We start from the raw sequence: 57,671 nt of genomic DNA, 5'->3' as shown, positions 1-57,671 counted from the left end.
AGGGAAAGATCCTCATCACCGACCTCGAAGGCAAGATCCTCCGGACCATCGCGTTGTCGCCCTTGAACCACCTGATGCTCTATGACTGGCGCCCTGGGACAATCACCTCGGCCGCGACGTCACCCCGGAGAATCCTCGACGAACCGTCGGCCAAGGCAACGTCTTCACCGTCACGGGCCCGGTATCGGGCGCTGGTCGAGGAATACGAGCAGGCGTGGAAACACCTCAGTGAGTTGAGAGTGCCGGCGAAGAACAAGCCGAAGCCGGACCGGGCCTCAGCGGATGAGATCACCCTTCCTCCACAAATTGATCCGCCTCATTCATACGCCCGCAGGTTCCTCGAAATCGCCGAGTCCGCCCCCGACGACCGGGCCGCCGTCGATGCCCTGGCCTGGGTCGTCGAACATGGGTTCGACGGGCCCGAATTCACGCGAGCCGTCGAACAGCTCGCCAAACGTCACGCCGACAGCCCCAGAGCGTTCCAGGCGGCCATGGCCCTCGGCCACTCGACGTCGCCCTCGGCGGAGACCCTGTTCCGCGCCGTACTCGACTCAACCCGGCCTCGAGGGCGAAAAGGTGAGGTCTCCCTGGCCCTGGGACGCTACCTCAAGCACCAGTCGGAGCAGGTCCGGCTCCTCGCGGACGACCCCGACGCGGCGAAGTCGTGGGAGGCCCTCTACCTGGCCAATGGCGCCGACATGGACGCCTTCAAACGATTCCGCGAGAGGGACCCCGACGCCTTGATGAAAAAGGCCGAGGCGGCGTTCGAGCGTACGATCGCCGAATTCGACGACGTCGCAGCGGACGGCGGATCCACGGCCGGCAAGTCGGCTCGCCGCGAGCTCGACGAGATCCGCAACCTCCAGGTCGGCAAGCCCGCCCCCGAGATCTCGGGCCGGGATGTCGACGATCGACCCTTCTCCCTGAGCGACTACCGAGGCAAGGTCGTCGTCATCGACTTCTGGGCGACCTGGTGCGGGTCCTGCCAAGGGATGAATCCGCTCGCGAAACGGATGGAGGGCAAGCCGTTCGCCCTCCTGGGCGTGAACAGCGACGACGACAAGGCCAAGCTCCGAGACCGCCTCAAGGCCGACGGCATCACCTGGCGGTCCTGGTGCGACGGCGGCGACGTCAACCACCCCGGACCGATCGCCGAACGTTACAACACCTTCGTCCGCCCGACGATCTACGTCCTCGACCCCCGAGGCATCATCCGCGCCAAGTTCCTCGGCTCCGTCGCCCCGAAGCGGTTGGACGCCATCGTCGATGCCCTCGTCGCCGAGGTCTCGAACCGTTGAAAGCCGCGGTCGACGTCGCACCGAAAACGCATTCCCGTACGGGAAATCGACACACTCGACTTGTCAAACGAGCGAAGATTCCCTTATTCACAAGAGGAGAAGCACGAGGACGTTCGCCCCAAACCGTGGAAGCCGTCCCATGACGCGAGTGACTGCATCCCGCTGGCGACCGACGTTGAGGGTCTCATTCCGTTGGTTCCTGGTCCTCGCGGCGGTCGCGACCCTGGCGGTCTGGCGGGTCACCGACCAGCCCAAGCGCCGAGGCCGGGCGATCGCGACGACCAAGCAGGCGGGCGGGGTGGTCCAGCTCGACGGCGAGGACGATCCCATAGGAAAGCCCTCTCTTGCTCCCAAGACCGTCCTCCCACGCTGGATCTCGGATCGTCTCGGCGTGGAGCTTGGGCACAAGGTGTCGGTCGTCAACCTCGACGGACAGCCGGTCACCGACGCGGACCTTGCCAGCTTCGAAGCCATCCAGGGGCTGCGGAAACTCGACCTGAACGGGACTCCGGTCACCGACCAGGGGCTGGCCCACCTCGCGGGATTGGTCGATCTGGAAGAACTCCAACTCCGCGAGACGACCGTCGGCGACCCCGGCTTGCGTCACCTGGTCGGCCTCGACCGACTGCGGGCCCTCTACCTCTACGAAACGAAGGTCGGCGACCCCGGCATGGCCTCGCTCGCCCGACTCCACGGCCTTGAAGAATTGAGCCTCTCCCGCACAGCCGTCGGCGACGCGGGCCTCTCGAGCCTCGCCGCCCTCCCGGGCCTCAAGGTCCTGAGGCTCAAAGGGACCCGGGTCACCGACGCCGGCCTCGTCCATCTCGCCGGCATGAAGACCCTCGAATGTCTCGACCTCTCGGAAACCGACGTGACCGACGCCGGACTCACCCACCTCTCGGGGCTCGCCGAGCTCCGGATCTTGTTCGTCGACGGATCCCAAGTCTCGAAAGCCGGCCGCCTGACCCTCAAACGGGCCTTACCTTCCGCCCAGATCTATTGAAACCAACGTACGGAGAAGGCCGATTTTAGCCACGGACCGAACACACATAAAATGATTAAAATTTCAATATTATAATTTTTTAATCTACGATAATCCGCTACAGATGTTGATAACTATACATATTATTATCCGTGTTTCATCCGTGTTCAATCCGTGGCTAAAAATCCAAGTCGTCGAAAAAGTCGCGACGGATGCGAACCTCCCCCTCACTCCTCGGGTCTTCCTCGGTGCGTACACGAGGAGCATCGCAAAACAGCGATTGACGTTGGAGCCAGACGGCCAGGCGACCGGCTGCAACCCGGTTCAAGTGGGTTCGACTCCCACCGGCGTCTCTTTCAAGCAAGCGATTGGTCTCGTCGGGCCCGCGGCGCACCCGCCTCGTCCTCGGACGATTGGTGAGGTGTGTCCCGTAAAGGGGATCGAAACCGGGGCGGGGCCAGGTCGTGGTAGCTCATCGGGTAGAGCATCAGGTTTTAACCTGAGGGTTGCGGGTTCGACTCCCGTCCACAACGCGCAGCAACCGGCTGAACACCGGTTCGCACCGGGACGCTGATAACGTCTCAACCATGTTGCCCGAGGGGGATGGCCTCCGTCGTCCGGCCTTCGTCCGTGCCATCGTGTCCTCGAAAGAGGCACGACAAATCGGATGGGGGCGGCGCGAAGGGTCGCCCTGAAGCACGCAGATTCCGCCCCCCATCGCCGACGGCGACGGGGTCGTCGCGGTCGGAGAATCGCGGTCGGGGCCTCGGCCCCGGGTCGTCGGCTCCGACCCGTGCGGCCCAAGACCCGTCGGGCCGGGGGGCTCACGCGAGGCTCCGCGCCTCGACGCGTGGCCGGCGGATGTGCCATCTCTCGAGGGCATTTTTTCGATCGGTAACCTTTTTTATTTCGTCATTGTTCATGCCGAACTATTGAGAGGCGCCGGCCCGCTTTCGGCGGCCGGGAGGTGTCGCGATGTTGTTCTTCAAGCAGTACACGATCCACAGCTACGAGACGGGCCTCTACTTCCGTGAAGGGGAGTTCCAGGGCCTGCTCGGCGCGGGGAAGCACCGGTTCTTCGACCCGCTCGACAAGGTGAACGTCGAGGTCGTCTCCCGGCGCGAGCCGTTCCTGGTCCACCCGAAGCTCGACCTCATCGCCAAGTCGGGCGGGCTCAAGGCTGACGCCAGCGTGCTCGAGCTGAATGACGACCAGCGGGCGCTCGTCTGGGTCGACCGGCGATTCACGCGGATCCTGTCCCCGGGGCGGTACGTGTACTGGAACGGCCCGAGCGAGGTCCGCGTCGAGGTCTTCGACGCCCGTCGGCCTCGGTTCGAGCACGAGGACCTGAAGGTCATCGTCCGGTCGGTTCCGTCGCGAGAGCAACTCGAGGTCGGCTCCGTGGGTCGGAGCAGCGTGGGCGTGCTCTTCCTCGACGGTCGGTACACCGAGACGCTCGAGCCCGGCCCGTGGGCCTTCGTGAAGGGGGCCGCGGACGTGCGCGTCGTCGAGGTCGACCTGCGCGAGACGACGCTCGACGTCGCCGGCCAGGAGATCATGAGCGCCGACAAGGTGACGCTCCGCATGAACGCGGCGGCAACCTATCGGGTCGTCGACCCTCGCAAGGCGGTCTGCACGATCGACGACGCCAAGCAGGCCCTCTACCGCGAGGTCCAGCTCGTTCTCCGCGCCGTGGTCGGGACCCGCGAGCTCGATGCGCTCCTCGCCGACAAGGAATCGCTCGCGAGCGAGGCCGTCGCCCAGCTCGCGCCCAGGGCCCAGGCCCTCGGGCTCGAAGTCGTCGCCCTCGGGATCCGTGACCTGATCTTGCCCGGCGACATGAAGGACCTGATGAACAAGGTCACGGAGGCTCGCAAGGCGGCCGAGGCCAACCTCATCACGCGACGCGAAGAGACCGCCGCGCTTCGTAGCCAGTCGAACACGGCCAAGCTCCTCGCCGAGAACCCGACGCTCATGCGGCTCCGCGAGCTCGAGGTCCTCGAGAAGCTCGTCGCCAACGGCAAGCTCAACGTCATCCTCGGCGAGAAGGGCCTCGCCGATCGCGTCATGAACCTCATCTGATCCTTTCACCCGTCGGGCCCGGCTTCCCCTCGAAGCCGGGCCCCGACGCGTCTTCGGCCGAACGCCTCGCGCCCTTCTCCAACATCCGACCCATCGTCGATCGGGTCTCCGCTCCCGGCCCTCGACGAAATCCGTCGTGGCGTTCACCCCGCCTGGGCCGTTTCGCCGCCCCTGACCAGACTGGGAAGGGACGACGAGGCCGTCCGTGGCGATCGTCGAATCCCACCTCCCGAGCAGACAACCGCGGCCGCACCAGCGTCTTGTCGCCCCCATTCTCCGCGATCCTCAAGGGTCCATGCTGGCCGGGGCTATCGTCGATGCGTCGCTTGCCATCACGGGGGCCGGTGCGTATCCTGGGGAACGCTCGGCGTCCGTCGGAAGCCTCGACGAAGCCTCGAAAGCAAGGGCAGGGTGTCGAGCGACCAGGCTATCATATTTTTGATTTTTCGAATTCGCCGACCGGGATTCCCCTTCATTTCGACGAGACCATCGCAACTCGTCCGATGGCCACGGATCTCGCCGGCGGACCACCCGGATCGACTTCCGGGCATCCCGTGGGATCCCAATGAAGTGTCAATCTCGAACCGAACGAACACCACCCTCGGGCCATCGCCGAGCCTGCGGGTGTCGGCCATTTTCAAGGCGCGGCGACATCCTTCGGCACCTCGTCGTCAGCGTCTTGCTCCTGTCGACCACCCGCGCGATGGCGCAGAACCAGGAAACGGCCACGCCCGCCGCGACGGGGGGTGACGGGGCGAAATTGCAGGAATATCGGCGGGCCGTGCTCGCGGCGAGGGGCGACGCGGGCCGAGGGCGTCGGTTCTTCGAAGACGCCCAGAAGGCGCGTTGCACCACCTGCCACGCGCTGGGAGGGAAGGGGCCGGCGATCGGGCCCGACCTGTCGAGCCTCGGCGGCGGGCGGATCAGCCCTTCGGAGATCCTCGACGCGATCCTCGAGCCTTCGGCGAAGATCCACCCGGACTACGCCTCGACGACCGTGGCCTTGGCCTCGGGCCGCGTGCTCCAAGGACTCGTCCGGCCGGTCAGCGAGACCGAGGTCGACGTCGTGACCTCCGCCACAGAGACCGTCCGCATCGCCGGATCCGAGATTGAGGAGCAGTCACCAAGCAAGGTCTCGCTGATGCCACTGGGACTCCACGAGGCGATCGCGCCGGGGGAAATGGCCGACCTGCTGACCTACCTCGTCTCGGTCGAGCCCTCGGGCTCGGGGTCGCTCCGCGAGGCGGTCGATCCCCGCGACATCCCCCGGGCGACATCACCGGTCGCCTTCCGCCCGATCGCCCTCGAAGGCTCCCCCTTCCAACGCCCCGTCTGGTTCGGGCCGCTGCCGGGGCACCCCGGCACCTCGGTCGTGCTCGAGATGCAACGCGGACGCATCTGGCTCATCGGCGGGGACGCGCGAGGCCGGACGCTCTTCGCCGACGTCCTGAGAGAGACGATCCCGGGCGAGCTCACCGGGCTGACCAGCCTGGCGTTCCACCCCGACTTCGTCCACAACAGGCGCTACTTCCTCAAGATGCACGTCCCCCGCGAGGGGGGGCGGCTCGCGGTGCAGGTCGTCGAGCGCAAGGCCACGGCCGACGGCCTGCATGACTCGGGCGAGCCGTCCAAGCTCGTGTTGAGGATCCCCGTCTTCACCGAGATCCACAACGGCGGCCACCTCGCGTTCGGCCCCGACGGGTTCCTCTACGTCGGCATGGGCGACACCGGGCCGCAGAATGACCCCAGGGGGCACGGCCAGGACCTCGGCACGCTCCTCGGCAAAATCAACCGCATCGATGTCGACCGCGCCGAGGGGGACCGCCCGTACGCCATTCCGGCCGACAACCCGTTCCGCAACCGCCCCGAGGCCCGGCCCGAGATCTGGGCGGCCGGGTTCCGCGAACCGTGGCGGTTCAGCTTCGATCCCCCGACCGGAGACCTCTGGGTCGGCGACGTCGGCCAGGGATTCTATGAAGAGGTGACCATTGCCCGGGTCGGCGAGAACCACGGCTGGAACGTGTTCGAGGGGATTCGCCCCTTCTCCGACCGCTACGCGAAGGAAGGCGCCCGCTACGTGCCCCCCGTCTTCGCCTATCATCACCGGGTCGGCGTATCGGTGACGGGCGGGTTCGTCTATCGAGGGACGAAGAACCCGGCATTGGTCGGGAAATACATCTTCGGCGACTTCGAGATGCGACGAGTCTGGGCGCTCGAGCAACGCGACCGGGTCGCCACTTCGCTCGTCGAGATCGGCAGGGCCCCCGACCGGATCGCGTCATTCGGCCTGGACGCCGAAGGGGAGATCTTCGCGGTCGGCCTCGACCGCGGCATCATCTATCGGATCGACGCGTCCGAGGCCGACCTGACGCCGGCCCAGCCCGCGCGTGAGGTGGTGCCGACCGCGAGGAGCGGCGAGGCCCGTTGGAACCGGACCGAGGCGAAGCCCCAGGAAGGCTGGGCCCATGAGTCGTTCGACGACTCGTCCTGGTCCCAGGCCCTCGGCGGCTTCGGCACGCGAGGGACCCCGGGATCGGTCGTCCGGTCCGACTGGCGATCCCCCGACATCTGGCTCCGCCGCACGTTCACCCTCCCCGGCGCAGCGACCGGGGCCTTGCGGCTCTCGGTCCACCACGACGAGGACGCCGAGGTCTATCTCAACGGCGTGCTCGCCGACAGGCTCCGGGGGTTCACCTCCGACTACGACGAGGTCGCGATCTCCGACGAAGCCCGCGCGGCGCTACGGCCCGGCAAGAACCTGCTCGCGGTCCATTGCCACCAGACCGGGGGCGGGCAGTACATCGACGTCGGGATCGTCGAGACGCCGAGCCGCTCTCAGGCCTCCCCAACGTCTCGTTGAGGACTCGCGGAGGTCCCGTCAGTTGACGACGAAAGGGTCGGGGCTCGGAACGCCCTGTCCAAGGTCGGGAGGCGCCTCGATCTCGACATCGATCGGCGGCGAGGGCTCCCCGACCAGTTCCAGGAGGTTCGCCGCGATCGTCTCGCAGAACTGCTCCAGCGGGAGGTCGTTGTCGTCGTAGCCGAAGGGGTTCTCGATCTCGACGCCGATCTCTTCGATCCCGAAGAACGTGTAGGCGATGAAGAGGATCGGCACGATCGACCACCACCCGAACGTATCGAGCAAGGCGAAGGGGAGCGTCGCGCAGTAGAGGATCAACGCCCGGCGCAGGTGGACCACGTAGACGAAGGGCAGGGGGGTCTTCATGATCCGCTCGCAGCCGCCCAGGTAGTCGATGAGCCTCAGGACGCTGCCGTCGAGGGTCATGGCCACGTAGTCGGAGATGACCCCGCGGTCCCTCGCCTCGACGAGGAGCGAGCTGATCCGCACCGAGACGGCCAGGGGGACGTGGCCCGCGGCCAGAGCGGCCTCGACCTCGGCTTTGGGGAGCCGCTCCGCGACCGGCCCCAGGCCCGACTTCCCCCGAAGGCTGTTCATGGTCGCGAAAGGATAGGTCGCCGTCCAGTAAACGATCCGCTCGTAGATCGCCCGGTCGCGTCCCACGAAGGCAAGGGTGGCCCTGGCCAGGTTGCGGGTCTCGTTGATGAGGCTCCCCCACAGCCGTCGCCCTTCCCAGAAGCGGTCGTACGAGGCGTTCGTGCGGAAGACCAGGAGCAGCCCGAGCGCCACGCCGACCAGCGTGTGCGCGATCGGCGAGAAGTCGACCGGCCGGATGAGGTGGTGGAAGATCACCACGGCCACGCACCAGACCACACAGGCCGAGACGCGCCCGACGATCTCGTGGGTCATCGTCCCGCGGAGGTCGAAAAGGTGGGCGCTCCAGTCTCGCTTTTTATAATGGATCATCAATCATCCTCATGATTCTTGGTATCCGCCGGCCCTGACCCCGGCGTTCCTTCGTCGAGACCCTCCAGTGAAACGTCTCGAGCCGGAGAAAACTACCCAAAACCGACGCAACGTGCTCGATCCGCGTCAAATGAGGTTCGGTCTCGGCGTGACGGCTTCACCCGAATGCCGCTCGTGGCCGTCTCCACCGGAGCGCCCAGACGAGGTAGAGCCGATCGTGGAGGTTCCAGAACCAAGGGGGCACCAACTCGAGGCCCGACACGTTCGCCGATAACACGGGGTCGTCCCGGAACGTTGCCGAGAGGGCCGCGGGGTTGACGCCGTGGATGCAGCCCCCTTCGTTCGCGAGCCGGCGGAGGAGGCCGGGCAACGCCGATTCCGGGGTCGAGCGCAAGGCCGGGAACGTGTTCGACGAGGCGACGTCGGTGATGAGCACGGCCGTCCCGCCCGGCGCCGTCAGGTCGGCCAGGAGCCGTAGGTGGCCGACACGAAGGGCTTTCACGAGCGAGGCGAACTCCGGATGCCGGTCGCCGACGGCGAGGGTAATGTTACCGATCAGTTGCGTGAGCAGACAGGTCGAGGCCACGAGGTCGAATGGCCCGGGCAGCGTGAGCCCGACCCGGCGCATCGGCCAGTCGGCCAGGGCCTCGAGCTCGGCGGGCGGGATCGTGGTCCTTGACGTCCAGGCCCCGATCGCGTCGAGCATCCCGGTCACCTCGACCCCGCCGATCCTCCGGATCGCCGGATGCTCCGCGACCCCTTGGCGGGCGACGCCACGCTCAAGCGCCTCGGCGTCGAGGTCCACCAGGTGGACCTCGCGATGGGCGTCGGCGAGGGCGATCAGGTCGAGGTCATTGCCGTTGCCCGCACCCAGGACGCAGAGCCGAGTCCGTTTCGATCGGCTCCCTGATCCCGCCCCCAGGAGTGCGGAGACCCTCGCGCGGTGGCCGGCGAACAAGTCCCATTGATCGCGGCTCGAGGCGTTGTACTCGGCCTGTCGTCCCCTCAAATCGCCCATCATCCGACGCTCCGGCTCGGCCCGCCCCGGTCGCTCGTCCCGAAGTCCTGTCGTCTCGCGTCACGGCGACGCATCCTGTATCGTAAGCCTTCTGAATTCAGGACGTGCTTGCGCCCGTCTCGAGGTCGAGACGTCAACTCGTCCGATCCGTCTCCAGGCGGACCCACGATGATGCAACTCCCCACAGGGTTCCTCGCAGCGATGATCGCGGTCACCATCCCGATGGTCTGGGGTTGCGGCGAGTCGTCCGAGGGCCAGGTGTCGGCGTCCGCGCCGGCGACTCCGGAGCAGGCGCGGGCCGCCCAGGACTTCTTCAAGGCCCTGCGGCTCGAGCGCGCCCACAAGAAGGCGGCGTCCGTGAAGGCCTACCGCAAGCTCATCTCGGACCATCCCGACTCGCAGCAGGCCAAGCTCGCCGCCGAACGACTCCAGGCCCTGGGAGGCTGATCGATCACCCGCCCGCCCCGTGCTTCCGGATCGCCGCCCAGAGGGCGTCGGCGATGACCTGCATCCCCCGATCGCCCGGATGGCCGGCGACGCCGTCGTGGTCGATCTTGCGCTCGGAGCGTGCGGCGTTCGCCCCGTCCTTCGCCGGGGCGCCGATGTCGACATAGACGCCCCCCGCGTCGAGGCACACCGGCTTCATGATCGACTCCTTGACCGGCTCGTCCCAGAACTCACTCCGGACGAACACGACTGGGTGACCGTGTTTCTTGACCTCGGCGAGTAATCCCTTGCAGGCCGAGCGATACCTGGCCTTCGCTTCATCGGTCGTCGGGATTGGCGCGTTCGCACCGATCGCGACGATGACCACGTCCGCCTCGAACGCCAACTCGTCCTTGAGTTCCTTGGCCACGTCATAGTCCGTCTGCCGACGTTCGAAGTCGGCGATGTTCTTCACCTTCAGCTCGGGCGTCCCCCCCGCCTCCTTCGCGATCGAGGCAACCAGCCGATGCGCGAAATCCTTCTCCTTGGCGCTCGCCGCCATCCCCCAAGTACCCGTCCAGCCGATCTCCGGCGCCGGGCCGTGCAGCGTCACGCTATTCCCCAGGATCAGCAACTTCCCGACGCGCAGGCTCCCGACCTTCAAGTCCTTCCCCGCCGTCCCCGGAGCCGTCCCCGCATCGGACGCCGGGTCCGCTGAAGGTTGCCGCCCCGCGGCTCGACCATGCCAACCGGCCCCGAGCACCAGAGCCAGAACCATCGCCGATGCCAGGCGTAACCAGGGGACGCCAACGCCCGAACCAGGAAGCCGCGACTCGATCTGCATTGAGACAACCTTCCGAACTCGAGGGGGAACTCGCCCCGGGAGCCATCCCAAGACATTTGGGTCGGCTTGGAGGCGCACGAACTCCCGACACTCACGGGGCCTAACCTACGCGAGCGTACCACGGACGATCCTCGGGTCTCGAGAGGAATCCACGCCTCGAACATGGCGCCCGTTCCTTGCAGGGAGTGATCTGGAGCGCAAGGCGGGCACGCCGACATTGCCGGCTCACACGTTGACCGGAAACGCGTTGTTTACCTAAACAACGGGCTTCTGTGGGAATACACGACGCCATCCCGGAAGGGGTTCTCGGTGTCGTTTGCATCAGAAACCCGTTATTTAAGAAAATAACAGGTTTCGAGACAGGCCTTCACTCATCGGGCAGAGATTCCGGCGGCAGGCTCTTGAGGTAGGGCCCCACGAGGACGTCCAGGTGAGGAGGATCAACCCCGTGGTCGCGGCGGTAGAGTTGGGTGCCGAGGAGGATCAACAGATCGCGGTGGTTCTCCAATTCCTTGGTTTGGAAGCGCCTCCAATTGAAGAGGCCGATCAATTCCCGGCTCACGCGTGACGACTCGATCCAGCGGCCCAGGGACCTCGGCGACAAGGCGCGGGCCTTCGCCGAGACCTCGGGCCCGAACGCGTAGAGATCGCAGAACGGAATATCGATCTCGGGAGCCGGCCTGCGACCGGGAGGCAGGTCGTAGAACGCCAGGCGGTTGGCGACCACAAGGCGGAACGCCCGCCGGCCCCGCTCGGGCTCGCGTTCCCAGCGGCACCAGGCCCTGGAGATCGACTGCACCCGCTCGGGAGTCAGGTAAGACGCGACGGGTCGAAGCCACGAAGGAGGCATTCGGTCCGTGGGATAGTCCGGCGATCCGAGCATCTGGTCGAGCCAGAGGTATTCCACTTTGAGCGAGTAAGAATCCGAGGGGACGATTTGTTCGCACCCAATGACATCGTCGAGCGCACGCCGCAATTGCGCCGGGGTCGTACGCGGATCGTCGGCCCAGTCGGTGACTCGTCGATTCAACTGACCATGCCACACCTGAGCCGCAAGTCGCCGAGAGCTCCTGCTGTATTGACCCATGTGGCGGATCGAGCGGAGTGACGTACGATACCAGCCCCACGCCCCGGCCATGTCGCCCTGTTGTTCCAGCCGCGACGCTTCCAGCAAAAGCAGCCGCTGGAACGGCCGGTAGGCATCGAACTCCACAAAGCCGCCGTAGGGAGACAGGAGAGTCAAGTCGAGTGCCTCGGGACGCTCGGCCCCCTGGCGATACGCGGCCAGGGATTCGCGGTTCGCATCACCCCACTGGCGAACCTCGGGAGACGACGAGCCCCAGACCGTATCGCGGTCCACCGGTATGCTCGCCGAGGTATCGGACCACTTCAACGGTTTGTACAGCGCGACGGCCCGGCGGTAGAGCACGAACGCATTGCGATCGTCCGGGATCGTCTCGGCCTGGAAGGCTCGCACGTCGAAGGGATCGCCAATGTCGGGCAAGCCCACCAGTTGCGTTGCCCACCATAGCGGCGGCGCGGCCAGGGTCGCCAGGGCGGCCAGGATCACGCCCCAGACCCGGCGTCGACTCTTCCCGACCCAACGGAACGGGGCCAAGATCAGTAGGAGAGTCGGAAAGGAGCGTTGAAGGCTCGTCTGAGTGGCCATCGTTTGGACTCTCTCGATTGCCCTATCACGGAGCCAAATGGACCTGCAACCGACCGTAACCCCCATCGCCAGGATTATTTCGGAAATATTAACATATTTTATTTTTACAATTTTCGAAACCTGGGGCTTTGCTAATAAATTCAAAGCAACTCAAGATGTGAAATTGACATCAATAATCTCAATTCCGATGCGAATCGCGCCGGCCCACCGATTAATCAACGCGAGTCGCGTTTCATTCTTGTAGGCCTTGACCTTGGCGGCACCGGACGTGGGGCTCAGGCCGATAGTGGGTGTGGATCAGCCGCCTGCGAACTCGGCGGCGAGGTAGGCGGCGACCTGGTCCCAGAGGTTGACGACGGCGTCGAAATCGACATCCATCGCGTGGACCGTCTTGGGGGTCTCGACCCGGGCCTCGACCTTCGTGCTCTTCAGCAGGGGGATCTGGGCCCCGGCGCCGACGGCGAGCTTGGCCTCGACCTCGGGGCTGAGCAGGTGGTCGGCCAGGGCCTCGGCCGCCTTCGCGTGGGGGGCCCCCTTGATGATCGCGAGGGTATTTGGGATGAACAGCGTGCCCAGGCCCTTCGGGTCGCGGTCGGGGTAGACGATCGCCACCGGGTTGCCCGCGTCGATCTCGCCCATCGCGTCGTCGGTGTCGGTCATCCCGAACGCGAGCTGGCCGGAGCCCACCGCCTGGGCCACCTGCTTGTTGCCCGAAAGGATCTGGACCCCATTCGCCTTCAAACCTCGGAAATAGGCCTTGGCCTTCTCCTCGCCCCAGGCCGCGAAGAGGCAGGTGGCGTGCGTGGCGGTCGTCCCGAAGAGGGGCTTGGCGATCCCGATCTTCCCCTTCCACCTCGGGTCGAGCAGGTCCTGGATCCCCTTGGGCCGTTCGGCCTCGGGCACCAGCTTCGTGTTGACGATGAGGATCCGCGCCCTCGCCGCGAAGCCGTACCAGGTCCCGTCCTTGGCGCGGAAGGACTCGGGGAGGTCGGCCGCGCGGCTGGGCACAAACGGGGCGAGCAGGCCCTTCCGCCTCAAGCGCAACGTATTGAGGATCTCGTTATTCCAGAACACGTCGCAGCGCGGCCGCGCGGCCTCGGCGACGAGCAAGTTCGTCAAGCCCACCGTCTTCGTGCTCTCGATGTCGAACTTCGGACGTACCTGCGCCCCCGTCCGGCTCGCATAAGCCTTCAGGATCGGCTCGGCGAACTCGCGGTCGAGGGCCGAATAAACGACCACCGGTCCACGCGCCGTTTGACCCTTCGACTCGGCGCCGACCGACAGGATCAAGGTCGTGCTATACAGCCAACGAGCCAGGAACCGATTCGGCATCTCTCCACCTCACTCAAAGATACGTTAAAACTGTGGATCCGACTTCGCATTCGATCAAACCCTCGTCGAATCATCCCGGGTTCAGGATGGCGAGCGGCGGAATCTCTCGGATCAAACTCGGGCCATATCCCCGCACTCCCGGATCGAGCTCGTCGCAGCGAGACCATCGACGCGCCGTGCCGCGTCTGCCTCGGATCAAGGTTCGTTGCATCGAGTCGTTGAAACGGAGGAAGGGACTTCGCGTCACCCGCCCAATCGACCGAGGCACGCCCCCCCCTAGAAATGCATCCCTCATGGCCAACGAATCGGAGACGGGACCAGCGATCCGAAACGCGAGCCGGCAACGACCTTAGTCGTAGGCAGACGGCAGGTCAAACGAATTCATTGAAGATGAGCCGGGGTCCGGAAGCCGTGGTCAGTGCGAGCGTGGCCTTCGTGCGATTTCTTTGACCGGGACCGGCCGAACGCAGAGGGTTTGGCCGGGTCGCCCCGGATCGCGACTTAGAATTATTCCCCATTTTTTAAGCTTTAAATATCCTTGCCTCATCACAATTCAATAGGCCGATTGCGGGACGTCTCTTGGAGTCGATCCGTCTTCGGGGCCGGAGAGGACGTTGGCGTTCGACTCCGGCCGTCGGAGGCCCACCTCGAATTGATTGGATACACATAATTTTCTTGATTCCTTGCCAATCTCGTCGTATCGCAGGACGCCTCATTTTTCAACAGCAGGGACGACTGATGCGATCCGCGTTCGAGAGACACAAACAACACACACTATCTTTTCATACAAATATTTATATTTTGTACCTTTCCATATTATCCTTTGTGTTCTTTGTGCCTTTGTGGTGAAACTTCCCCTTCTCTAAACGCAGCCGATCCGATTTCCCAGGCAACGGCCTCCCCGTGAGTGGTTGATATCGATATCATTCGAGCACCCTCAATGGTTTCAGGCGAGAGGTTCTGGGACCGGACCCGCGGGATCCTCCGTGCGTGCGTGGCTTCGAGCCTCGAAAACGGGAGCAGGCCATGAGTTCCGACCCTGATGAAACGTCGAGTCCCCGGGCCGAGGAGCCGAAGCCCGTCCGTCGACACCGGTCGGGGGTGCGGACGATGATCGTCATGGTCGCCTGCTGCGCGGCGATCCTCTGGGCCTGGCGGTACGGCTCGGAGAACTACGACTTGGCGAGCGTCGAGGCCCGACTGGACCAGAAGCGGATCCTCGGTTCGATCCAGTCCAAGACGCCTGATGAACGCGTGGCCGCGATCCAGGAGCTCGCTCGTGTTCGTCACGGAGACATCTCGGTCTCCGTCCCTCCCGTCATCGGGGCGCTCGGCGACCCGGAACAGGTCGTCCGGATCGCGGCGGTGCAAACCCTGGGGGCGATCGACGCCAGTGAGATGTCGACATCCACCGGCAAGGAGGCCGGGCAGGCCACCGCCCTGGCCCTGGCCCGACACCTGAAGAGCCACGATACGGCGGAGCGGGTCGCGGCGGCCCGATCGTTGGGCCGGATCGGCCCTCATCTGCTGAAAGCACAATCCGGCAACAAGGGCATCCGTGCCGCATTGAAGGCCCTGATCGAAACGTTGAAGGATCCGGAGGCCAGCGTCCGGGCCGAGGCGGTGACGTGCCTGGGTCGTCTCGATTCGCCCCTGCTCACGTCCGTCGATACGGCTCCCATGACCCGGCAGACCGTGAAGGACGCGCTGGCCGAGATGATCGTCGATGGCGACGCCAAGGTCCGCCTCGCCGCAATCGAGTCCATGAGACCGGGCCCCGAGGGCCCTGGAGTCAGGATCGCTCCTCCCCAGGCGCTTGCCAAGGGCTTGAAGGATGAGTCGGCCCAAAACCGTACGGCGGCCATCAACGGCCTGCTCTTCTGCAGTGCAGGGCTGGATCCCTGGCTCCCCCTGTTGTTTCAACTCGTCGAGCATGACCCTGAGGACTCGGTCCGATCGCAGTGCTATTTCGCGATCGACCAGGCATTCAAGCCACCGGCGATCACGGGGGCTGTCGTCCCCTATTTGCGAGGGTGCCTGGCGAGCAAGAACCTGGAGATCCAATGCTTGGCCGCAGCCATCCTGGCGACGATGCAGACCGACTCCCGGTCGGCCATTCCGGAATTGCTTCGGATCGTGAAAGAGTCGCCCGACCTGGCTGGAATCCGCTTTCGGGGCTCATACAGGAGCGGCGACCCCGCTCTCGCCGCGGCGTTGGCATTGGGGAAAATCGCCCCCGAGACGGCCAAGGCGCCGGAGGTCATCGCGGCCTTGACGGAGGTCTTGCGGACAGGTCCACTCACCCGACAAGCCTCGGCGATCTCGGCCCTCCGCGAATTCGGTGAGGCCGCCGAGCCGGCCATCCCGGCTCTCATCACGCTCATCAAGGAGGCCCCTCCTCGACGATTTTACGATCGCAAGAACGCGGCGGTGGAGGCCCTCGGAAGCCTCGCGCCCGAGACGGCCTGGGCCGAGGAGGCCGTTGCGGCCCTGACACAGATCCTCCAGTCCGAGGCGGATCCTACCCTGGGCGCCGCGATCGAGTCGTTGTCTCGATTCGGTCCGAAGGCCAAGCCCGCCCTCTCGAGCCTTCGTCACCTCAAAGACCACGGCAACGCGTGGGTCAAGGATGTCGCCACGAGGGCCATCCAGAGCATCGAGGAGACTCCTTGACCCTCGCCTCTCATGCGATCAGGGAGTTGAGCACTCGCCCTTCGCGGAAAATCGGGATCGGGCGGCCGCTGGCGGATGAGACTTCGTGCCCGGGGCCGAAGCCGAGCTGGTGGAAGAGGGTGGCGGCGAGGTCGTCGGGAGAGCAGGGGTCGAGCGTGGGGGCGGTGCCCCGAGCATCGGTCGCGCCGAGGACGGAGCCGCCGCGGATGCCGCCGCCGGCGAGGAACGCGGTCATCGAGCGCGACCAGTGGTCTCGACCCGCGTTCGAGTTGACGCGAGGGGTGCGGCCGAACTCGCCCGCGCAGAGGACGATCGTCTCGTCGAGGAGGCCTCGGGCGTCCAGGTCGACGATCAGGGCCGAGAGGGCCTTGTCGAGGGGAGGGAGGAGACGGCCACGGAGGGTGGCGAAGTTGTCGGAGTGAGTGTCCCAGCCTCCCATGCCGAGGGTGACGAAGCGGGTCCCCGCTTCGATCAACCGGCGGGCCGCCAGGGCCCCCTGGCCGATCGGGGTCCGGCCGTACTCGTCGCGGGTCGCGTCGGATTCTCGCGAAAGGTCGAGGGCGGTCCGGACGCGGTCGGATCGGAGGATCTCCAGGGCCTGGCGGTGAAAGCCGTCGAGGCCCTTCATCGCGTCGGTCGCGTCGAGGGCCCGCAACCCTTTGTCGAAGCGGGAGAGGATCCGTTCGCGTCCTTCGAGGTCGTGGAGTGAGAAGCCCTGGGGGAGTGCAATGCCCCGGGCCTGGAGGGTCCCTCGGGCGGGGTCGCCCTCGACCTCGAACGGGCCGAACGCGGGGCCCGCGTAGCCCGGGCCCACGTCAGAGACGCCCTCTCGGAGCGAGGCGAAGGTCACGTAGGGGGGCACCCCATGACCCGGTGGCAGGACCCTCGCGGCGAGCGAGCCGAGCGCCGGGTATTCGAACGCCGGGCCCGGCCGGTTGCCCGTGGCCATGTACGTCGTCCCCGGCCCGTGCGCGGAGATCGTGTGGCCGAGCGACCGCACCAGGGCGCAACGGTCCATGACCTTCGCCAAGCTCGGCATCGGCTCCGCGATCGAGACGCAGGGGACGGACGTGGCGATCGCCCGGAAGTCGCCGCGGATCGCCTCGGGGGCGTCGGGCTTGGGGTCCCACATGTCGATCGTCGCGGGGCCGCCGGAGAGCCAGATCTGGATCACCCCGGTCGCGGCCTTCTTGCCGGCCGGGGTGTAGGAGCCGCCGAGGGCCTCCGCCCGCAAGGCGCCGGGGAGGCTCAGCCCGAAGAGGGCCGAGGCGCCGACCCGGAGGAAATCGCGACGAGCGAGGCCCTCGCCATCGGTCCGCATTCGAGGCATGGCCGGAACCCTCCATCCTTCTTCGTGCCGGGCACGGTCAATGATTCAAGACAAACTCGCGTGTATTGATGAGCGCCCAGAGGAGATCGACCAGGGCCGCGGCCCGGTCCGGCCCCCCTCGAAGACGTTCGAGGCCCGCGTCGAGCTCGTCCGGGCCGGGGAGACGCGACAGCGTGGCGAGGAAGAGCTCCTCGACGGCCTCCGCATCGCAATGATCCGAGGCGAGGATCGACCGAGTCCGACCTTTCCGGATTTTCTCGAGCAGGGCCTCGTCGGTCATCAGGAAGAGGGTGCGCGGGACGTCCGAAGGCCTCGACCGTTCGCAGTCGCAGATCGACGCCCTGCGCGGGCGGCCGAGGATCCGGAAGGCGCGTGCGAGTTCCTCCGAGGCGACCTTGTTCGAGGCCACTTCGATGGCCCGCGACCCCGGAGGTGCGTCGGGGCCGAAGTCTCCGGAGACGCCCAACGCGTCGTTGAGGACGTCGAGCAACACCTCGGCGGACAGCAATCGGGGCGAGGCGCTCGCGAATCTCCCGAGGGCCTCGGCGCCGTCCCCGGACGGCTCCGAGGAGCGCTGGTAGGCCCTCGAATTGAGGATCTGTCGCTCGAGTCGGCGGATGTCGAAGCCGCTCGCGACGAAGTCGGCCGAGAGGGCGTCGAGGAGCCGGGCGTTCGTCGGCGGGTTGGCGACCGAGAACCCGTCGACGGGGTCGACGAGCCCGGCCCCGAAGTAGGCCGCCCAGACACGGTTGACGAAGCTCGGGGCGAAATAGGGGTTGTCGGGGCGCGTCAGCCAGGAGAAGAGGGCCTCGCGGGGGTCGCCGGTTTCGGCGAAGGCCGGGCCGCCTGGGGCCTTCGGCGGGAGGGCCCCCCTGGTCGTCGGGTCGGCGAGCCGGCGCGTCGGGAGGGGGCCGACGTAGACCTCTTGCAGCCGAGGGATCGCCGGGAGGGCGCCGGAGGGGTCGGACTTCCTCCGCTCGTCGAGCAGGCGGGCGGTCGCGGCCAGGCCCGCGGGGGAATGGCCGAAGCGGACCATCGCGAAGACATTCGCATACGAACGATAATCGGCCTGCGTCCAGCGGTCGAACGGATGCTTGTGGCACTGGGCGCATTCGAGGCGGACGCCCATCAGGGCGACGGCCGTTCGTTCGGCCATCTCCTCGATCGGGAAATACTCGTTGTTGGTGAATCGCCGCCAGAAAAGGTCGAGGCCCGGCTTGGTGGCGTAGTCGGTCGCCCCGCCCGTACCGGCGGCCTGCAAGCGCCCAGCCTCGTCGCGCAGCCAGGCCTGGACGTCCTTCGCGTCGCGGCTGGTCGCGCAGAGCACGCCTCGGGCGATCTGGTCGTAGGGCATGTTCTCGGCGAACCGCTTGCGGAACCAGGCGTGCCACATCGCCGCACGTCGGGGACGGAGATCTTCTGGCGACTCCATCGCATCGACGTTGCAACCGGTGATTTCGAGGTAGCGGGTCGCCCAGAGCGCGGCGTGCCAGGGATGGGTGAGCAGGGCGTCGATGGTCTTCGAGCGTTTGTAGGGCGAGGGGTCGTCGAGGAAGTCTCGGACCTGCTCGGGCGAGGGGAGAGAACCGATGGTGTGGAGCGTAACGCGACGGAGGAACTCGGCGTCGGCCGAGGGTTTCGAAGGGACAATGCCGAGGCCCCGGAGCCTGGCGTCGACCTCGCGGTCGACCAGGCCCGAGCCGGGTAGTTCGGGGAGGTCGACGGAACGTCCCGTCGGGACGGAGACGCGTGCCGACGCGAGGATCCCCCGGTACGACGCGACCAGGGACGTCTCGCCGGGCCGGAGGCCTCGGACCCGGCCACCGGCGGCTGCGGCCACGGCCTCGTCCTTGACGCGGAGGTCGCAGAACGGGGTGACGTCGGCTTCGGAGCCGTCGGCGAACCGGGCGACGACCGCGAGCGAGGCCGACTCGCCGGCCTTTGTGAAAGCAACGACGCCGGGTCGGACCTCGATCGACTCGGCGGCGGGGGCCGCCTCGTCTCTCCTGGCCCCTTCGGCGATCCAGGCGAGGAGGACGCGGTACTCCCAGGAATCGGCCGAGAGCCGCCGCCCCCCCTCGTGGGGGACGCGGGCGGTGGCCTTCAGAAGCACGAGGCTCCGATCCGGCTCGAGCGGGTCGACCCGCCGGCCCTTGGCGTCTCGGGTCAAGGCGGAGTAGTCCCGGGCCGAGTCGTGGCCGAAGAGGCTGAGGGTCAGGCCCCCTCGGCCCTGGAACGAGCCGTGGCAGGCCCCCGTGTTGCAACCGAGCCGGCCGAGGAGGGGGGCGACGTGGCGGTCGAAGTCCACCGCGGCGAGTTCGCCCCCGCCCGGCAGCCGGACCGGCTCGGCTCCGGCCGCCATCAACGACCGGGCCTCGCCGAGCAGGGCGGCGAGCCCGACCACGGTCACGGCGACGGCCGTCCTCATCGGCCCGACTCCTTGGCGTCCGAGGCCTTCGGCTCCTTGGCATCAGGTGCCTTCGGCTCCAGCACGAACGTCACCTCCTCGATCTTACCTTCGGGGAGCGTCAGCTTCCGGACGCCTTGCGCGAAGCCGTCGGCCGTCACGGTCACGGCGACCTCGCGGTCGGGCAGGAGCTGGGACGTGCGATATCGCCCGTCGTTCTGCTCGTCGACGATCGCCTCGGTCGCCTTCTTACCCCCGCTGAGATAGATCTGCGCCACGGACTTCAGGTCGGCCGCCGTGTACTCGGCGGACGCCTTGAAGCCTTGGATCTGCGCCCCATCTCGGGTCGTGGCGTTGATGACGACGATCGGCGCGCTGTAGCGAACAATCTCGATATCCTTGACGTCATGATCAAGTGTCCCGAGTTTGATCTCCCGCCCCGCGGTCAATGCCCCCTTCTTGCCGAACCGATGAACGGCCGACGAGTGCTCATTCGTCATGACGTCGAGCTGGACCTTCTCGAGCCCGTGCGGGACCTTCACGACGAACCGCCCCTCGGGGTCGGGATGCGCCATGCCAAGCCAAGATTGACCGTCGAGTTGCCCGAAAATCGAGCTCTGCCAGCCCGACTTGGGCAATCCCTTGCTGTCCATCCAACGGCCCTCGATGACCACGTGGGGCAGCGCATGGATCTCCAGCGGTGCGGGGGGCTCGCCGTCCTTGAGCGTCACCTTCAACGCGGTGAACACCCCTGGAAGCACGCGCCGAGACCGGCCGGAGCCCCGTTCGACGCGGGGGTCGAATTCGGTGGGCGCGACCGTATACTTCGCCGGAGGCAGGGGGTCGAACGTGAATCGACCTTCGGCGTCGGTCTCCGTCGTGCGTTCGATCGCGTCGGAGACGATGAGTTGGTTGAGGACCTCGAAGTCGGGCACGCTCCCTCGCTCGCGTTCGGCCTCGACCAGGAGGCCCGCCATGGGCTTGCCGTCGACGTCGAGGGCGACCCCGCTCAGCACCTCGCCCTTCGTCAGCGTGAACGTCCCGAGGTCCCCGCGTTTGCCGTCGGCGAGCGCGTGCATCTCGGGCGCGTAGCGGTCGGGTAGGATCCAGAAGACGCCCAGGCCGGGCGTGGTGATCGGCAGGCGGAACGTCCCGTCGTCGGCCGTCTTGGCCCTGACGAACGAGCCGTACTCGAAGTGCCCCTGGGTCAGCTTGTCCGTGCGAGAGTACGACAGGAGCTTCACCCCCGCCGCCGGAGCCCCCTCGGGCGTCAGGATCCGTCCCGTGACCGGGCTGGCCGGGCGGAGCTCGACGGTCTCGAAGAAGGGCCGTTCGCCGAGCCCCAGGTTCTTCCGGATCATGGAGAAGCTGTAGCCGAAGCCAGCCCTCGTGGCAAAGTCGGGGTGCTCGACGTCGAGCTCGATGTAGAGGAACCGTTCGGACGCCTGCTCCGGCGGGATCGTGAAGGAATAGGTCCCGTCCGCGGCGGTCGTGTGCCGGGTCTCCTGGAGGAGGCGGTTCTCGGCCGCCCTGAGATACGAACGTCGGACGACGACCGTGGCCCCGGCGATGGGCTTGCCGGTGTCCTTGCTCTTGACGGTCCCGGTGTATTGCAACGTCTCCCCCTCGGGCTTCGCCGCTTCGGGTGTCCGGGCGGCCTTCGGGGCTGGCGTCCCGGACGTGTCAGTCGGCGGCGCGGCGTCGAGGCGGAGGCCCGACGCGACGAGGATCACGGCGGCCGCCCCCGAGGCGGCGGCCAGGCTCCAGCCCATTCGGCAGCGTTTCTCCAGCGGTCCGCGGTCCTCGACGAGCATGACGACCCTCCGATGTAAGTTCGAGCGCCGGTCGACGATGCCCAGCGCCGGCAGCGAAGGCCCGGCCACTCGGCCTCGGGCCATCCGGATGAGTGAGGCGGCGTAGCCCTCGGGCGACCCGAGGGACGCGGCACGGTCGTCGGCCAGGTAGTCCTGGCTGAGCCGGAGCTGCCGCCTGAGCCACCAGTACAACGGCTGGTAGAACAAGAACAGACCCGCCAACGTGACCAATGTCCACGCCAGGTAGTCGCGCCTCTCGACGTGCGACCACTCGTGGCCGAGGGCGTACTCCAGTTCCTGACCGACCGCGTCGCCGCAAAGGCCCGAGGGCAGAAGGATCGTCGGCCTGGCCCATGTATACGTGAACGGCAACGCGATCCGATCCGACTCCAGGAGCCGTACCCGACGACCCGCCGGCCCGCTGATCGCGAGCAGCCGGTCCCGTACGCACGACGGGGCAGGGCGGGCCGCGCCCGAGACCCGCAGGAGCATGACCTGGCCGAGCAGCCACCACCCCGCGAGCGTGGCCGTCGATGCGACCAGGGCCACAAGACCGAGCGTCGCACCCGAGATTGTCAAATCCCCTGTCGGCCGCAGGACTGTCGTCCGGGGCGTCGTCACGAGACGCCCGGCCTTCGCAAGGACCGGCCCGGCATCCGCGGCCCCCGCAAGACTCGTTTCGGCCGGCATCGCCTCCCGAGGCATGGTTGGCGACGGTAGCGGCATGGTTTCCAACGCCGCGGCTGCGTTGGTGATCCTCGACGCCCTCGACGCCCCCAGGGCCGAGAGGTTGCTCGCCCAACGAGGGGCGAACGGGAGGGTCCCGACCGCCGGCGCGAGGAGGGCGCCGAGGATCGTGAGGCCGACGATCCGGGCCCGATGGACCGGCTGTCGGCAGGCCTTGAGTGCAAGGCCGCCACACGTCAGGACAACCAGGCCGGACAGGGCGGCCTCCGCCCAAAATCGCCCGAGCAGAGTGATCCACGACATCTCAATGGCCCTCCCCTCGCCGCCCTTTGGGCTTCGCCGCCTTCCGCTTCTTCGCCTCGGCGATGAGCTGCTCGAGGCCGTCCAGCTCTTCTTCGCTCGCGTCCTTGGCCTGGAGCAGGCTGAGGACGACCTGACTCAACGAGCCGTCGAACAACCGGTGCAGGAGCCGAGACGTCACGCTGTCCCGGCTGTAGATCGGCTCATAAACGAACGTCCGACCCTCGGCCCGATGCCGGACCAAACCCTTCTCCTCCATGATCCGCAGGAGCGATTGCACCGTGTTGAAGGCCAGCTCGCCCCCCGGACACATCGCCTCGTGGACCTCGCGGACACTCCCGGAGCGCAGCTCCCACAGGACCTTGAGCACGTCCAGCTCGCGACGGCTCGGTACCACGTCGGACAGATCCCACCCCCTTTCGACGTCGGGGCCCGAGACTTGACTTATTAAGTTAAGTGAAACGTAGCGAGGATCCGCTTGGGAGTCAAGGGTTGTCGACGGATTCCGACCCGAATATGTCGAAGCGTCATCCCGCCGGATGTTGAGGCCGGACGGGCAGGTCCCCGAGATCCGAGGCAGCGAGGCTTCCGTCGCCCCGGCGATGGGGCGGCGAGGATCACCCGGAGGGACGCACGTCACCGACTTCCGAGGAGGGATCGGGCGGGGCCTTCATGACCGCGCGGACCCACCCGACAATCGCCCCGAACTGGGCGAAGAGGAAGACCGTGTATGCGGTCACCAACACCGGGCCGAGCCCCGCTGCCTGGGCGGCCCAAATCGCTGCCACCGCCGCCCCACCGATCAGGCCCCCGGGCAAGAGTCTCAGGGCCGCTCGCGCCGCACCCCGCGTGCTCCGCTCGGCGTTCCATGCGAGGGCGATCATCCACGAAAAAACGCATGACAAGGTGGCCCACAGACCTGCCGCGCGCAGAGGACTCAAGACGATGAGTCGACCACGACTGTAGTACTTAACCCTCGGCACCCAGAGGCCGTCGACCAGGGTCGGCTCGGCCGAGCGGTTCGCCTGGTCCCAAGCGGCCCAGCCTCCCAGGGCGACTGCCAGGAGAAGACAGACCCACTCCCCGGGCCTCAACATCCTGAAAATGAGGACCATCGCGTGCGTCGTCTCTCGTCGGGGGGGGGCCATAGTCAGTCCTCTCGCGGGTCGGCAAAGGCTCCGGGAAGGGCCGATGTAGGCATCGTCCGATCCCTTCCGAGGCATGCCGAGTCGTCGGGGCGTTCAACGACTCTCCACACGGCCCGACGTAATCTTCACGTCTTTATACGAGGAATCGATCGCCTTCGAGGCGGCCGGGTAGGAGGTGCCTTCCAGGAAGCCGAGCGAGAACCGGGCGGGGAGGGCGGTCAAGTCCGGGATGTGCTCGATGAGCTCCTTGTAGCCCTTCCGGCCGAAGCCGAGGACGGTCATCTGCTGGAACGAGCCGTCGGGCTCGGGCTTGAAGGGCCAGGCGACGTAGGAGTCGACCTTGTCGTGCGGCTGGTGGTTGGCCAGGAAGAGCGCGCGGTCGACCTCGCCGGCGCCGACGTAGACCCAGGGGACGTTGTCGGACCAGGGCTCGGCGGCCGTGGTCCGGCGATTTCCCGGGCGGACGACGAAGTCGCGGTCGGGCTCGAGGGAACCGCCGGGGACCCCTTCGTAGAGGAACCAGTACGACGGGATCGCGATCTTGCGGAGGGTGACCGTGGCGTAGGTTGGATAGAAATCCCAAAAGCATGACGACTTGCCGTCCGAAGTCTCGGACTCGATCCGGATCCGGATCGGCCCCCGTCGGGTCACCCGGCTCTGGAAGCCTGCCGGGCCGGTATACTGGCCGAATCCGTAGCCGCAGTGGAAGAGCTTCTCCGGCTGCCCAAACTTAGGCATCCCCCGGAACTCGCCCGCGCCCCGGCCGATCGGCCGGTAGCCGATCCAGTCGTGGCCGTCGCGGTCGAGGATGCTCGCGAATCCCGCACCTTTCTTCCCGTAGAGATACGTGGCGTTGCGCGTCTCGACCTTGAAGCATTCCATCGTCTCGTGCAACGTCACGCCGTCCGTCACCGAGACCTCCGCCGGCACCACCGGCGCGGTCAGGGGCGGCGTGCCCGCCCGGCCGTAGGCGTAGTAGCGCCGAGAGGCGTCGGGGGGTGTCGTCCCCGTGAGGATAAGGACCAGGGTCCCCCGCCCAGAGGCCGACTCGGCCCCACTCGTCGCCTTCTCGAACTGGAAGGGGACGGAGTCGTCGAGGATCCGTCCATTCGCGTCGACCTCCACCAGTCGCAGGGAACGCTCATCGGGGCCGGGGGGCGAACCGAAATCGACGTCGATCTCGACCGGCCTGCGGCTCCGCTCGACCCCGGCAGCCCGGACCTGGATCGGGAGGCGATGGGTGAACGCCGAGTCCCACCACGGGTCGTCGGCCGAGCTCGGCCTCGCGATCGAGCAGGTCGCGACGAAGACAAGGCAGCGCAAAACAATCGTTCGCGTGTTCATCGGTTCCATGTCCCTCGATGGCCGGGGCCGCGTGGCGGCCCGGGAAGTCTCTCCGCGAAGGGAATGACGACCCGACAGAGGAGGGGGGACAGCCCGCCCGGTCGTCCGACCTCGATGGAGCCGGCCCCGGCCGTTCGCCTGGGGCGCGGCGAGTCATGCCTCGCGGAGCGTCGGCGCCGACGTCCGGGCTCGTTCCCAGCGCCAGACCGGCCCGTCATCCGGGTCGACGACCTGGCCGACGGCCTCGAACCCGCACTTGGTGAGGACCCTGGCGGAGGCGTTGAACTCCGGCCGCGTGTGCGCGCGGACGAGCCCGACGGGGCCGCTGCCGAACGCGAACCGGAGCAGCGCCTCGGCCACTTCGGTCGCATACCCTTGCCCTTGGTGGACGGGCACGATCCCATACGCGATCTCGACCATGCCCGACTCGTTCGGCGGCCCCTTGAACCCGGCGGCCCCAATCACCTTGCCAATCTCCCGATGGATCACGAAAAATCCATACGTCCACGGGTCGGCCGCCGAAGAGCCACGGACCCGTTCCACCCACTCGGGCGAGACATCGTCCGACCCGAAGAACTGGCGAAGCCCTTCGGCGGCGATCAGGCCGCTCCGCTCCTCGAACACATGCGAGTTCTCGATCAAGGCCAGCAGGTGCCCGGGCTCCGCGGGTTGGAGTCGGAGTCGGGCCGTTTCCATCGTCATGACGATCCCTTTCCCCTCGGACACCCACACATCACCGATCGGATCCTTCGACGCCCCCCTCGATTATGTGGCCGGGCCGAGAGCAACTCAACGCAAAAGACGATCCCGCCCGTCAAGCGAACGGCCGTTCACCCGAAGCCGTTGGAGGAACCGCTCTCTTCGACGACGAAGAATATCGTTCATTTTCATAAACTTTCGAAAAGTACTCGTTTTGCATGAGAAAGCTTCGGCCCCGATTTGTTCGATCCGTGTAGACTGGCGTGGTTCGCACGTTTGCCAGCGAGAGGAGGACCTCGGCCCGACGCGGGGTCTCCGGCCCCGGCCCACCTCCTTCGGCCGCCGGCCACCGAGAAATCCGACACCGGGCTGTGGACGGTCTCCTTCCGCTCGCAGTCTCGTACGTATGGGACCTCCGATGATGGAAGAGCCGCGAGAGATTCGCGAACACCCCGTCGAGCCGGCGACCCCGGCCAACGTCGAGCAGCTTACCGCGCTCTTCGTGCGGCAGCGTGACCGGCTCCGGCGGATGGTTCGGCTCCGGCTCGATCGCCGACTCCTTGGGCGAGTGGACCCTTCCGATGTCCTCCAGGAAGCCTACCTTGACGTCGCGCAAAGGGCCCCGGAGTACCTCGCTCAACCCGACATGCCCCCGTTCCTCTGGCTCCGTTTCCTCACCGCTCAGAAGCTTGCCTTGCTGCATCGCCGTCACCTCGGGGCCCAGTTGCGCGACGCCGGCCGAGAAATCTCCCTGCACCGCGGCGCACTCCCCCAGGCCACCTCCGCGTCGCTCGCCCATCAACTCCTCGGCCGGTTGACCTCCGCCAGTCGGGCCACCTTGCGTGCCGAGTTGCAAACCCGCCTCCAGGTGATCCTCAACGGCATGGACCCGATCGACCGTGAGGTCCTGGCGCTGCGCCACTTCGAGGAACTCAGCAACGCCGAGACCGCCGAAGTCCTCGGATTGCAGAAGTCGGCCGCCAGCAACCGCTACATCAGGGCGCTGAGACGATTACGAGAGATCCTCGTCGCCCTGCCCGAGGACTTCGACCTCTGACGGAACGCGGGAGGTGCGACGACGAACCCCGGGGCGTGTCCGGTCGCCCCGCACCGCCAGGATCGCCGTCGACGGGATAACGTCTTAAGAACAGGACAATTTTCATGTATGTCTTCGGGAAAATCGATCGCTTGAAGCGGGTCGCCGTCCTGGCCCTCGGCCTTGCCGGCTGCGGCGATCCCGATATCGGCACGATCGAGGGGGACCGCAAGGCGCCTCCCCGCCGCGTGCGCGGCAGCCCGGCCGCGACGACCTCGAGGGCGCGACGGTCAACAAGACGCCCGAATCTCGACGACCTCTCGCCCAGGTTCAAGGCCGGGGAGGGTCGGCCATGAGGACGTTGGCCAAGCCAAGGCACCGGGCCTTTACGCTGATCGAGCTCCTCGTGGTCATCGCGATCATCGGCGTGCTCACCGCCCTGATCCTCCCCGCGGTCCAATCGGCGCGAGAGGCGATGAATCGAGCCCATTGCGCCAACAACATGAGACAACTCGGCATCGCGCTGCACAACTACATCGACGTCAGGGGTGTCCTCCCGATGGGCTACGCGAACCAGTACTGCGAGTTCGTCCCGGCCGCCTACTGCTTCTCGCACGGCCCCTTCGTCGCCATGCTCCCCCAGCTCGACAATCAGCCGCTCTACAATGCCACGAACTTCTCTCGCAATATTTATTCAAATGCGAACGTCACCATCTTCGGCACGGCGATGAAGACGCTTTGGTGCCCGTCCGACCCGACGGTCGACAAGCCGGTCATCGCCGACCTCAGCGAGACGACCGGCAATACGATCTACCTGACCAGCTACGTCTGCAACACGGGGACCTGGTACAACCACGGCCGCGACCCGGTGAGGACCGCGCAAAACAGCGGGCTGTTCTGGGGGGCCAGCTCGGTGAGCCTGGCCGAAGTCACCGACGGCCTGAGCCAGACGATCGCCATGGGCGAACGTGCCCATGCGCTCCTGACCCCGGACACGGCCTGGAACTGGAGTTGGTGGGCCGACGGCGACATCGGCGACACGCTCTTCAGTACCCTCTTCCCGCCGAACCCCCAGAGGAAGAAGATCAAGGACGGTTCGCTGCCGTTCACCAACAGCCTCTACTGGTCGTCGTCGGCGTCGAGCCTGCACCCGAGCGGCAGTAACTTCGCGATGCTCGACGGGTCCGTGCGGTTCATCAAGGACTCGGTCGAATCATGGCCCATCGATCCGGCCACCAATCTCCCTCCCGGACTGAGCCAGGGAGGTAGCTCGGCACTCTACTCAGTGAGTCCCGGCCTACATTTCGGCGTCTACCAGTGCCTCTCCACTCGCAATCGCGGTGACATCGTGAACGACGGCGACTATTGAGCGCCGTCGGTGCTCGCCGGTCGTGAGATGAGATGCGCTCCCGATCCGTCTGTGTGCCCGCAAGTCGCCCAGGATCCGCCCTGATCGAGGGACCTTTCATGTCCAATTCCAGCGGCGATCGCACGCCGGTCGAGCGACTCGCCGAGGAATTCCTCGAGTGCCACCGACGGGGCGAACGCCCGTCGCCGACCGAGTACGCCGACCTCCATCCGGAGTGTGCCGAGGAGATCCGCGAACTCTTCCCCGCATTGATGTTGATGGAACGGCTCAAGCCGGCCACCGGCGACGTCACGGGGTCGTTCCTCGAGGGCGGGCATGAGCTCGAGAGACACATCCCCGAGCGGGTCGGCGACTTTCGCATCCTCCGCGAGGCCGGTCGCGGCGGGATGGGGATCGTCTACGAGGCCGAGCAGGAATCGCTCGGCCGTCACGTCGCGCTGAAGGTCCTGCCCTCGCACGCGCTGCTCAACCCCCGGCATCTCCAGCGGTTCCTCCGCGAGGCCCGGTCCGCGGCCCGGCTGCACCATACCAACATCGTCCCGGTCTTCGGCGTGGGCGTGGCCGACGGGCTCCACTACTACGTGATGCAATTCATCACAGGCTCGGGCGTGCACGACGTCGTCGAGGAGTTGAGACGACTCAAGTCGGCAAACGAAGTGGGCCACAAGGCCGACGACGCCGTGAAGCGCGACGAGAGCCTCCTCGAGGTCACCCGAGGCTTCCTCACCGGCCACTTCTCGGCCGCCACCGCGAGGTTTGCCGCCGACGGCGAAACCGACCCGCCCTCCGAGGCTCCAGCCGGGTCGAACTTCTCGGATCTTCGACCGGGGAGCGAGATCCTCTCCGGGACGGGTGCGAACTTCGCCAAGGCCGTCGCGCGGGTCGGCCTGCAGGTCGCCGAGGCCTTGGCCTACGCCCACGCCCAGGGCGTGCTGCACAGGGACATCAAGCCTTCAAACCTGCTCCTGGACGTGCAGGGGACCGTGTGGGTGACCGACTTCGGCCTTGCCAAGTCGACGGACGACGGCGAAGACCTGACGAACTCGGGGGATATGCTGGGGACCCTCCGGTACATGGCCCCCGAACGATTCCATGGACAAGCCGACGCACGGAGCGACCTCTACGCCCTGGGTCTCACGCTCTACGAGCTCCTCACCCTCCGCCCCGCCTTCGATCAGACGGATCGCAACCGGCTCATCCACCAGGTCACCACGGAGGTGCCACCACGCCCTCGCTCGCTCAACCCCGCAATCCCTCGCGACCTGGAGACGGTCGTGCTGAAGACGATGGAGCACGACCCCGCCCACCGTTATCAGCAGGCGAGCGAGTTGGCCAGCGACCTGGAGCGATTCCTGGCCGACCGGCCCATCCAGGCGAGGAGCGTCGGCAGCCTGGAGCGTGCCTGGAAGTGGACGAGGCGCAAGCCCGCCGTCGCCGGCCTGATGGCGGCCCTGACCGTCTCGCTCGTCTCGGGTTTCGTCGGGGTTGCCTGGCAATGGCGGCAGGCCGTCGCGGCCCGCGACGTCGCCCGCGACAACGCGGTGAAAGCTCGGAAGAACTCGACCTATGCCCGAGAGACCGTGAACACATTCCTCACCCTCGTCAGCGAAGAGCAATTGCTCGACCAGCCGGGGATGCAGCCCCTGCGCCGCCAGCTCCTGACGCTGGCCCTGGATTACTACCAGAGGTTTCGGGGCCAGCAGGGCGACGACCCGGCCTTGATGAAAGAGCTGGCCGAGGCGGCCATGCGTTCGGGCCTCATCGCCAACGAGCTCGGCGACGTCAGCGAGGCCTGTCTCGCCTTCCTCCGGGCGAAGGATATCCTGAAAGCCCAGGTCCTCGAGCACCCGAACGACGTCGCGATACGCCTGCTCCTGGCCCGCAGCTATATCGGGTTCGAGGACGTCAACCGATCGAGTGACCTTGCCTACATGCACGTCGCGACGGCCGTTCGTGACTTCGAAGGCAAGAGGTTGATGGAGTCGCTCGTCGCCGAAGACCCCAAGAATCTCGAATATCTCCGCCTGCTCGGCCGTAGCTATCACATGAATGCCTGGACGGATTTCCGGGGGGGCCGCGCCTCCGCCTCGGCAACCCATGCCGGGAAGGCCATCGCGACGCTCGAGCGCGTCCGGCGAAACGCCCCCGACGACTCGGAGGCCGCACGTTGGCTCGCGATGTCCTATTCGGATCTCCCCCTCCTGGCCGGCAAGGCCGGTCGGCCGGTCGACCCCGTCCTCGCAATCGGTCGGGCCCTCGCCATCTTCGAAGCCCTCGAGCAACGGTTCCCGGCATCCCGTCGGCACAGGCTCGACCGGGCTCAATGTTTGGTCCAACTCGCACTCGCCGAATACGAGCTCGGCCGGTTCACTGAAGCCGACGAGCATTTCGTCGCCTCTCACGATCGGCTCAGCCAACTCCGTCGAGAAGACCCGAATGCGGTCGACGTTCGATACTGGCTGGCCGTCGCCACGCGAGGGCTGGGTCAGGTGGCGTTGGCCCGAGGCAAGCCCGACGCCGTCCCACTCCTGCGCGAGGCCATCAAGATCCATGAGTCCCTGCCGGCCGATTCGCTCGCCGGGCGCGACATGATCCAGCTCGCCTGGTCCTACCTTCGGCTTGGCCAGGCAGAACTCGAGGCGGGCCGTCGGGACGAAATCCCGGCGATCCGTCGTCGGCTCGTGACGGTGCTCGGGGCGGTCAGGGAGCGGAGTCTCGTGGGGTTCCCCCTGCCAAACCAGTCAGTCGAAATCGCGAGAATCGAAGCCCTCGGCAAACCGATCCTCGCCCCAGGCCGCGACGATGACCCCGGCCAGGCAATTCGCGGCGGCTCGGCATCAGATCCAGGCCATACGATCCCGCGCCGGTAAGCCATCGGACGAGTCCGCCCCCCTCTCTCGTCGCGTCAGGCCCCCTCCAGATGGATTGGGACGTCATGGTGATTCATGAGAAACAACCGAAGAGAACTTTCCAATCTTCTTGCGATCGATGGTTGCAGTCCCTCCCGATGCTCGTGTAAGATCTGAAAATCTTACGGTCTCTCTTCCACCGACCCATATCGCGAAACCGAATGAAACCCGCGTCCTCGGGACGATCGGCCTTGCGGCGAACGGGAGCCATCCTGGCGATCGTTCTGTGCGCATTGGCCGCGACGACCGAAGTGAAGGCGGGTTGTGGTCATTACCTGGAGCCGGCCTCCCAGGACGGCAGCCCTTCGATCCTCAGGGACCTCCAGGTCCTCTCCGAGTGGGACCGGATCCAATCTCACCTGCCGCTCACCCCGACGCGCGACCTGCCGTGTTCGGGGCCGTCCTGCTCGAAGAAACCGGTGCAACCCGAGTCCCCGGTGTCGCCGACACTGGTCCGGACCGACTCCTGGTGCTGCACCTCGATCTTCCTCCCCGTCCCCGTCCCCGAGTGCCTTGAAGGCCTCGGCAGATCACCCTCGGCCCGCCCGCTCCGTCGAGCCTCCGCGCTCGATCGTCCGCCGCGTTCCCTCCTGTTCGCCCTCGTCTCGCACTGACCTGATCCGACCATCGCCGTCGCTTGCCTCGGCATTTTGAGTGGTCTCGTCGCGCCTTCCGGAAACCTTGCGCAACTTCGTTGCGCGTGGTGATCGGGGCACGACCCACCCAGCGAGGCCCGCGATTGCACCTCTGGCTCGGCGATCGGTAGATGCAGACTCCTAACAATAGTCACTTCCGTTCATTCCGACATCATTTTTTCCAGGCTCTGGAAGGGAGATCTTCCCAATGCGCCGAAGTCGCGCCTTCACGCTGATCGAGTTGCTCGTCGTCATCGCAATCATCGCCGTCCTGATCGGCCTGCTCCTGCCCGCGGTCCAGGCGGCCCGCGAGGCCGGGCGCCGGATCCAGTGCGTCAATAACCTGAAGCAGCTCGGCCTCGCCCTGCATAACTATCACGAGTCGCGCCAGTGCCTGCCGCCGTCCTCGATGGGATCGATCGGCGACTTCTCGGCCCTGAGCCAGATCCTGCCGTTCCTCGAGCAGACGAACATGTACAACGTGCTCAATTTCTCGCTGAAGGATACCGACCCGGGGAATAGCACGATCCTGATGGCGAACATCAAGGGCTTCATGTGCCCGTCGGACCTCCCCGACACGGCGCCCTCCAACGGCGGCCAGACCAACTACTTTGCCGACCAGGGGAGTTGGATCGTCTTCGGCTCGGCGACGGGGGCCAACGCCGCCCTGCCGCCCCCCAACGGTTGCTTCACCGCGGGCAAGGTCACCACGTTCGCCGACATCACCGACGGCCTGAGCAACACGGGCTTCTTCAGCGAGCGGATCCTGGACATCCAGAGCAATGGCGTGATCGACCCGATCGCCGACGTCTTCTTCCCCCGCACCATGCCGCTCACGATCGACGACGCCGTGCAGCAGTGCCAGGCCGTCGACATCACCGACCTCGCCAACCAGGCCCCGGTGTTCATGGGCGCCCCCTGGGTGAACGGCCAGCACGTCTTCCAGCACATCACCCCACCCAACACGCGCTCCTGCGGATTCTTCATCGTCAACCGGGCGAGCATGCCGGCGAGCAGCCGACACCCGGGCGGTGTGAACCTGCTACTCGGCGACGGCTCGGTCAAGTTCATCAAGAACACGATCAACGTCCAGACCTGGCGCGCCGTCGGCACCAAGGCGGGCGGCGAAGTCATCGGCGATTATTGAAGTTAACTTCGGGAATCATCGAGGGTCGAGGGCCGGGTCGGCCCTGACCCTCGACGTCGCCATCCGTCTATTTCAGATGATCCACAGACGTTCAACCCTCGAGATTCAGCCTCAGAATGCGGGGCAGGAGTGCCCCGCGAGGGACTATAGCGAACACGCATCGAAAGGGTTCCGATGAAGACGCGACCCCGTATTGATCATCAGCATCCGGAGCGGAGCGGGCGAAGCCGCCTGATCCTCATCGGGATCATGACCCTGGGATGCCTCGCGGGTTGCTCCTCCTCGAGCGGAGGAGCCAAGCCCGTGGACGCTGTCGGGGCCAGGCAGGCCTTGCAGACGGCGATGGAGTCCTGGAAAAAAGGCGATCCGATCGGTCTGCTGAAAGAGCAGAACCCGAAGATCGTCGTCCAGGACCTCGACTGGGAAGGGGGCGCGAAGCTCCTCGAGTACAAGGTCCTCGACGAAGGCAGGGACGAGGCGCTCAACCTCAGCATCCCGGTCGAGCTCAAGCTCCAGACCAAGGCCGGCAAAGACGCCAAGAAGAAAGTCAAGTACATGGTCGGGACCAGCCCGGTGATCACCGTATTTCGGGAGATTTTCTAGCATGTTCACATATGTTTATCAATCATGGAAACGGGCCGCTCGGCTCGCATTCGCGGGGATCGCGGCGGGGCTGCTCGTAGGCGCCGACGACCCGAAACCCGGGACAGCCGGGTCCCCGGGGGCGGCGATCCCGACGTCCCCGAACCCGGCCCTCGCCGACGGGTTCGACCCCGAGGTCGCCAAGGCGCTCCAGGAGTCGTGGCCCGACCACCCCGAGTGGGTGGACATGCTCTCCGACATCCTCCAGGGCGCCCCGATCGGGCCGAACTTCGGCTGGTTCCGCACGGCCGTCACCCAGACCCGCTTCACCTGGGACGCGACCCGCAAGGCCTATGACCGCGACGGCGACGGCCGGATCAGCCGCGGCGAGTACCCCGGCTCCGACGCCGAATTCGCCCGCCTCGACCGCGACCACGACTCGGCCCTCACCGCGCCCGACTTCGACTTCTCCCCCTCGTCGCTCACCCCCTCGCCCGGCTTCGCCTGGTTCTCCCGCGCCGACCGCGACGGCAGCGGCAAGGTCACCCGCGAGGAGTTCGAAGCCCTCTTCAAAGCCCTCGATACCGACGGCCAGGGCTTCCTCTCGCAGAACGACCTCATCGAGTCGCTGACGCCCCCCTCGCGACCCGCGGCCCGCCCGAGCGGGGCTCCTCGGCCCGACGCCAACCGCGGCATGCCCTCGAAGGCGACCCTCGTCCGCGGCCTCTTCGAGCAAGAAGTCGGCTCCCTCCAGCCCGGCCCGAAGCTGGATGAAACCGCGCCCGACTTCACGCTCAAGACCAACGACGGCAAGGAGGAGATCACCCTGTCGAAGCTCGTCGGCCCCAAGCCGATCGTCCTGATCTTCGGCAACTTCACCTGCGGCCCGTTCCGCAGCCACTCCGGCAACTTCGACAAGCTCCATGCTCGCTACAAGGACCGCGCGACGTTCGTCATGGTCTACGTCCGCGAAGCCCACCCCTCCGACGGTTGGCGGATGGAGAGCAACGACCGCGTCGGCGTCGTCACCCTCCAACCCAAGACCTACGACGAGCGCGTCGAAATCGCCCAGGCCTGCGGCAAGCGCCTCGACCTCGGCTTCCCCATGCTCGTCGACACCATCGACGACCGCGTCGGCGCCGGCTACAGCGGCATGCCCGGCCGCTTCTACCTCATCGACCGCGCCGGCAAGATCGCCTTCAAGAACGGCCGCGGCCCCTACGGCTTCAAGCCCGCCGAGCTCGAACAGTCCCTCATCTTGCTCCTCCAGCAAGACAAGCCCGACTCTTCGACTCCCACCGCCTCCGCCAAGCCCGCCGACACCCCCTCCGCCCGCTAACCGCCCGTTCCGAACCCCGGCATTTTCCTCAAAGCCGGGGTTCGGACACCGTCAACGTCGCCCCTCTCTCGATCACCTGCGAGCCCCCCGTCCGTCGAGATCGCACCCATCGGTCGAGCCCGACGGAACTCCTCCCACAGGCTCGTACGACCCGATCCCGATGAGACCGCCGAGAATGGCCCCCAGCGGCCCGCCGAAGAAAATGCCGAGGAGGACGCCAGACTTCGCATGGACACCAAACGGTGACGCCGACCCAAGCCCGGCCCCTGCGATGCCCCCAAACGACGTCCCCGCCAGCGCCCCTGCAACTCCCGCAGCGAGCTTCCCTCGGATCCTCGCCTTACCGGAGACGGCGGCAACCAAGGCGAAGGCGACAATCCCCAGGGTAAACGTCGTCCAGAACGCCCGATCTCCCGCGGGGGAAGGCCCGAAAGTGAAAATCTGTAGATAGTCTGTAATAATAGACAGTGTCAGCGTGATGGGGATCAGGCCCGCCACGGCCCCAATCAAGGCACGACCGAGGAAGCGGGTGGTCCGGGCGAGTGCATGAAAGATTTGGAGACCACCCATGTCACGGTCCCCAGAAGGACGCAGCCGAGCGTCCCGGTTCGGCCCATGTACCTCGACCCAAGGCCAAAGTGGACCTCACGCAGGCATTAATTGCCGTGTTAGTACATGATACCACGTCTTTATCCGATCGATGATGTCGCCGACCGAGGCGGAGTCGAGCGGATGGAATGTCCCTGTCTCGTGGGACCTTAGCGTGGCGCCCTTCGCCTCGAGTTGCGGCTCGGCGACCCATGCGTAGAACGCTTTGTTTTCTCGGACGTTCACCACGAAGACGCACACCGGCAAGGAAATCGGGTGATCACTTCCGCGGAACAGCGTCTGGACGTTCGGCATCCAGTCGCTGGGGTCGGATGACATGGCCCCCTTCACCTGCACCACAAAGAGTTGAGTCGACAGGGGATCGCTCGAGTCGATCTCGACGAGGAAATCCAGGCGATCCTCATGCTTCCGTTCATCAAGGACGCGAACGTCTTTATGGGAAGTGAGCAGTACCCCAGCCAACGCCTCGCTTCGTTCCGTCACGAACCAGGGCTCGTTTGTGATCGACATCCTTCGCTCCTATTCCCGGAATCGCGAGTTCGTGACGGTCACGTTCCGGCTCGACCAGAAGTCGATGACCTCATCCCTGAGTCGCTCAAGCACGGCACAGTCGATCTTAAACCGAGTGCTCAAACTTGCCACTTTGTTCCGCGGCTCGTTCACGGACAAGAGAAATCCAACGCCGACTGCGTTCGCATCGATCCCAACCAGGTAGGTTGGTGCCGGAAAGGCGACCATGCGGTCGATGTCATCCTGCGTAACCCGCGCTCGCAGACGGTTCTCCTCCGTGGTATAGCCCAGTCGGGTGCTCTTGACCTGTATGAAGAAGAAATACGATGGCCGGTCCACGACCTCGACGATGTAGTCGAACGTGGGATACTGATCTCCCAGGAACCGGGGTCTGAAGAATGGGCCTTCACGTCCGCAAAGGTCGGTGATGAGGAGACTGAACAGCCACTGCCCACGTTCCCCGATATCCTCTCTGGCCACTTGCTCACCTGCTTACTGCCCCAGGAGCACCGAGACCATTTTACCGCGAGGATAGCCACGATTGCACCAATCCGTGTCGGCCAAAAATTCCGACACACTCCCAAATTATTACAAACATGAATTTTTTCATTTAAACAAATAGCAAATTCCATTGGACGGTGAATCATGGGCGATATCCGCCCGGCTACCTAATTCGACGGCACTGGTCGCACAGAATCGGCTCAGGGATAGTCTGCGTCCGATTCATCTCCGAGAGACGGTTTATGCGGGCATTGTCGCACGAGAGGCATCTAGAGAAGGTCTGGATGTCCCAAAGGTCGGCGAAGACGCGGCCGAGGCGGAGGGAGAGGCCGTATTCGAGGGCAGCTTCGAGGGCGAGGAGGGAGGGGGGGGTGAATTCGCCGGTCGCGCGAAGGGCGTCCAGGGCGCCGTTGCCAGGGCGGGTGGGGATGAGGGAGCAGGTGGAGGCGCCGCAGGCGAAGGCGAAGTCGAGGGAGCGCTTGGCCCATTCGAGGCCCTCGAGCTCGGAAAGCCAGGGGGGGCGGACGAGGATGAAGACGCGGAGGGAGATCCCATGATCGGTCAGGAACGTCGCGGCGCGGCGGAACTGGTCGAGGGTCATCCGCTTGTTCAGGCGGGCGAGGATCTCGGGGTGTGCGGTCTCGAGGCCCAGGGCGACTTCGAGAGGACGGCCGAGACTCTGCTGAAACTCGAGGATGCGCTCGCCGACGAGGGCGGGGTGGCACTCGACGATGGTGCGGAGGAAGGGGGAGGCGAGGCGGGTGATCTCGGGGTATTCGGAGAGGGGGATGGCGCGGGGGTCGAAGAAGCTGCCGGCGTTGTAGAGCTTCAGTTGAGACTGGGCGGGATCGATGTTGGGGAGGCGTTCGAGGGCGTGGCGGATCTGGGCGGCGATGGCACCATTGGAGACGGTCTCCTCCAGCGTGTTCTGCCAGAGGTCACACATCAGGCAGCGCCAGGGGCATTCGCGGTTGGTCAGGAAGATCGTGGCGACGTCGACCGGCGAACCCCCGGACGGCCCCGGTTCCTGCTCGGCGAGGAAGGCGTAGGGACGCCAGGGGTCGAGTGGGTTTCGAGGGGACCGGCGGTCGAGGATCCAGCGGTCCCGCGCGGCGGGAGAGTCGGGATAGGTCGTCATGGACGGGGCTCGCGCGGGACGGGGACGGTGGGCGGGATTAGGGCATTCTCGCAGGCGCTACGGAGGGAAACGGGGACTGGCTCCCGGCCAGGTCGGGCCCGATTCCTCGCGCATTGATGTCGAGGCCGGGTGCCTGTCCCCGTTTCCCGGGCCGTCGCCGTCCGCTGCGGCGGAAACGGGGACAGGCACCTCCGCTGCGCTGCGGAGCCAGTCCCCGTTTCCACCTTTGCTCATAACTTATGAACACGTTCTTCATCGCGCCAACTGCATATTAGTCGCTGGAGACGGGCATCGCGTTGCCCGAGACCCGCTCGGCGAACGGGGACCATGCGGCCTTGAGGCGATCCTCCCACTGGCGGAGGAAGACCTGGCGGCACCAGGACTTGCTCACCTTCCAGCGGCGATAATTGCCACCGGCGCCATCCTGGAAGCGACGCTTGGGGAAGATCGGCATGCGGATGCCGGTGACGGCCTCGACGCCGGCGCGGACGACGTCGGACTTCAAGGTGTCGAGCCGCGAGGCGTCGCCACCGAGCCAGGCCTCGAAGGGCATGGCCGCCGCCTTGGCGATGACCCGGCGGGTGGTGAAGGGGCTGAAGGCCGAGAAGCCGAGCTTCTGGGCGGGGGCGTAGGTGCGGGCATAAGAACGCGAGAGGCCCCCCGAGTAGGTCAGGCTGTGCTTGACCGCGTCGATGCCCCAGCCCTCCTGGTAGAGCAGGGGGTTGCGGAGGACGCTGGAGATCGTCAGGTCGGAGTCCTCGAGCGGGTACGACTTGAGGTTCTCGTCGCCGCCGTCGCCGTCGAGGAGGTAGCGGATGGACGAATCCCGGTCGCGGATCGCGCCGAGGAGGGCGAGGGCGGTCGCGGCGCACTCGACGTCGAGCGGGTGATAATCCTCGATCGTCGCGATGGCCCCTTCGAGGTCGGGGATGACGCCATCGAGCGAGACGCGCTCCCACTGGGCTTCGAGGCCGAGCTCACGCACCCACTGCTCGGCCTGCACGGCGTCCTGGCCGCCGCCGAGGTCGAGGGTGTAGGCACGGACCTTGTTCGGGTCGCGGCCGAGGTCGGCTAGGGCCTTGCGGGCCAGGAGGAAGGTCGAGCCGCTGTCGACACCGCCGGAGAAGCAGACGGCGATGGTCTCACCATCCGGCACGCCGGCGATCCAGTCGCGGGCCGACTCGTAGGCGGCCTGGACGTAGGCGGCGCCGGCGACAGCGTGGTCGTCGGGCCCCTGGGCAATCTCGGGGTTGAAGAAGCGGTGGTAGCGCGGGATCGGGTCGGGACAGCCGACCTGGTCGACCTCGACGAGGTAGTGAGCGGGGATCATCCGGGTATAAAGGGGGTCGAACTGCCAGCCGATCTTCAGCTCGCAGCAATAGTCGTAGAGGCGGTCGATCCGGTCCGAGACGAGGAGGTAGGGCCCGTGGTAGCGCTTGGCGACGAAGTAGCGCAGGGGGAGCCCGATGGTCCTGGCCAGGCGGACGGTGTGGCCCTCGCGGGCGACCGCGGCGAAGTGGCCGTCGGTCGAGGCGAGCCGATCCATGTCCTGCCGGAGGACGGCCGACTCGACCTCCGAGATCGTCGCCCCGGTCAGCCCCGACTCGCGAGATCCGATCAGGTCGTCCAGCCTCTCGACGCCTTGCAGCATGGTTCGATGCCTCTGTCCAAAGGAAATTCGGATTCTTTAGCCACGGATGGAACACGGATAAATCAGGGGATCGGAAAATCTATCAACAGATGACGCAGATGGACACAGATTAAATCTTTAATAAAATCTAACAAAATTTATTGCGAATTATCTGCGTCAATCTGCGTCATCTGTTGATCGTCCTCTTTCTTCATCTTATCCGTGTTTCATCCGTGGCTAAAAGTCTTTCGCCCTCAACCCGGTTGTGAAGAAAAAACCGGGTTGAGGGACAAAAACTCAGCCCGCGGGGGGCGCCGCCGGCGCATGGGGTACGGGGAGCGCGGGCTTGTGGCGTTGGTTCCAGAGGATCTCGACGATGTTCGCCGCCGGGCCGACGAGGAAGAGGGCGTAATACGGCGCGTGGACGACCCGGTTCAGGCGGAGGATCATCTCGGCCAGTGCGACGAGGAACGCCACGACGCACTGGCCCCACTTCGTCCGCACGGTCGTCTTCGGGTCGGTGATCATGAAGAAGACGAAGAGCTGGTACATCGGCCCGGTGATCGGCGCGACCTGAGCGAGCCAGGGGTCGCCGGTGGCGGCGCTCCGCACGAAGGAGAGGGCCAGGAACGAGAGCACGTAGGTCGCGCAGATGTGGAACCGGCGGAGCCGCCAGATGATCAACGAGCCGATGGTCCAGACCACGAGCATCGGCCAGAGCGTGTTGCCCCACTGGACGCTGAGCGTCGCCACCGTGGCCGGGGCGAGGAGGAGCATCGTGCTCACGCCCAGGTTCGAGGGGTTCCAGATGTGCCGCCCGTGCCAGCGGATCGCATACTTCGACGCGATCGAGATCAGGCTGCAGAGGGCGTAGGGCCAGAACGCCGGCGAGCGGATCAGGATCCCGACGCTGATCCCCGAGATATAGGCGCTCGCCAGGTGGGGCCACTGGCCGACGAGCAGCCTGGCGAGGACCAGCTCCATGCCCATGCTGCACCCGATCGCCAGGGCGGTCCTCGAGTAGCTCTCGAGGAAGCCGTAGCCGAGCTGGCCCACCAGGAGGATGCAGGTGATGAGCGCGGGGGGGAGGTAGCGGTTATCGAATGAAAAAATCTTCCGCCACCGATGGGTCGCATCCGGCGAGGGAGGCGGGGGCGGCGTCTCGATCAGGGTGCTCGTCGCGCTCATGACTCCTCCACCGTATGGACTCGCCCCGTCGCCGGGGCCGGGATCGTCTGTTCCTTGCCGGAGGGCCACCGGATGACGGCCTTCTCCACCTTCGGGTCCTTACCCAGGCCGAAGTGCAACGGGCGGGGGTTCTGGGCCGAGTAGCCCGCGCCCCCCGAGACCTGCTGCAACTGCTCTCGCCCACCCCAGAAGACGCGCACCTCCGCGCCGATCGCACTCTTGCCGGACGCCTTGCCGCGGAGGTCGAAGCCGATCCAGCCATTTTCGGGAGAGACGGTGTTCTTGTAAACGAGCAGCGGCCCTTTCTGGTTGGCGACGACGACGTCGAGCACACCTCGGTTCCAGAGGTCGACCAGGACGACCGCCCGGCCGTCGTGGAGGTCGTCGTAGCCGACCGCCTGCGCGACGTCGGCGAAGTGCCCCGCGCCGTCGTTCAGCCAGACTTTTTTCTGCTGGTAGCCCGAGAGGCTCTTGCCCCCCATCGCGGGCCAGTTCTTGGCGTCGGAGATGATCGAGTTGTGGCCGCCGGCGATGATCGAGTAATCATACCAGTAGCTCGAATTCTTATCCGCCGAGATATACCCGTTGGTGAGCACGAGGTCCTGCGTCCCGTCGTTGTTCAGGTCCCCGAACTGGGCCCCGAAGCTCCAACCCCCCAGCTCGACGCCCAGCTCGTGGGCGAGGTTGTCGTATTCGAGGTGGTCGCCCGTGGTCCCCTCCCTCGGCACCCAGAGGTTGTTCCCCTGGATCAGGACTCCTTCCTCGGAGATGTTCGTCACGTAGAGCGAGAACTTGCCCTGGTTGAAGATGTCGCCGAAGCTCACGTTCATGCCGCTCTTGGGGGCGTATCCCACGCCGGTCGCCTTGCCGATCTCGCGGAAGTGCTTCCCCTTGTCGTTGGCGAAGAGCTCGGAGACGCCGTAGTCGTTGGCGACGACCAGGTCGGGGTAGCCCGTCCCGCGCAGGTCGGCGGCCGCGGCGCACAGGGCCCAGCGGCGGCTCTCCAGGCCGGTCGCGGGGGCGACGTCCTCGAAGTGGCCGTCCCCCTTGTTGCGGAAGAGATACTTCCTCCCGCCGTTCTGGGCGTACTCGAAGCTCTCGGGCATCACCTTCGTGGTCGAGAGGTGCCAGAGGTCGAGCTTGTCCTCCCAGTAGCCGCCGACGAACAGGTCGAGGTGGCCGTCACGGTCGAAGTCCGTCCAGGTCGCGCAGCCGACGTTGAGCCACGCGGGCAGCCCGGCGGACTCGGTGACTCGGGAGAACGTCTTGCCCCCCTCGTTGCGGAAGAGCTCGGGACGGCCCCACTTGTAGAGAAACAGGTCTTCATATCCGTCGTTGTCGTAGTCGCCCCAGACGGCGCCGACCGACACGCCGGTCCCGGCCCGGTTGACGTCCGCGATGCCCAAAGGGCCGGCCACGTCCTCGAAGGTGCCGTCCTGCTTGTTGCGGTAGAGCCGGTTGAGGCTCCCCTCGCCGCTGTTGGTGACGTAGAGGTCCTGCCAGCCGTCGCGGTCGACGTCGACGGCCGTGACCCCTGCCCCCATCGAGGCGATCTGGGGCATGATGTGGGCGAGCTTGGCGTCGAAGGTCGGCGCCTGGTGGACGAAGTCGATTCCGACGGACTTCGACACCTCGGTCAGCCGGAAGCCGTATCGCGACGAGCCGGCCTTGGGATCGTCCTGCGACGACGATCCGGACGACGAGGACGAATGCGAGGACGCGAGGCCGGGAGCCGCCTCGCCCGTGGTCGAGCGGCCGTTGAACACGATGACCGAGACGATAAGGCCTACGAAGATGATAATCGCCGCGACGCGGCCGGAATTACCTGACATGAGACACGACTCCGATCCGCTATGGAGTCGCGACAGACCGGGGCCGCAGCCCGTCGCGATAGACTTGGGGGGTGATGAAACGTGTGTGGTATCGTTCCCAGTCGTCCGGATGCTCGCGATAGACGGGATCATCTTCCAGGGCGCCCGGCGGCGTGTCATAGGCCGGCCGTGAGTGCGAAGGGAGCGGCAAGACCGTCTTCGAGAACGCCGTGTTGTAGTCGCCGTCCTTATTCCAGCCGTCGCCGATCAGGACGAAGTCGCGGACCCAACCGTTCGGCGGCGGGGCTTCGGCCGGGAACCGCAGCGTGACCTCGTCCCCGGCGTTCGCGATCACGTAGCGATCGTCGACCTTTTCCAGCAGCTCCGAGACGTCGCCGAACCGGGTGTAGAGCCCGATCAGGTCATTCCAGCGCTGGGACCTACCCGTCAGTATATGGTATTGTGGGACCTCCGGCGAGCTTGGATCGGCCTGGGTCATCAGCGAATACCCGCGATGGGCGAGCTGCGCGGTGCTCGGCGCGATCCGGCGGGTCTTCAGCACCGACGGATCCTCGGCCGTCGCGACCGACAGCGCGTCCCAGTAGACCTCGAGGTTCGTCCGGAGGCGGAGCTTCTTCGGGGCGCCCGGGCGGAAGACGCCTTCGAGGTCGATGAGGATGGTTTTGTTCTTCCCGGCCGGGAACCCGAGGTCGTCGCGGGCGACGGCCCAGGTCCCGTCGGCGTTCGGGACCTCGAGCGAGAGCCCACGCGGGGCCTCGTGGCTCCCCTGGCCGAGCGCGACGTTGATGGAGCTGTCGGTCGGGTGGATCCACCCTTCGGCGACCAGGACGAGCTTCCGGCCCTCGGGTGCTTCCTCGCCAACATCAACCTCGACCCAGTGGTCTCGCGTCACCCCCTGATAGTAGCCTCGGCCGAACGTATCGAGGAACTTTCCGTCCCGGGCGCGAATGAACTCGGTGACGTCGGCCCCCTTGTCGTCTCGGGCCGAGGCCACCGGTCGAAGGGGGCTGGTGAGGTGAACGGCCAGGGCGGGGGGCTTGCGGGCAAACCGCTCGTCGACGAAGACCTCGGTCCCTTTGGGGTGGTCGACCACCATCAGCGAGACGTGATCCCAGTAGTGGGTCTCCCAGAGCTCGGCGGTCAGGCGGATGTCATAAGCGTTGTCGGGAGGGCCGAGGGGGGCGAGCTGGTCGCCTCGGATCTTGACCCAGTCTTCGGTCTGGCCGACGCCGGCGGTGTCCTGGGCGTTGATCCGCAAGCCCAGCGGCGAGCGCCAGAGGAAGTCGGTGACGAAGCGGACCTGCGACCCGTCGAAGGCGTAGACGAACGGGCAAGACCCTTTGAGCCGCTGCTCGGCGAGGATCTCGCGATTCGCCTTGATCGAGAATTCGGCCTGCATGGTGCCGTTGGGCCAGACCACTCGGGCGACGTCAGCCAAGGTGTGCGTGCCGAGCCCGAAGTGGACGACCGGGCCGGTGACGAGTTGCGTCTGGACGAGCAGGCCCGCCCGGATCTGCACCTCGCCGCCGACTCCGAACGTGTTGATCCGGCCGTCGCCGAAGACCCGAGCCGCTCGGGGGCGGATCACCTGCCAACCGTAGGGCTTCGAGCCTCGGGCAAGGGCCCGGACCGCGCGGCCCTCCCGCGAAAGGCCGGCGAGGTCGAGCCGGCCGTCTCCATTCAGGTCCGCGACGCCCGAGGCCCGGACCTCGGGCGGAGAGGGCAGGGGGATGAACCCGCCTTTGCTGTCGTTGAGCCACGCACGCGTCCCGTCGATGCCCGAGACGACCAGGTCGACGCCGCCGTTGTTGTCGAGGTCCGCCGAGAACAGCTCGACCTCGCCGGGGCGGGGCGAAGGAGCGGTTTTGCCCGGCTCCTTCGGGGTACGGACGACGTCAGCCAGTTCCCAGCGAGCCCCGTCGTCACGGTCCGAGAGGCGCCGGATGCCGTCTGGCCCGAGGAGGATCAGGTCCATCACCCCGTCGCCGTCGAGGTCCGCGACCCCGAGGGCTCCCTGTACGCCGAGGGCTTCGGGGAGGGCCCGGGACCGAAATCGGCCGGCTCGCTCGTTGTCGAGGACGGTCAAAATACCCTTGTCGTCGAGGAGGGCGGCGTCGGGGTCGCCGTCGTGGTCGAGGTCGGCCCAGGCGAAGCCGCGGAGGTTGGCCACGGCCTCGAACGCCTTGGTCGGCTCGAACGTCCCGTCGCCCCGGTTGCGGAGCACCTTCGTCGGGCCGGCTCGAAGTCCGAGGACGAAGTCGAGGTCGCCGTCCAGCTCGACGTCGGCCACCCAGACGCCGAACGCATCGACCCCGAGGACATCGGGCCCGAGCTTGGTCGCTCCCGTAAGGTCCTCGAACGTCACCCCCTCCTTCTGCTTCAGGATCCGCACCCCCCCGGCGCCTGCCAACACGAGGTCGGGCAGGTAGTCGGAGCTCCAGTCGACGACGGCGACCCCCCGGGTCGAGGGAGCAGTCGCCGGGGTCCCGGCGGGGAATGGGGAAATCACGCCCGAGCCGTCCGCCTTTCGCAGCTCGCCCCCCTCGACCTCGAGCATGACCGCCGGGCCTTCCTTGGGAGTCGGCAGCAGGAAGACGCCCCTCGACTTCTTCGACGAGTCCTTGCCGAGCGGCTCCGAGGCATACGTGAGCGCCTCGTCGGGCGGGGAGGGGGTCGGCGAGGGGACTATCAACCGGAGGAACTGTCGGAGCGGCTCGCCGACCGTCCCGGTGGGCAGGGAAAGAGTGCTGATGCTGCGCCGGAACTCGGGGACTGTGACCAGGACGTTGCGGAGCACGGCCACGCGAATCGTCGCCGCGCGGGGGTTCCCCCCGCCCGCGGCGTCTGCCAGTGCCTCGTACTGGCGTTGGACACTCGGCGGCCAGGAAGTTGACGGCTCCTTGAGCCGCTGCACGACGCCGGCCAGTGCCTTGGCGTCGCCGAGCTTGGCGGTCAGCCGCGCGCTGTCGAGCAAGGCCGACAGATTCTTCGGGGCGATCTCGAGGATCTCCCCGAGCGCCTTGAGGGCCCCCACGTCATCTCCCCCCTGACGCTCCAGCTCCTGGACTAGCGAGTACCGAGACCGGAGGTCCCTCGGGTTGATCTGGATCGCCCGCTTCAGGTGCTCGACGGCCTCGGCGAACCGACCCCGGCGCTGTTCGAGGATCGCGAGGAGCGCCTCGATCGGCCCGTTCTCGGGGGCGAGCTCGTGGGCCTTCGCCAGGGCTTTCGCGGCTTCGTCGAAGTCGCCGAGCCGGATCTGAACCAGCCCCAGGTCGGCCCAGGCGGCGGGCTCCTGGGGCACGATCCCCGTCGCGCGAGTCAGGGCGTCCTTCGCGATCGGGACCGCGTCGGTGTCGAGCGCCGTCACGCCGAGGGAGAACGACGAGACCATTTCCTCGTAACGGGGCGAGCCCGGGCCGGGGAGGCTGTCGGCCGCCTCCGGGGCGGAATAGATCCACACGCCGGCCAAGCCCACGAGTACCACGAGGCCCAGGGCCAACCCGGCCAACAGCACCTTGCGACGGTTCATCGTCACTCGCTCCCACCCGTCGAAAGGCCGACGGCGACGCCCGGTCTGTCGGAGTGCCCCTCGCCCGCGAAGTGGAGCATCTCCAGGATCTCCGCGCGGAGCCCGAGGAAGCGGGGGTCGTTGCGGTGCCGGGGACGTTCCAGGGAAACGTCGATCTGGCGGTCGATCCGTCCCGGCCTCGGGGTCATGATCACGATCCGGTCGCTCATGTAGAGCGCCTCGTCGATGTCGTGGGTCACCAGGATCATGGTCGTCCGTCGCGCCTGCCAGATCCGGATGACCTCGTCCTGCATCCGCATCCGGGTGAACTGGTCCAGGGCGCCCAGGGGTTCGTCCAGGAGCAGGACCTTCGGGTGATTGATCAACGCCCGCGCCAGGGCCGCCCGCTGGGCCATGCCCCCGGAGAGCTGGTGGGGGTAAGCATCGGCGAACGCATCCAGGCCGACGAGCCGCAAGTATTCCTCAACCTCGCCGCGGTGCCGGCGGAGCACCCCTCGCGCCACCAGGCCCGACTCGATGTTCCTCCGAACGCTCTTCCAGGGGAAGAGGCTGGGGTCCTGGAACATCAGCCCGCGTTCCGCGCCGGGCCCCTCGATGAGCTCGGAGCCGACCTGGAGCTCGCCCGAGTTCGGTGCGTCGAGCCCGGCGATCAGGCGTAGGAGGGTCGACTTGCCGCAGCCGCTGGGACCGATCAGGGCGACCATCTCCCCTTCGGCGACATTCAGCGAGAGCCGGTCGAGCGCGAGCATGGTCGTCCCATCGTCGGCTCGGAAGGTCTTGCTGACGTCGCGGAGCGACAGCGAGGAGGGACCGCTCTCGGTCGATACCGCGGGGCTCACCACCGGATCACGCCTTTCTGCCAGCCGAGGAGCCGGTCGCGGACCTTGAATAGGGCCGTCATCAGCCCCGAGAAGAAGACGGACATGATCACCAGGGCCGCGTAGACGTGGGCGTACTCGAGGTAGCCCTGCTTCCACTTGAGATACCAGCCCAGGCCGGACGAGACGCCGAGGGTCTCGGCCACGATCAGGGTCAGGAACGCCGCGCTCAGCCCCATGAACAGGCCGAGGAAGATGCTCGGGAGCGCCGCGGGGAGGGCCACGCGGAAGATCAGGTAGCTCCGGCCGGCCCCCAGGGTCCGGGCGACGTCGAAGTACGAGGCCGGCACGTTCGCGATCCCCGACGACGTGAGCATCGTCACCGGGAACCAGACCGCCAGGGCGATCAGGGCGGTCCCGGAGAGGAAGGCCGTGGGGAACATGACCATCGCCAGGGGGACGTACGCGGTCGCCGGGATCGGCCCGAGCGCCTTGAGCACCGGCATTCCCCAATATCGCACCGCGCGGAACCACCCGATGAGGATCCCGCACGCCAGGCCCATCGACACGCCCAAGGTGTACCCACTCAACAGGAGCCGCAGGGAGTGATAGGCACTCAGGGCCAACGGCGAACGGTCCTCCCACATCGCAAGGAGGATCCAATCCGGGCCTGGAAAATAGGGCATCGGCATCCAGGCCATTTTCAGGGTCGCGAAGTCCCAGAGCAAGAGCCAAAGGATCGCTCCCGCGAAGAGCGGCGTCCGGTGCTTGGCCCAGGAACCTGCCGCCCCGCCCGCCCATTGCATCACGGGGAGGATGAGCGAGACCACGACTAACGCCCCCAGGAGCCCGGAATACAGCCGGATCGGCGGGGGCAATTGGGCGTTCGGTAATGCGACGTGGACGAGCAAGGCCAGGGCCGCCGCCCCCAAAGGCGCGAGTGCCCGTGCCTTCGAGGTCGCAGCCTTGGCCGGACGTCCCCCAGCCCCGATCGTCCGGACCACCGGGGCAGCCCCCTCGACCGAGGCTTCCAAAACTTGCGCACCCAAGGGATCCATCTTGATCATTTGATTTCATGGGGTGGGCGATGCCCACCAGGCCTTCCGGAATACCGCTGGGCATAGCCCACCAGGCCTCCCGGAATACCGGTGGGCATCGCCTACCAGGCCTCCCGGAATACTGGTGGGCAATACCCACCCTACAAAACAAAACACAGATCCACTCGCTTGCGCTTCGGGCTTGTAAGGCTCAACGTCCGCAGAGTTCGGAGCCCTCGCCGTGCTCGCAGCCGACGCAGCAGAGGAAATGGGAGTCCTTCTCCCGGGCGAGGAGCGCGGCGAACCCGTCGGCGTCCATGACGGGCGGGCGACCACCCCCGGCGATCTGCTCCACCTTCAGACCTTTGATCCAGTCATCCGAGACCCCGTCCAGGTCGATCCAGGCCCGCTTGGCCAGCTCGACCGGGTCGGTCGAGGGGTTCAGCAGGCCGGCCGTCTTCATCTCCTTGGCGGCCAGGCCGATGCTCTCCCGGCATTGCGAGACCCCCGGCATGTACTTGAGCTTGCCGATCGCCTGCGCATTGAGCTCGGCCGAGGAGGCGACGTACTTCTTCTCGACCGCCAGGTTCGCCGCGGCCGACGCATTCTTCTCGACCCAGAGTGCCCCCTTGAGCAACGCCCGGGTGACCTTCGCGGCCCCCGCCGGATTGCTCTTGGCGAACTTGCCGCTGACGACCGTGGCGCAGCAGTATTCGTCGCGATAGGGGGCGTCGACCGCCTGGTCGGCGATCGTGCGGACCTTCCCCTGCGCGGTCAGGATCGAGCCGAGGGGCTCGGAGTCGGCCACGGCGTCGACTTGTCCCTTCTCGATCGAGAGCTTCATCAACTCCGGGGCGACCACGACCCAGTTGACGTCCTTGCGGGGGTCGAGGCCCGCCGCCGCGAGCGCCCGACTGGCGAAGAGGAACGGCGGGCTCCCCATCGTCGGGATCCCGATCGTCTTCCCCTTGAGGTCGGCCACCGACTTGATCGGCGAGGTCTCGCCGGTCTGCACCCGCAGGCAGCCCGAGTGGACGCCCCCGGTGATCTTCACATCCAGGCCCTGCTCGATCGGCTTGAGCAAGTACATGATCAACGTGTAATTGGCGTCGAACCGGCCGAGGCCGAGGCCGTCGCGGAGGCCGTCCCAGTCCGTCTTCACGAACTCGACGTCGAGGCCCTCTTCCTGGAAGAAGCCCTTCTCCTTGGCGACGAACATCGCGGCCTCGCACGTCAGGCCGAGGTAGCCGATCTTCACCTTGGCGGGACCGCCCGACGCCTGCGATGGCTCCGAGGGCTTCCCCCCGCCACATCCGGCCGCGAAGGGCGCGAGGCAGGCAGCCGCGAGCAAGGCTCTCGACATCGACAAAGCGAAGGGTCGGCGCAGGACAGGTCGGCTTGGCGTCTCCATCAGCTCGTCTCCGGACGGACAGGGGCGTCTTCTTCTTGTTTCGGACCGATTCGGAATCACGCCGGGTCTAGTCTAACGTCCCGGCATCGCCTCTTGGTACGCCACTCGCGGACCGGCGCCGCGCGAGGGGGGATCGGGCGATTGGCTCGCCGATCCCCCGGCGCACGGATCACTTACTTGCTCAGGATCTTCTTCTGATTGGCCAGGATCTCGCGCTGGTTGGACATGATCTCGCGGAGGTCCGAGGCCAGGCTGTCCTGGTTGGACAGGATCTGCTCCTGGTTGCTCTGGATCGTCGCCTGGTTGGCCACGGCCTTATCCAGCTTCTCTTGATTGTGCTGGATCGTCTCCTGATTCGCCAGGATCGTCGCCTGGTTGGCCACGATCTTGTCCAACTTCTTCTGGTTGTGCTGGATCGCCTCCTGGTTCGCCAGGATCGCGGCCTGGTTCGAGACGACCTTGTCCAGCTTGGCCTGATTCTTCTCGATGACTCCTTGGTTGCCGAGGATCTTCTCCTGGTTGCCCAGGATCGACTCCTGGTTGCTGATCACCGCATCATTTCCGGCGGACATGAGAGAGGGCTCCTGGTGCGGAAAACGGTCCAAGACATGGTCACGCGATTGTTCACACCCGGCGCGGGTGCCCCTGTGTTCGGTCCCCGACGTCGAGCGTTCGTCACTCCTCCAGGCGAAGGCCCGCCGCCTCGGTGAGCCGGTCGAAATAGGCGGCCTCGGTCACCTGGAAGACGATCTCGGCGACTTCCTTGTCGGGGAAATGCTTCCGCAGCGCGGCCAAGTCCGCGTCGTCCACGAGGGCGGGGTCGACCGTCAGCTTCTTCGCGAGCGAGAGCACAGCCCTCGTCTTCTCGGGGAGGGCGCCGACGTCGGACCGGTCAAGGGCGAAGATCGCGTCGTCGTCCTGCCCCAGGGCGGCCAGGCGGGCGCGAGCGTGGCCGAGGGCGTACCAGGCCCGGTCATTGCGGGCGGCGACCCAGGCGATCTGGGCCCGGAAGAGCGGGGCGAGCCCCCCTTTGGTCTCCGAGGCAAGGTGCATGGCCACTCGACCCGGGCCGACCTTGGGGAAGGTTGCGAGTAGTCGGACCCACTGGAGCCGCGGGTCGACCGATCCGCGGCCCATGACTTCGCGGGTCCTGGCCTCCGCGACGAGGGGAAGCCTCGGGGTCCGAGAGCGGCAGGCGGACAGGGCCTCCTCGACCTGCGACCGAGACTCGAGCGCCGGTCGCCCGGCGGGCTTGGCGCACTTCTGCCCCGATCGTCGGCCTTCCAGGTCCAGCGGGGCCTGATGGCTCAGGGCGTCGCGATACTTCGTCGAGGTCGGGGTCAGATAGACGCGATGTTCTTCCTGCGGGATCCGGAGCGCACCGGTCCACCGGTTCATCGCATTGAAGTTGGCGACCGCGTTGACCATCTCCAGCACCTGGGCGTCGGTGTAGAACCGTCGGACGGCTTCGATGTCGGCGTCGGTCATCCGATGTGGTTCATACGTCAGCTTGCGGGCGAGCGTGAAGGCGGCGCGATCCTTCTCCGTGGCCGCGGACCAGTCACCGTCGAGCTCGGCGATCTGATCGTCGTTCATCCCCGCGGCGGCGAGCTTCGACTCCTGGTGACCCATGCAATACGTGCAGTTATTCGCACGCGACACGATCCAGAAGAGCGTCGTCTGGGAGCGATAACCGAGGGTCATGGCCGGGTCGTCGCCCCGGAGGTTTGAGACGTCGGCGAGCTCGATCGGCAGGTAGAACTTCCGCGTCCGGCCGTTGTTGTAGACGGACCAGTCGGCCCCCGACCAGTTGACCTTGGCCAACTTCGCCTTGTCGGCCTCGCTCATGGGAGGCAGGGGGAGCCTGGGCGTGTTGTGCTTCGAGGCTTCGAGGAACGCCTTCAGCTCGGACCGGGTCGCCGGGACGTCCGGCGGCCCTTCCCAGGCATTCGTCCGCGCCGCGAAGGCGAGCACGAGGATCGCCGGGAGCGTGTGGACGACCTTGATTCGTGCGGGCATGGGCGGAGATCCTCTCAAAAGGAGTCGGAGTCAGTCCTGCCGGATGACCGAAGCCGTCGGCGCCGTCGTGATGTTGAAGTAGACGCGTTTCTTGGTGGCCTTGCCCGACTTCTCCTTCAGCGAGAGCGACGCCGGGCAGCGGAGCACATCGCCGACCAGTTGATCCTTCGAGTCGACCTCGTAAGAGACGAGCTGGAGGCCCGCGACCCAGTCTTCGTCGGCGACCCGGATCGGGGGCGACTGCTCAGCGAGCGAGGCGCTGGTCTTCCCCTCTTTCCAGGCGTCGAGCGCCTCGCGGAGGACGGTCCGCCCTTGGGCGGCGTCGACGGGGGGCGCGACATCACGTCCCTCGAGGCCACAGCCGGAGATCAACACCACCGGGACGAGGAGCCGCGCGCGGCCGGCAAGCCGGCCTCGCACCGTCCGGGTCAATTGCGGCATTCCGTTGACCATCTCAGTACGAGTCCCCGCTGATGATCTCACCCCCGTTGCGCGAGCCGAGCGCCCGCCAGACGGTGATGTCCGTGGTCGACTTGGCGAATCGGACCGAGCCGTCCGCCATGCACATGTTGACCCCGCCGGGATGGAGACTGTTGGCGTTGGTCATGATCCGCAAGGGGGGGAACATGCACGAGCGGGCGTTCACCCGGCCGGTGTGGGAGTACGACGACACCGAGTGGTAGAACTGCGTCCAGGGGCCGCCGACGTTCGACACCCGCTGGAAGGTGAGATTCTTGCTGTCGATGGCCTGGCACTGCGAGACCGCCTCGTCGGAGGTCGCGGGGTAGGTCTGCGGCCAGAAGGTGTCGCCGAGCTCGGTCACGATGTTGTTGTCGAAGTCGCCGAGGCAGTGCTCGCTGAACGCGGCGGTGTTCGTCGTCCCGTCGGTGATGTCGCCGATCCGGACGAGCATGTTCGAGAAGTAGATGCCGTTGGGCGGCGGCATCGTCGTGTTCACCTTGCTCGGGTCGCTGTCGTTATAGCCATAGACCAGGCTGTTCCCCTGGCTGCCTCGGTAGCTCGTCCCCGCCCAGTTGGAGACCGGGATCTTCTGGCGGGGGTCGGACGGGCAGACGAACGCGTTGACGTTCGTCGTCGTCACGGTCGAGTTCTGTGGGTCGGACCACACGAAGCTGAAATTGACCGAGTCGAACAGGCTTTTCTGCTCGATGTACGGCAGGAACCGGGTGTGCGGCGACCACTGGATGGTGGAGGTCGCCGTCGGGGAGATGATGCTCAGGCCGCACCAGGGGAAGCTGTTGTTGGAGTCGTGATAGTTGTGCATCGCCAACCCGATCTGCTTCAGGTTGTTGGTGCACTGGATCCGACGCGCGGCCTCACGCGCCGCCTGGACCGCGGGCAAAAGCAAGGCGATTAACACGGCGATGATGGCGATGACGACGAGCAACTCGATCAAGGTGAAACCGCGGCGGAGGGCCTTGGCCTTCATGATTGATCCTCGGAACACGTTGGGGAAACGAATCAAGGGACGATGGGCACGGACTCGCACGCCGATCGCGACGCGAGGGGGCGATGCCGGATGAGAGGCGGCCGGCATTCGCGCTCCGCGAGGTCGACCCGGATCAATGGCCGTGGCGTGCGTTTCGGGCCCGCGAACCCGGCCCGAAGGGCCGGTGACGCGAGGACGACGATCGTCGGTGTCAGGCCGGCCTGGGGAGGACACCGCGAGCGTCCCAACGCACCGTCTCCTTCGACGGGCGCAGAGCGCATCCTCGGCGATCCCAGGCGGTCAGCCGGCGAACGGGGTGAGACGAGGTGGATGGAAGATGGGGTCGCTCGAAGGATTCGGCCGCCCCTCATGGTCGTCACGCGAGCCCGGTGACGCGGAGGGGGCCGAAACGGGAGCCGGGGCGTCGATCAACGCCCACTGGCTCACGATCCTGGGAGTGGCGATGGACGGGGGCGGCGTGGGCAGCCCCGAGCGTCCCGAGCAAGATGGCCCCGTGCACTCCCCTCGGCGATTCTCGCGCGGGGCGGGTGACGGCACATCGAGTCGGTCTGGAGGAGGTGTCGTCGTTCCGACGGCCTTATCGGGCCGGAGGAGTTCCAGCCGATCGAGCCCATCCGGCAGGCCCGGCCCGTGCGAACAACCCGCCTGCGCCACCCCTGGCGCGAACACAACCCCGATCAGGAGGGCCACAGCCGCTCCGACGAGGTGTGATCGCATTCGGTGCAACACAAACGACATGGGCACGCGCGAGACTCCCACGCATGGGGGAAGGACAACGATGCAATCAATCGTGCAGACTGTCGCCCAGACGTGATGAAAACGTGACTGTTCCTGCCGATGAGAGAGTCTACGCGACCCGCGAATCGCAGGGCAAGCGAGTTTTGAGGGTCAATGTCGAAAAACATCAACACCCCTCGGCCGTCACCGTCGACGGTTTCTTTAAGACGGTGAAGGCCTTAAGGCGCCGTTGTGGTCTTATCGTACTCCGGCTCGAGCGACTCCAGCTTCTCGGCGGCCCAGCGTCGTATTTGTGGATCGCTCTCATTCATGGCGGCGCGGAGCGCGGCGGTGACGGTCGGGGGAGGGGCAATCTCGAGGAGGAGTTCCGTCGCGTATCGACGCCGTCCCGCATCCTCGTCCCCGACGAGCGTGCTGATCCCGGAGATCAGCGCGGTGTCGGCCCCGTTCGTGCGGGCATAGTGACGCGCCATCTGCCGAATGTGTTCATCCATGGGGTCCGTCGCCGCGAGGGCGATGACGGGCACCGCCAGGCGAGGCTCACCGAGCTTGAGCAGCGAGACCGCGGCGATCAGGCGATTCTGCGGATCGACATCCTCGCCCGTCGCTCTCCCCAAGGCCGCGACCACCTTCGCATCCTCATCACCGCGTCCGTCGGGAGGCTCCACGAGGCCGAGCACGGCGAGCGCCGAGTAGCGGACCCCACGGTCCTTGTCGCCGACCATCCGCAAGATTGCCGGGACCGCCCTCTTGGCACGCGTCCCGTGGGCCCCCAATCCCGAGATGGCGCTCTCGCGCACCCGAGGGCTCGGATCCCCGAGCGCCCCGATCAAGATCCCGATCGCCTCATCCGCTTCCCAGGACGGCACATACCCGAGCCCCCCGACCGCCTCTCGCCTCAAATACGTCGGCTGGTCCGCCCGAATCTGCCGAGCAATCCGCCGAGTCGGGCTGAAGACATACAACCCGCCCCACACTGCCACCGCCGACAGGGCGATCACCCCCACCAGCGTCGAGAGCCGGAACCGCAGCCGCAATCGAGGCCTTATCAAACCCATCCCAGTGACCACCTCGTCATGAACCTCGAGACACGGGCTCCCCTTTAGATCTGACAATTGTCATGATGCGATCTCCATCCGTCAAGAGGACCAGCGTAACGAATTACGTCTGGGTTACACCCAACGGCCAGAGCCTCGAGACGGCCTTTTACAAGCCCGAAGCGCAAGCGAGCGAATCTCCCTTCGAAAGATCGAAAGAGTTTCACTCGCTTGCGATTCGGGCTTGTATTGGTGTGATGCAACTCGAAGGTTAAGCGCCCCAATCAGTGCTGTCGGCCCTCATTGTGGAGAGGTGAGGGGGAGGGGCGGGCCTCAGGGCATCATTCGAACGCCGACGGCCGTGTTGAGGTCGAGCATGCTGCGCCGGTAGCGCAGGACGGCGTCGCGGTAGAGCCGGGCCGAGTCGGCGTCATCGTCGAGTTGGTCGAGGTAATCGCCGATTTTCAGGTCACCGGAGAGGACGCCGGCGGTCGCTCGTCGATGCGCGTCGCGAGACTGGCCCAGGACCGTGCGCTCCACAAGGCCGAGCGCCTGGCACGCGGAGACGAACTCGCGGTAGGCTTGCCGGACTTCCGCGGATACCCGACGTTCGAGGGCGGCGACCTCGGCCTGGGTCTGCGTCAGGTTCGTCCGCGCCTTGGCGATGTTGCCCTGGTTGCGGTTGAAGAGCGGCAGCGGGACCGTCACGCCCAGCCCCCACGACCGGCCGCTCAGCGCCTGGAACGGGCGGTCGTCCTGGTAGCTGATCGGGTCGTAGAACAGATAGACGTCTTCAATTCGGTTAGCCTTCGCCAGGTGGACCTCGGAGTCGGCCCGACGGATCCCCAGTCGGATGGCGACCAAGTCGGGACGCATTGCCTTGGCCTCTCGGATCACGTCCTCGAGCGGGGGCAGCGGCGGGTGGCCGATCCGGAGTCGGCCGCGGGGTTGGAGCCTGGAGACCTCGTCTTCGGGAAGCGCCAAGAGCAAAGCAAGGGCTTCCTGGGCGTCGGCCAGGGCGTCGCGTGCGTCGTCCAGGGCGGCCCGGTTCTCGCCGAGCTCGATGACCAGTTGGTCGTCCTCGAGCGGAGTCAATTGGTTCGGACCGGAGCGGCGGCGGATCTTCTCGAGGAGGGCTTCCTCCCGGCCCACAACCCGTTCGAGGGCCACGAGGCTGATCCGCGCCGACTGGAGGTCGACGAACGACCGATAGAGATTGCCGATCTGCCGCCGCGCCACGTCCTGGAACTGCGCCTCGAGGACACGCTTGGCGGCGCAGGCGACCATGACGCGCGCCTGTCGTTTGCGCGACACATCCATGGGATAGGTGATATTCACGTCGTATTGCGTGGGGCCGCCGGGCCGTCGCGAGCTGAACGAGCCGTAGGGGATGAACTGGGTGTCCACGTAGAGCAGGGGGTTGTTGCGGAGCCCGGCGGTGAGGATATCGGCCTGGGCTTGCGGCAGCTCGTAGCTGATCGCGAGGACGTCGAGATTGGCCTTTCGGATCCGATCGATGGCGGCGTCGAGGTTGAGGCCGTCGGCGGGCCCCTCGTCGTTGACCAGGTCGCCGACGTCGCCGGCCGGCGGTTGGTCCCCTTCCTGGGGCGGCTCGACGCCCGGGAGGGGTTCGGGAAGCGCAGCTGGGCCCTGGACGTTGGACCTCGAGAACCCCCGGGCGCCGGGGCGGGCGACCCGGCCGGCTCCCCGCCGACTGCCGCCGATGATCCCGGTCCCGAGCGAAGTGGGTTGCGGCTGGAGGGCTCCCGGCGACGTCGGCAGGCCCGGATCCATCGAGCCCGGTATCGGCCCCAGGTCAGGGCGCTCGATCAGCGTCCCCGACGACGGGGCGCCGGAGTCCTGGCCTCGCGAGATTCCCGTCGCAGCCCAGGCCGAGAACAGGAACGCGCCGAGGAGAACCGAACGATGAGTCAATGTCGTCCGCCTCACTGCGTCCTCGCGGACCGGTCGCGTCGTTTGCCAAGATCACGGTGGCTCTTGCCTCACCGGTATCGACCAGCTCACGACCACAAATCAAGCACGACCGAAAAAATCGATCCACCAACTTCGGCGGGCGCACCCGACAAACTACGGCCAAAATCGCACGGAATCCAAGGAACTAACATGTTTGGTTTTTGATTGATCCTGCAAGCCATCTCCCGCCGAAACCTCGAGCCGATGCGTTTTGCCGGAGGGCTTGGCCCGAACATCTCAGCGCCGGCTACGGCCACGACGCCCGGCCTTCGGCTCTCACCAGGCCAGGATGCCTCGACGCCGCAGCCAGGAGGCGCCCCACCAGAAGAGGAGTTCTCTGGGGCGTTGACCACGAGGGCGACGATCACGGTGGCAAGACCGCGGCCCGTCCACTTGACGAGGGGCGTGACCCAGGAGACGAGGAAAGGGCCAATCGCCGACGCAGCGCCGACGGTGGCGACGGCGGAGGCTGCTGCAAGGAGGCAACCGGTGCCGGTCGCCTCTCTCCCCTCGACGACGTAAAGTTTGAAGCGGCCCATCGGCTCGACTCCGCAAATCCCGGAGCTTCCGCTCCGAGGTCGGACGACGCGACCGGTATCCGCCAGACTTTCGTTGGCCCCCGCCGGGCGGCCGGCAGCCCCATCAACGTCGCTTCTTGCCGCAGCAGAACTTATATTTTTCGCCGCTGCCACAGGGGCACGGAGCATAACGATCGGGACTTGCGGGTGCATTGACCTGGGCCGTCGCCCTCGGCGATTCCGACGGCGAGTCATCCGCCCCCCAAAGGCCCGTCGTACCACGCCGGTGGAGCCCTGGAAACATCTGCTCGTGACGCCGGATCATGGGCTCGATGACGGAACGGTGGAAATCGTCGAACTCCGCATCGCCCATGTTAAAATGTGTCCTAAGCTCATTGAGTAGTGACTCTCGTTTGTCTTCCGGGAGCAGAGCGAGGTTGTAACAGCATTGGCTGATCGACATCGCCTTGTTCAACTGTTCGATAGAACCATCCGTCTTGTCGATCAGTGGCTGGGCATATGCCACGATCGCCTCTGCAATGGCACCCATGAGCGTGAATCCTCCCTATCGTCGTGCCGATCGATCGTCCAAAAGTAGCAGACCTGACATGCTTAAGTCACCCAGGAAGGGGTTCGACGTCCCAAACTGAGGCCCCAAAACCAATCCAACGCCGATTAACCTCGAAACCTACGTTCCGCACATCCGGCATTCAATTTCTCCGAATTTCCGGCGGTCGCCACGTCAGCGGTTATAAGCCGCCGTCATTCGCAACAGGCTCAGGAGCCTGCGCTGCAGCGGACTCAGTTCCGTC

General features: G+C 66.3%; 46 protein-coding genes and 2 tRNA genes (1 of these 48 running past the window's edge). 16 read left to right on the top strand and 32 right to left on the bottom strand.

Annotated features, from left to right (window positions below):
• From ACYOEI_RS33910 to ACYOEI_RS33885, 6 genes are all read left to right on the top strand, one after another.
• Positions 1 to 1,298 carry the 3' portion of a sigma-70 family RNA polymerase sigma factor gene (locus ACYOEI_RS33910; RefSeq protein WP_462854551.1) on the top strand. The gene continues 1,744 nt to the left of window position 1, outside the view, so only the last 1,298 of its 3,042 coding nucleotides appear in the window; its start codon lies beyond the left edge, outside the window; it ends in the stop codon at positions 1,296 to 1,298.
• A gap of 139 nt (positions 1,299 to 1,437) precedes the next feature.
• The gene (locus ACYOEI_RS33905) at positions 1,438 to 2,301 is read left to right on the top strand and encodes a leucine-rich repeat domain-containing protein (RefSeq protein WP_462854549.1); all 864 of its coding nucleotides are present in this window, start codon (positions 1,438 to 1,440) and stop codon (positions 2,299 to 2,301) included.
• Positions 2,302 to 2,562: 261 nt separating this feature from the next.
• Positions 2,563 to 2,633, top strand: a tRNA-Cys gene (locus ACYOEI_RS33900).
• A 108-nt stretch (positions 2,634 to 2,741) separates the two neighbouring features.
• A tRNA-OTHER gene (locus ACYOEI_RS33895) sits at positions 2,742 to 2,813 on the top strand.
• A 442-nt stretch (positions 2,814 to 3,255) separates the two neighbouring features.
• Entirely contained in the window at positions 3,256 to 4,362 is a 1,107-nt protein-coding gene (locus ACYOEI_RS33890) for a slipin family protein (protein ID WP_462854548.1), read from the top strand.
• Between the two features lie 703 nt (positions 4,363 to 5,065).
• Positions 5,066 to 7,222 carry a PQQ-dependent sugar dehydrogenase gene (locus tag ACYOEI_RS33885; RefSeq protein WP_462854547.1) on the top strand — a complete coding sequence of 719 codons (2,157 nt, stop codon included), beginning with the start codon at positions 5,066 to 5,068 and terminating at the stop codon, positions 7,220 to 7,222.
• Between the two features lie 18 nt (positions 7,223 to 7,240).
• Here ACYOEI_RS33885 and ACYOEI_RS33880 read toward each other — a convergent pair whose 3' ends face one another.
• Positions 7,241 to 8,188, bottom strand: coding sequence for a bestrophin family protein (locus ACYOEI_RS33880; RefSeq protein WP_462854544.1), 948 nt, complete (start codon positions 8,186 to 8,188; stop codon positions 7,241 to 7,243).
• A gap of 157 nt (positions 8,189 to 8,345) precedes the next feature.
• Complete coding sequence (locus ACYOEI_RS33875) at positions 8,346 to 9,209, bottom strand: hypothetical protein (protein WP_462854542.1); 864 nt, start codon at positions 9,207 to 9,209, stop codon at positions 8,346 to 8,348.
• A gap of 165 nt (positions 9,210 to 9,374) precedes the next feature.
• On the opposite strand from ACYOEI_RS33875, the gene ACYOEI_RS33870 reads away from it, so the two are divergent.
• Complete coding sequence (locus ACYOEI_RS33870; protein ID WP_462854540.1) at positions 9,375 to 9,653, top strand: tetratricopeptide repeat protein; 279 nt, start codon at positions 9,375 to 9,377, stop codon at positions 9,651 to 9,653.
• A 4-nt stretch (positions 9,654 to 9,657) separates the two neighbouring features.
• On the opposite strand, the gene ACYOEI_RS33865 is transcribed toward ACYOEI_RS33870, so the two are convergent.
• The 3 genes from ACYOEI_RS33865 to ACYOEI_RS33855 all read right to left on the bottom strand — a co-directional run bounded on the left by ACYOEI_RS33865 (position 9,658) and on the right by ACYOEI_RS33855 (position 13,477).
• Entirely contained in the window at positions 9,658 to 10,476 is an 819-nt protein-coding gene (locus tag ACYOEI_RS33865; RefSeq protein ID WP_462854538.1) for an SGNH/GDSL hydrolase family protein, read from the bottom strand.
• Positions 10,477 to 10,843: 367 nt separating this feature from the next.
• The gene (locus tag ACYOEI_RS33860) at positions 10,844 to 12,145 is read right to left on the bottom strand and encodes a hypothetical protein (protein WP_462854537.1); all 1,302 of its coding nucleotides are present in this window, start codon (positions 12,143 to 12,145) and stop codon (positions 10,844 to 10,846) included.
• A 297-nt stretch (positions 12,146 to 12,442) separates the two neighbouring features.
• Positions 12,443 to 13,477 carry an extracellular solute-binding protein gene (locus ACYOEI_RS33855; RefSeq protein ID WP_462854536.1) on the bottom strand — a complete coding sequence of 345 codons (1,035 nt, stop codon included), beginning with the start codon at positions 13,475 to 13,477 and terminating at the stop codon, positions 12,443 to 12,445.
• Positions 13,478 to 14,503: 1,026 nt separating this feature from the next.
• On the opposite strand from ACYOEI_RS33855, the gene ACYOEI_RS33850 reads away from it, so the two are divergent.
• Positions 14,504 to 16,150 (top strand): HEAT repeat domain-containing protein, encoded by a 1,647-nt coding sequence (locus tag ACYOEI_RS33850; RefSeq protein WP_462854534.1) that lies wholly within the window; start codon positions 14,504 to 14,506, stop codon positions 16,148 to 16,150.
• A gap of 10 nt (positions 16,151 to 16,160) precedes the next feature.
• Here the strand turns inward: ACYOEI_RS33850 and ACYOEI_RS33845 are convergent, their stop codons facing one another.
• The 7 genes from ACYOEI_RS33845 to ACYOEI_RS33815 form a co-directional block, all read right to left on the bottom strand.
• On the bottom strand, positions 16,161 to 17,480 hold the full coding sequence (locus tag ACYOEI_RS33845; protein WP_462854533.1) for a DUF1501 domain-containing protein: 1,320 nt from the start codon (positions 17,478 to 17,480) through the stop codon (positions 16,161 to 16,163).
• Between the two features lie 37 nt (positions 17,481 to 17,517).
• Positions 17,518 to 19,908 carry a DUF1549 and DUF1553 domain-containing protein gene (locus ACYOEI_RS33840; protein WP_462854532.1) on the bottom strand — a complete coding sequence of 797 codons (2,391 nt, stop codon included), beginning with the start codon at positions 19,906 to 19,908 and terminating at the stop codon, positions 17,518 to 17,520.
• A complete protein-coding gene (locus tag ACYOEI_RS33835; RefSeq protein WP_462854529.1) occupies positions 19,905 to 22,691 on the bottom strand; it encodes a M56 family metallopeptidase in 2,787 nt (928 codons plus the stop codon). Before ACYOEI_RS33835 ends, ACYOEI_RS33840 begins: the two co-directional genes overlap by 4 nt.
• A 1-nt stretch (position 22,692) precedes the next feature.
• Positions 22,693 to 23,085, bottom strand: coding sequence for a BlaI/MecI/CopY family transcriptional regulator (locus tag ACYOEI_RS33830; protein ID WP_462854526.1), 393 nt, complete (start codon positions 23,083 to 23,085; stop codon positions 22,693 to 22,695).
• 220 nt (positions 23,086 to 23,305) lie between these two features.
• A complete protein-coding gene (locus ACYOEI_RS33825) occupies positions 23,306 to 23,803 on the bottom strand; it encodes a hypothetical protein (RefSeq protein WP_462854525.1) in 498 nt (165 codons plus the stop codon).
• Between the two features lie 126 nt (positions 23,804 to 23,929).
• Positions 23,930 to 25,180, bottom strand: coding sequence for a hypothetical protein (locus tag ACYOEI_RS33820; protein WP_462854522.1), 1,251 nt, complete (start codon positions 25,178 to 25,180; stop codon positions 23,930 to 23,932).
• A 153-nt stretch (positions 25,181 to 25,333) separates the two neighbouring features.
• Entirely contained in the window at positions 25,334 to 25,882 is a 549-nt protein-coding gene (locus tag ACYOEI_RS33815) for a GNAT family N-acetyltransferase (protein WP_462854520.1), read from the bottom strand.
• A gap of 415 nt (positions 25,883 to 26,297) precedes the next feature.
• Between ACYOEI_RS33815 and ACYOEI_RS33810 the strand changes: the two genes are divergently transcribed.
• From ACYOEI_RS33810 to ACYOEI_RS33775, 8 genes are all read left to right on the top strand, one after another.
• Entirely contained in the window at positions 26,298 to 26,936 is a 639-nt protein-coding gene (locus ACYOEI_RS33810) for a sigma-70 family RNA polymerase sigma factor (RefSeq protein ID WP_462854518.1), read from the top strand.
• A 104-nt stretch (positions 26,937 to 27,040) separates the two neighbouring features.
• Complete coding sequence (locus tag ACYOEI_RS33805) at positions 27,041 to 27,271, top strand: hypothetical protein (protein ID WP_462854516.1); 231 nt, start codon at positions 27,041 to 27,043, stop codon at positions 27,269 to 27,271.
• Complete coding sequence (locus tag ACYOEI_RS33800; RefSeq protein WP_462854514.1) at positions 27,268 to 28,284, top strand: DUF1559 family PulG-like putative transporter; 1,017 nt, start codon at positions 27,268 to 27,270, stop codon at positions 28,282 to 28,284. The genes ACYOEI_RS33805 and ACYOEI_RS33800 overlap by 4 nt, the downstream gene beginning before the upstream one ends.
• A 98-nt stretch (positions 28,285 to 28,382) precedes the next feature.
• A complete protein-coding gene (locus ACYOEI_RS33795; protein WP_462854512.1) occupies positions 28,383 to 31,154 on the top strand; it encodes a protein kinase domain-containing protein in 2,772 nt (923 codons plus the stop codon).
• A gap of 200 nt (positions 31,155 to 31,354) precedes the next feature.
• Entirely contained in the window at positions 31,355 to 31,807 is a 453-nt protein-coding gene (locus ACYOEI_RS33790; RefSeq protein WP_462854510.1) for a hypothetical protein, read from the top strand.
• A 229-nt stretch (positions 31,808 to 32,036) separates the two neighbouring features.
• The gene (locus ACYOEI_RS33785; RefSeq protein WP_462854508.1) at positions 32,037 to 32,975 is read left to right on the top strand and encodes a DUF1559 family PulG-like putative transporter; all 939 of its coding nucleotides are present in this window, start codon (positions 32,037 to 32,039) and stop codon (positions 32,973 to 32,975) included.
• A gap of 174 nt (positions 32,976 to 33,149) precedes the next feature.
• A complete protein-coding gene (locus tag ACYOEI_RS33780; RefSeq protein WP_462854506.1) occupies positions 33,150 to 33,578 on the top strand; it encodes a hypothetical protein in 429 nt (142 codons plus the stop codon).
• A gap of 1 nt (position 33,579) precedes the next feature.
• Positions 33,580 to 34,896, top strand: a complete 1,317-nt coding sequence (locus ACYOEI_RS33775; RefSeq protein WP_462854504.1) for a deiodinase family protein — start codon at positions 33,580 to 33,582, stop codon at positions 34,894 to 34,896.
• 72 nt (positions 34,897 to 34,968) lie between these two features.
• On the opposite strand, the gene ACYOEI_RS33770 is transcribed toward ACYOEI_RS33775, so the two are convergent.
• From ACYOEI_RS33770 to ACYOEI_RS33675, 20 genes are all read right to left on the bottom strand, one after another.
• Complete coding sequence (locus ACYOEI_RS33770; RefSeq protein ID WP_462854501.1) at positions 34,969 to 35,466, bottom strand: hypothetical protein; 498 nt, start codon at positions 35,464 to 35,466, stop codon at positions 34,969 to 34,971.
• Positions 35,467 to 35,541: 75 nt separating this feature from the next.
• A complete protein-coding gene (locus tag ACYOEI_RS33765) occupies positions 35,542 to 36,015 on the bottom strand; it encodes a DUF4365 domain-containing protein (protein ID WP_462854500.1) in 474 nt (157 codons plus the stop codon).
• Between the two features lie 9 nt (positions 36,016 to 36,024).
• On the bottom strand, positions 36,025 to 36,495 hold the full coding sequence (locus tag ACYOEI_RS33760; RefSeq protein ID WP_462854497.1) for a DUF4365 domain-containing protein: 471 nt from the start codon (positions 36,493 to 36,495) through the stop codon (positions 36,025 to 36,027).
• A 184-nt stretch (positions 36,496 to 36,679) separates the two neighbouring features.
• Entirely contained in the window at positions 36,680 to 37,654 is a 975-nt protein-coding gene (locus ACYOEI_RS33755; RefSeq protein ID WP_462854495.1) for an archaeosine biosynthesis radical SAM protein RaSEA, read from the bottom strand.
• A 271-nt stretch (positions 37,655 to 37,925) separates the two neighbouring features.
• On the bottom strand, positions 37,926 to 39,305 hold the full coding sequence (locus tag ACYOEI_RS33750; RefSeq protein ID WP_462854492.1) for an asparagine synthase-related protein: 1,380 nt from the start codon (positions 39,303 to 39,305) through the stop codon (positions 37,926 to 37,928).
• A 276-nt stretch (positions 39,306 to 39,581) separates the two neighbouring features.
• Positions 39,582 to 40,472: an RnfABCDGE type electron transport complex subunit D gene (locus ACYOEI_RS33745; RefSeq protein WP_462854490.1), complete on the bottom strand. Its 891-nt coding sequence runs from the start codon at positions 40,470 to 40,472 to the stop codon at positions 39,582 to 39,584.
• Positions 40,469 to 42,304, bottom strand: coding sequence for a CRTAC1 family protein (locus ACYOEI_RS33740; protein ID WP_462854487.1), 1,836 nt, complete (start codon positions 42,302 to 42,304; stop codon positions 40,469 to 40,471). The genes ACYOEI_RS33745 and ACYOEI_RS33740 overlap by 4 nt, the downstream gene beginning before the upstream one ends.
• A 19-nt stretch (positions 42,305 to 42,323) precedes the next feature.
• Positions 42,324 to 45,836, bottom strand: coding sequence for a CRTAC1 family protein (locus ACYOEI_RS33735; RefSeq protein WP_462854484.1), 3,513 nt, complete (start codon positions 45,834 to 45,836; stop codon positions 42,324 to 42,326).
• Between the two features lie 2 nt (positions 45,837 to 45,838).
• Positions 45,839 to 46,678 carry an ABC transporter ATP-binding protein gene (locus tag ACYOEI_RS33730; RefSeq protein WP_462854481.1) on the bottom strand — a complete coding sequence of 280 codons (840 nt, stop codon included), beginning with the start codon at positions 46,676 to 46,678 and terminating at the stop codon, positions 45,839 to 45,841.
• Positions 46,672 to 47,721: an ABC transporter permease gene (locus tag ACYOEI_RS33725; protein ID WP_462854479.1), complete on the bottom strand. Its 1,050-nt coding sequence runs from the start codon at positions 47,719 to 47,721 to the stop codon at positions 46,672 to 46,674. Before ACYOEI_RS33725 ends, ACYOEI_RS33730 begins: the two co-directional genes overlap by 7 nt.
• A 181-nt stretch (positions 47,722 to 47,902) precedes the next feature.
• Positions 47,903 to 49,102, bottom strand: a complete 1,200-nt coding sequence (locus tag ACYOEI_RS33720) for an ABC transporter substrate-binding protein (RefSeq protein WP_462854476.1) — start codon at positions 49,100 to 49,102, stop codon at positions 47,903 to 47,905.
• A gap of 173 nt (positions 49,103 to 49,275) precedes the next feature.
• Entirely contained in the window at positions 49,276 to 49,674 is a 399-nt protein-coding gene (locus tag ACYOEI_RS33715) for a hypothetical protein (protein WP_462854473.1), read from the bottom strand.
• 103 nt (positions 49,675 to 49,777) lie between these two features.
• The gene (locus tag ACYOEI_RS33710) at positions 49,778 to 51,121 is read right to left on the bottom strand and encodes a carboxymuconolactone decarboxylase family protein (protein WP_462854471.1); all 1,344 of its coding nucleotides are present in this window, start codon (positions 51,119 to 51,121) and stop codon (positions 49,778 to 49,780) included.
• 30 nt (positions 51,122 to 51,151) lie between these two features.
• Positions 51,152 to 51,574, bottom strand: coding sequence for a hypothetical protein (locus tag ACYOEI_RS33705; protein WP_462854468.1), 423 nt, complete (start codon positions 51,572 to 51,574; stop codon positions 51,152 to 51,154).
• A 1-nt stretch (position 51,575) separates the two neighbouring features.
• Positions 51,576 to 52,571 (bottom strand): DUF1559 family PulG-like putative transporter, encoded by a 996-nt coding sequence (locus ACYOEI_RS33700; RefSeq protein WP_462854465.1) that lies wholly within the window; start codon positions 52,569 to 52,571, stop codon positions 51,576 to 51,578.
• 32 nt (positions 52,572 to 52,603) lie between these two features.
• Entirely contained in the window at positions 52,604 to 52,852 is a 249-nt protein-coding gene (locus ACYOEI_RS33695; protein ID WP_462854463.1) for a hypothetical protein, read from the bottom strand.
• A 696-nt stretch (positions 52,853 to 53,548) separates the two neighbouring features.
• Positions 53,549 to 54,388: a HEAT repeat domain-containing protein gene (locus ACYOEI_RS33690; protein ID WP_462854460.1), complete on the bottom strand. Its 840-nt coding sequence runs from the start codon at positions 54,386 to 54,388 to the stop codon at positions 53,549 to 53,551.
• Positions 54,389 to 54,700: 312 nt separating this feature from the next.
• Positions 54,701 to 56,302, bottom strand: a complete 1,602-nt coding sequence (locus tag ACYOEI_RS33685) for a TolC family protein (protein ID WP_462854457.1) — start codon at positions 56,300 to 56,302, stop codon at positions 54,701 to 54,703.
• Between the two features lie 86 nt (positions 56,303 to 56,388).
• Positions 56,389 to 56,880, bottom strand: a complete 492-nt coding sequence (locus ACYOEI_RS33680; protein ID WP_462854455.1) for a hypothetical protein — start codon at positions 56,878 to 56,880, stop codon at positions 56,389 to 56,391.
• Positions 56,881 to 56,983: 103 nt separating this feature from the next.
• Positions 56,984 to 57,409, bottom strand: coding sequence for an SEC-C metal-binding domain-containing protein (locus ACYOEI_RS33675; RefSeq protein ID WP_462854454.1), 426 nt, complete (start codon positions 57,407 to 57,409; stop codon positions 56,984 to 56,986).
• Between the last annotated feature and the right edge of the window lie 262 nt (positions 57,410 to 57,671).

It is taken from the genome of Singulisphaera rosea, assembly GCF_054877945.1.
This window is presented reverse-complemented; position numbering and strand designations above follow the sequence as displayed.

Excerpts from the sequence above, each read along its gene's own strand:
- ACYOEI_RS33905 (WP_462854549.1), top strand. The coding sequence starts at position 1,438 with ATGACGCGAGTGACTGCATCCCGCTGGCGACCGACGTTGAGGGTCTCA.
- ACYOEI_RS33890 (WP_462854548.1), top strand. The coding sequence starts at position 3,256 with ATGTTGTTCTTCAAGCAGTACACGATCCACAGCTACGAGACGGGCCTC.
- ACYOEI_RS33885 (WP_462854547.1), top strand. The coding sequence starts at position 5,066 with ATGGCGCAGAACCAGGAAACGGCCACGCCCGCCGCGACGGGGGGTGAC.
- ACYOEI_RS33880 (WP_462854544.1), bottom strand. The coding sequence starts at position 8,188 with ATGATCCATTATAAAAAGCGAGACTGGAGCGCCCACCTTTTCGACCTC.
- ACYOEI_RS33875 (WP_462854542.1), bottom strand. The coding sequence starts at position 9,209 with ATGATGGGCGATTTGAGGGGACGACAGGCCGAGTACAACGCCTCGAGC.
- ACYOEI_RS33870 (WP_462854540.1), top strand. The coding sequence starts at position 9,375 with ATGATGCAACTCCCCACAGGGTTCCTCGCAGCGATGATCGCGGTCACC.
- ACYOEI_RS33865 (WP_462854538.1), bottom strand. The coding sequence starts at position 10,476 with ATGCAGATCGAGTCGCGGCTTCCTGGTTCGGGCGTTGGCGTCCCCTGG.
- ACYOEI_RS33860 (WP_462854537.1), bottom strand. The coding sequence starts at position 12,145 with ATGGCCACTCAGACGAGCCTTCAACGCTCCTTTCCGACTCTCCTACTG.
- ACYOEI_RS33855 (WP_462854536.1), bottom strand. The coding sequence starts at position 13,477 with ATGCCGAATCGGTTCCTGGCTCGTTGGCTGTATAGCACGACCTTGATC.
- ACYOEI_RS33850 (WP_462854534.1), top strand. The coding sequence starts at position 14,504 with ATGAGTTCCGACCCTGATGAAACGTCGAGTCCCCGGGCCGAGGAGCCG.
- ACYOEI_RS33845 (WP_462854533.1), bottom strand. The coding sequence starts at position 17,480 with ATGCCTCGAATGCGGACCGATGGCGAGGGCCTCGCTCGTCGCGATTTC.
- ACYOEI_RS33840 (WP_462854532.1), bottom strand. The coding sequence starts at position 19,908 with ATGAGGACGGCCGTCGCCGTGACCGTGGTCGGGCTCGCCGCCCTGCTC.
- ACYOEI_RS33835 (WP_462854529.1), bottom strand. The coding sequence starts at position 22,691 with ATGTCGTGGATCACTCTGCTCGGGCGATTTTGGGCGGAGGCCGCCCTG.
- ACYOEI_RS33825 (WP_462854525.1), bottom strand. The coding sequence starts at position 23,803 with ATGGTCCTCATTTTCAGGATGTTGAGGCCCGGGGAGTGGGTCTGTCTT.
- ACYOEI_RS33820 (WP_462854522.1), bottom strand. The coding sequence starts at position 25,180 with ATGAACACGCGAACGATTGTTTTGCGCTGCCTTGTCTTCGTCGCGACC.
- ACYOEI_RS33815 (WP_462854520.1), bottom strand. The coding sequence starts at position 25,882 with ATGACGATGGAAACGGCCCGACTCCGACTCCAACCCGCGGAGCCCGGG.
- ACYOEI_RS33810 (WP_462854518.1), top strand. The coding sequence starts at position 26,298 with ATGATGGAAGAGCCGCGAGAGATTCGCGAACACCCCGTCGAGCCGGCG.
- ACYOEI_RS33805 (WP_462854516.1), top strand. The coding sequence starts at position 27,041 with ATGTATGTCTTCGGGAAAATCGATCGCTTGAAGCGGGTCGCCGTCCTG.
- ACYOEI_RS33800 (WP_462854514.1), top strand. The coding sequence starts at position 27,268 with ATGAGGACGTTGGCCAAGCCAAGGCACCGGGCCTTTACGCTGATCGAG.
- ACYOEI_RS33795 (WP_462854512.1), top strand. The coding sequence starts at position 28,383 with ATGTCCAATTCCAGCGGCGATCGCACGCCGGTCGAGCGACTCGCCGAG.
- ACYOEI_RS33790 (WP_462854510.1), top strand. The coding sequence starts at position 31,355 with ATGAAACCCGCGTCCTCGGGACGATCGGCCTTGCGGCGAACGGGAGCC.
- ACYOEI_RS33785 (WP_462854508.1), top strand. The coding sequence starts at position 32,037 with ATGCGCCGAAGTCGCGCCTTCACGCTGATCGAGTTGCTCGTCGTCATC.
- ACYOEI_RS33780 (WP_462854506.1), top strand. The coding sequence starts at position 33,150 with ATGAAGACGCGACCCCGTATTGATCATCAGCATCCGGAGCGGAGCGGG.
- ACYOEI_RS33775 (WP_462854504.1), top strand. The coding sequence starts at position 33,580 with ATGTTCACATATGTTTATCAATCATGGAAACGGGCCGCTCGGCTCGCA.
- ACYOEI_RS33770 (WP_462854501.1), bottom strand. The coding sequence starts at position 35,466 with ATGGGTGGTCTCCAAATCTTTCATGCACTCGCCCGGACCACCCGCTTC.
- ACYOEI_RS33765 (WP_462854500.1), bottom strand. The coding sequence starts at position 36,015 with ATGTCGATCACAAACGAGCCCTGGTTCGTGACGGAACGAAGCGAGGCG.
- ACYOEI_RS33755 (WP_462854495.1), bottom strand. The coding sequence starts at position 37,654 with ATGACGACCTATCCCGACTCTCCCGCCGCGCGGGACCGCTGGATCCTC.
- ACYOEI_RS33750 (WP_462854492.1), bottom strand. The coding sequence starts at position 39,305 with ATGCTGCAAGGCGTCGAGAGGCTGGACGACCTGATCGGATCTCGCGAG.
- ACYOEI_RS33745 (WP_462854490.1), bottom strand. The coding sequence starts at position 40,472 with ATGAGCGCGACGAGCACCCTGATCGAGACGCCGCCCCCGCCTCCCTCG.
- ACYOEI_RS33740 (WP_462854487.1), bottom strand. The coding sequence starts at position 42,304 with ATGTCAGGTAATTCCGGCCGCGTCGCGGCGATTATCATCTTCGTAGGC.
- ACYOEI_RS33735 (WP_462854484.1), bottom strand. The coding sequence starts at position 45,836 with ATGAACCGTCGCAAGGTGCTGTTGGCCGGGTTGGCCCTGGGCCTCGTG.
- ACYOEI_RS33725 (WP_462854479.1), bottom strand. The coding sequence starts at position 47,721 with ATGATCAAGATGGATCCCTTGGGTGCGCAAGTTTTGGAAGCCTCGGTC.
- ACYOEI_RS33720 (WP_462854476.1), bottom strand. The coding sequence starts at position 49,102 with ATGGAGACGCCAAGCCGACCTGTCCTGCGCCGACCCTTCGCTTTGTCG.
- ACYOEI_RS33715 (WP_462854473.1), bottom strand. The coding sequence starts at position 49,674 with ATGTCCGCCGGAAATGATGCGGTGATCAGCAACCAGGAGTCGATCCTG.
- ACYOEI_RS33710 (WP_462854471.1), bottom strand. The coding sequence starts at position 51,121 with ATGCCCGCACGAATCAAGGTCGTCCACACGCTCCCGGCGATCCTCGTG.
- ACYOEI_RS33705 (WP_462854468.1), bottom strand. The coding sequence starts at position 51,574 with ATGGTCAACGGAATGCCGCAATTGACCCGGACGGTGCGAGGCCGGCTT.
- ACYOEI_RS33700 (WP_462854465.1), bottom strand. The coding sequence starts at position 52,571 with ATGAAGGCCAAGGCCCTCCGCCGCGGTTTCACCTTGATCGAGTTGCTC.
- ACYOEI_RS33695 (WP_462854463.1), bottom strand. The coding sequence starts at position 52,852 with ATGCGCTCTGCGCCCGTCGAAGGAGACGGTGCGTTGGGACGCTCGCGG.
- ACYOEI_RS33690 (WP_462854460.1), bottom strand. The coding sequence starts at position 54,388 with ATGGGTTTGATAAGGCCTCGATTGCGGCTGCGGTTCCGGCTCTCGACG.
- ACYOEI_RS33680 (WP_462854455.1), bottom strand. The coding sequence starts at position 56,880 with ATGGGCCGCTTCAAACTTTACGTCGTCGAGGGGAGAGAGGCGACCGGC.
- ACYOEI_RS33675 (WP_462854454.1), bottom strand. The coding sequence starts at position 57,409 with ATGGGTGCCATTGCAGAGGCGATCGTGGCATATGCCCAGCCACTGATC.